Here is a 46,426-nt window from a genome sequence, read left to right as displayed (position 1 = left end):
ACTATGATAGTTTAATCATGTCAGGCATTGCTGCCTGACTCAAGTAAATCACTCTCCGATATACTCGGGGCGGTTCAGCCAAGATATTTTTGCATCTAACCATAGGGTAATTGATGAATTATATAAAGGGTCGTTATCTATGCGGTTTTTTATTTTCTCATCTAAGTAAATCTTAGGGTATTCTCGAATAAATAAATCATTAATAATATATGATAGTCCGAGTTCCTGAGATGGGCATTCCAACCTTTTATCATCCATACCAATAATTGATGATAGAAGGGTGTTAGTTAAAAAGTAAGTTTCCGTAGTTGTTCCATATTGACTAGAAAAGTTATCCTCTATTTTTTCAATGAAGCAATAACCATCATCCCTACCTAAAGGAGAGTTCAGTTTAACTTCCAATGCATCGTGAGTAATAATACTTTTAGTGACGAATTTTAGTGTTTGATATTCATGAGGTAGCTTTTTATGCAGTAAAAATGCACTATGAAGCCCAATACCAAACGTACCAGACGGTTGCATCCATAAAGGCATTTCTCTAATATTCTTAAGCTTGCGTATATTTTTGCTCGAACCTCCCATATATTGCATATGGTTTAAATCTTCTAAGCTTATTCCAGTACCTTTATCAATAATACTTAACTTCCATATATTTTCGAATTCGTGTGTAGTTTTTATTAAATCAATGTTTAAATGAATGGGATAGTCTTTAAGTATTGCAATAACATCAGCATGATATGGATTCCCATTCTCAAGTGCCGTTCGTTTGCTAGGATTCTGTTTGGTATCGTTCCATACTCTAATAAACGTAGCGTCTAACGCATTTTGTAGAAGCTCTCTAATTACGTCACCCATACCATGATACAAGTTGTTGCCTTGTAATAACTCGATAACCTTCTTTTCATCCAGTGAGAATTTCATCGGTTTATCGTTAAGTAAAATCTTTTTATCAGTCATCTCGACATCAAGTTTATTAATAGTTGGAAGTAATCCAAAATCACGATGAGGAACGATATTTTTCCATTGTGACATTTGATTTTGAATCTCTTCTTTGATCCAATCAAACCAATTGCGACATTCAATATATGCCATCTCAGTACTACAAATAGCCGTTATGCTGACAGTCTCATTATCTAGCTGAAACTCACGAATCGCTTGATGCTTATGTTTATGCGTTTCACTAAATGAGGGCATATTACCAACTTGCCTTGCCATAACAGGACAAAAACGATTGTCATCAATATCAAATAAATCACCTAAACGTAGTAGACAAGCGACAAAACGAGGATGGCAATTTTCTGTACCCATGCCTGTTTGACGGAAGGGTAATGTTTTCATCACATAATCATCAAAACCAAGTCCATGCGCCCAGCATATTTGACCAAGATAACGATATATACGTTTCGGGAGAAGTTCGGTGCGAGGAGAGCTGATACCAAGTTTCTCAAATGGATCTAAAACTACGGAATTTGAATTTTTAGCATGACCACGGCGATACCATTCTGCAATCATTTGACGATATTTTTCAACGCCTGTATGTGGGTCTGAATGATTAACCAGTGCTTTATTCCAACCATCTTCATGCCACACTTTTGCAAATTCATGTAAGTCTTGCGTATTGTCATTAGCTAGGCTTTCGACGTATTCTTTGAAGTCATCTTCCTCAAAGACTTTTTGGACTTCATCTGCATTGAACAACATACCGATATCATGCCAGTACGCTGCTTCCAAGATTAACCATGTGTCTGTTGCTGTCAGCTTGTCAATATTGCTACCTAGTAGACGCTCGATATTGACAAGTATTTGTTGAGAGTGCGATTCATTATGACTACTAAAGTGTGGGTAATAACTACCCACATTTTCAAGCGACTTACCGACGAGCTTTTCATCAAATTCCCATTGCGACATTAATATTTTAGTATTGCTGTCTTCTGCGGTTTTCTTTTTTAAATGTTTGATTAAGCCTGCGCTCATGGTAAGTCCTTTTTATTATTTCATATTTGGGATTTTTTATTGTACAGACTTACTTTTTACCTTCTTTCTTAGCCTCAGCAATCAACTCATGAATCTTCGCGCTTTCTTTTAGCACACAAGCGTCATATTCAGAAAGCGGCTCGGCTTCCTGCTCTTTTTCTTGCTCCTGCCTCGCTTTTTCTTCTAGATATTTCTGAAGCTCGTCTTGCTCATTTTTCTCATTTTGCTCGTTGTATTGTGAGTTGCTCATGGCTTATGTCTCCTAATATTTTTTATCCATTAATAAAAGTCATCACGACCAGCATACTTCTTATTGAGTGCCTTTAAAATAGCATAAGTTTCTAAATCCAGCTCGCCCGTTGGCTGCTGCGGTCTGAAATGCAATTGAAAGGCATACACGACATTGCGACTGGCTTTATCCCATTCATCGCTGTTATTGATTTGATAACCGTAATCGCGAAACGCTTGCTTAATCTCGGGTATCGTTGCCGCTGCAAACGCGTCGTGATTCATAAAGAATTGCTTATCAAATTCATCATACCAAGCGCCAATCCCGTAATCGAAATGCAGTCGCTCCCAAGGGAATTTCGCCCCGGGATCGATTTTACGCGACGGTGCCATATCCGCATGACCGATGATATTCTTTGCTGGGATATTATATCTTTTTGCCAAATCTTGCACCAGCTGCGCCACTTTTTCAATCTGCAATTCATCAAATTCGACATAGTGCTCATAAGGATGATAGTCGAGCGCGCCGTTTTTTAAGGCATCTCGATATTCAGGCTTAATGCCTGCATTTACGATCTCGATGCCGATAGAGGTATCGTTGAGTATCGTTCTACCGGCAAAACCGCCCGCGCCAGCATGCCAAGCGCGTTCGCCCTCGGGCACTAAGTTATAAATCTTGTCATCGTTATAGTCTAAAATCAGATAGTGAGCGCTCACTTGACCTGTAGTCAATGTGTTGATAGATCTGGCATTATTGCTCACCGTATAATGCAAAATAATGGTTTTAATACGCTCGCTTTTACCAGTGGCTTGGTAAGTCTGGCTATCAATAACGAAGGGTTCAGTATTCGCTATTTGGGTGTTATTAGTGGTCGCGCAGCCAATTAAGGGCAGCGTTAAGACACATGCTAATGCTAAAAAGATATTTTTTGCCATGAAATGCTCTGTATGAATAAGGGTAGGCGATGATGCTTACCTTTATTTTATATTGATAGTAGAGAGATAAGATTGAGATATTTTTAAAGCTTTTTAATCCTTGCGCATTTTCTTCGCCAAAACCGTTTTCCAGCTGTCTTCTAAACACTCAATCGCGAGCCAAGGTTCAATCACCTCGGCATCAAATTTCTCCTTTGAGTTCGATAGCTGCCACAATTTTTCAAGTGTCGCAAAAGGATAGGGACGTTCAATTAAATAAACCGGTAAATCAGCGTTAATCATGCCATCACGTACGACCTGAAAATACCAGCCAGCGATACCTTGTTTAGTCACCCAAGAGGCGATATTGGGCACTTTACTAAATTGCCCGATTTGGTCATTGATTTTGTAGCATGGACGGCGCGGTTGTACGATGCGAAGTTGTACGCTCTCGTTATTATCATTATTGCCATACTTCCCACCATATTGAAAAACATCACCAATACACACCGTCGACTCATCCATTGCGGGCAGACCATTTACCGCTTCAGTCGTTAAGTTTTCACCTAGTATGCCAACGCGTACCTTTAAACCAAACTCAGCGTTAATCTTATCGTAAGTTGCCGTGGCTAGTTGATGTACGGCTTTTAGTGGGCCGCCATGATGACGTCGGTCGGCTTGCTCGTCGGTGGTGAGACCCATAAAATTGACCGCGACAGGCGCTTTGATAGGCGCTTTATCAATCGCGCTCATCTCTTCACGGGCGAATGGCATGGCTTTACCAGCACGGACGCAGACTAGATTGGCGATATGTAGCGGTAAGGGTTGATTGAGATCAGCGCTATTTTTTTGGCTAGAAGACGTTATCGTTTCTATGTTCATCGATTCTAAGCTCATGGATTTTCCTAATCGATAGCGATTTTTTAGGCGAGTGGCTATGTCGTTGCTGGTATTGATGATGAGTATTATCTTAGCCTAATCATCTGTCCAAATGTACGAATTCAGCCGTTTAAAATTTAGCAGTATTTTGAATTTTATTAGCACAGTAAATTTTAAACAAAAAAAGACCAGAATAGCTATCTGGTCTTTTTACTTGTGCGTTTTTCAGTATTAAAAAAGTATCGCAATGGATAATCTTATTTGTTTTTGTTGCGGCGACCAGCGGTTTTCTTTTCACGTGGCACAGCGACCAGCTCAGCCAATTGCTCAGGTGATGACCATAGACCTTCTAAGTCATAAAACTCGCGGGCTTGTGGGGTCATCATATGCACGACAACTGCACCCAAATCAATCAAGGTCCAGTCAGAGTCGATACCGCCTTCGCGACCAAGTGGCATAAAACCCGCTTGCTTAACTTCAGCGCCGACACTGTCTGCCATCGCGCGCACATGGCGCTTAGAAGTACCGTCAGCGATGACGATACGCTCCATCACGTCAGTTAAGCTTTCTACATTCATTACGGTGATATTTTTCGCTTTCATATCGTCTAGCGCGCTTTCGACTACCGCTAAGCATTCTTTTAAGCGTTCGTCAGTCATGGTGTTGGTCATAAAATGTAATCTCTTGAATCGTAAATATTAAAAATAAAATGGTAAATCGTCAATTTGCATAAAGTTGTATGGCCGAGCTGACCCAATATGAGCAGTGACGTATCTAGGCAAGGCATACAAAATGACAATAATATGATGATTTTAACGGAATTGAGCAGCAGAATATAGCTGATGGGCAATAATATATTGATAAACAGCAGGATTTAGCCATTTAGCGAATGAATTGGGTGCAGTATCGCCTATGATATCATTTATTGATTGTAAAGATGCGATTTGCGTTTCAGCAGCTTGGTTTATATTTAGAGATTGAGGCGTTTGCGGTCGTTGTTGATAAAGTTGTCGTTGCAGTTGCTGACGTATTTGCGTGCTCGATATCGCTGCCACAGGGCGCGGGTCTATATAGATGCGACCTTGGTTAAGGTTTTTCAAGATAGGACTGTCTGTTAAATGTTCGCTAGGCGCTATAATAAGTTCTGTAGCTGAAGCCGTGATTAAAGATTGTAGCGGTGCAGGAAGTTGAGATTTTAACTGGGTAGGAGAGTTGGTTGCAGGGAGATTTTGATTAAATTCAGAAGTTTCTTCACGATTAAACACCCATAAATTGACATAATCTGTGAGGCGTAAACCGTCGTTCCATTTGTCCAAACTGCGCGCGCTATCCATCCCCATGATAAATATCAAACTGTCATTTGGATAGCAGTCGCGTAATGTCTGTACGCTATCGATGGTATAGACGGGCGGCGCTTGCCATAGCTCAAGCTCGTTAATTTGTAGTGGTGTCTCTTGCGTTGCCAGCTTTAACATCGCCAATCGATGTTCAGGATTGGTGCTGTCTTCTTTGAAGGGTGAGCGCGCATTGGGCAATAATGACACCTGTAACTCGCGCTTTTGCTGCGCCGCTATCGGTAATAAATGCTGATAAACATACATCGCCAGTTGTAAATGACCGTTATGCACAGGATCAAAGGAGCCGCCCAAATAGGCACGAATGGCTGGGGTAGTCGTTGTAGGGTGCTTATTAATAGTATTTGGCATAAATTAGTGAATAAAAAGCTGATAAAAAGGCGGTTATGGTTAATTTATTTTAAATGGACTATAACATGCGATTATTCATTTATCGCGCTTATCGATTTTATTATGCCTAACTATAGCGGTTAAGCGCCAATAAAAAACCGACCATCATTTTGATAGTCGGTTAAATATAGAATGATTACTTATAAATTTTAACGTAGTTAAATTGCATCGCTATCGGCTTGGATGGCAGTTAGAGCGATGGTATAAATAATGTCATCGACCAAAGCTCCGCGCGATAAGTCATTAACGGGTTTATTTAAGCCTTGCAGCATCGGTCCAACACTGACCACATTGGCGCTACGTTGTACCGCTTTATATGTGGTATTACCCGTATTGAGGTCAGGGAAGATAAAGACATTGGCTTGTCCTGCAACCAGTGAGTCAGGCGCTTTTTGTTTACCGACGCTCATGACCGAAGCGGCATCATATTGCAGTGGTCCATCAACAGCAAGATGCGGCGCACGCTGGCGGACGATTTCAGTGGCACGGATGACTTTTTCGACATCAGCGCCCGTACCTGATGAGCCAGTTGAGTAGCTAATCATCGCCACTTTTGGATTGATACCAAAGGCAGCGGCAGACTGTGCCGATTGAATAGCGATTTCAGCGAGCTCTTCAGCATTTGGATTTGGGTTGATGGCGCAGTCACCATAGACCACCACTTGCTCAGGCAACAGCATAAAGAATACTGACGATACAAGCGAGTACTGCGGTGCAGTTTTAATCAACTGAAAGGCTGGGCGTACGGTATTCGCCGTGGTATGTATCGCCCCAGAAACGAGACCGTCAACTTCATTCATCTCTAGCATGGTCGTACCCAAATAAACCGTGTCTTTTAGGTATTCAGCAGCCACTTCGGCATTGGTTTTACCTTTACGGCGCTCCACCACAGCAGCGATATACTTAGCCATATCAAGGGTGTCAGGATCGATAATCTCAAGCCCTTCTGGCAAAACCAAATCACGGTTTTTAGCGACTTGTTCGACGTCGCTGCGTTTCGCTAGCAATACACAGTTAGCGATACCGCGACTTTGACAAATACAAGCAGCTTCGACCGTACGTGGTTCAGAGCCTTCTGGTAAGACGATACGTTTTTTGGCACTTTGTGCTTTTTTGACCACCTGATGACGGAATGCAGAAGGTGATAAACGCGTCTCATATTCTTGACTGAAATATTCTTTAATCCAGTTAAGGTCTAAATACGCGGCAACATAACTCGCCACTTCTTCGGCGCGCTCGGTATCATCGCTTGGAATCTCAGCGCTCATATGGACAAGACTTTGTACGGTCTCATAACTGTCACTCTCGACACTCATGACCGGAATGCCAGTTTTCAGGGCCGACTGCCAAAGCTCAGCCACCGTTGGGCTTGGTACTACGCCGCCGGTTAACACCAGTCCTGCTAATGGGATGCCGTTAATGCAGGCAAGTCCCGCTGCCAATAATAAATCATCGCGGTCGCCCGGTACGACGATAAGTGTGCCACGTTTAAAGACTTCATCGACCCGCGCAATCGAGCGCGCCGTCAGACTGATACGGTTGATACGGCGTGATTTTGCTTCGCCAACATTTAACCATGTAGCATCAAGCTCAGCGGCGATATCCCACGTACGCGGTACCGAAAGTGAATCGCTAAATGGTACCACGCCGATTAAGCGGAACTGCTCAGTATTAAAATGCGGTGATAGGCGCTGCACTTCTTGTATAAAACCTTGGTCTAAATGAACGACGGCTTCACCCGGGGCGACCATTTGATTTTCAATAGTAGTTTGAACATTTGGCAAATCATGCATACGCATCAAAATACAGCCGAGCGTACGATCACTGGCCATACCACCAAATTCACGGGCATGGACGTCAAGCTTGTCGGCTAAATATGCAGGTTTGCTGCTATCTGCGGTGCTGACAAAGATAATTTTGGCGTCTAGCGCATTGGCAATCGCGCGGTTGATTTGCGACGCATAAGAAGTCTCGGTCGTCGATACTAAGCCTTCGCAAATGACCACATCATAGTCATCACCAAGGGTATGATAATTGACGACCACTTCTTCCATCAAGTCATCAAGATTGTCATCACCAAGCATACGCTCAACGCGTTGACGGCTGATAGACTTGGGCGGATTAAGACCAAAAGCATGCATAGCTAGGGCGCTTGAGCTGTCTAGACTGTTTTGTTTATCTAGCGTGTCGTCTTGCAAAAACGGCTTCATAAAGCCCGCTTTGATACCGTTATAATCAAAAGCACGAATCAAACCTAACGCCGCTGACGTCACACCGATACCGCGGCTGATAGGCACAAGTAAAAAAGTTTGCATAATGTATCCTACTGTTTATTATATTTTTAACGAGGTTCTCATTCTTTTATCTATAAAAATGTTCTGAGAGCCTCTGATACGCATTGCATTGCTATTAATTTTTACGCGTTGCTACTAGCCTTTAAGCATTGCCACTAGTCTTGACGCGTTGCTAATAATCCTTAGATATTAATAATAGACTTATTCTATACCCAGTGCTTCACGCGTTTCTTGGGCGATACGGTATTCTTCATCGGTCGGTATTACCCATAGCTCAATACTGCTATCGTCGGCTTGGAAACTGCCTTCGTTACCACCGACCAAGCTGGCGTTTTTATCGGCATCTACTTTGATGCCAAAATGCGGCATCATCTCTAAAATACGTGTACGCGTGGTCACTGAGTTTTCGCCGATACCACCGGTAAAGACGATACCGGTAAAATTAGGGAGGGCACAGCTTAAGCTAGCAAGGTATTTGGCCACGCGATAACAGAACATCTCAATCGCAAGTTTAGCGTCTTGATGACCTTCATCAGCTGCTTGCTCAATAGTACGTAAGTCATTCGATAAACCCGAGATACCAAGCAGACCGCTTTCGTTATTGAGCATTTTGTCAATTTCTTCTAAGCTCATACCGAGTTGGCGTTTAAGGTGAATGTGCAAGCTTGGGTCAACATCACCGCTGCGTGTACCCATCATTAGCCCCTCGAGCGGGGTCAAACCCATGCTAGTATCAAGGCTTTTACCTTCGTAAACAGCGGTCGCTGAGCAGCCATTGCCTAAATGCGCCGTTAACCAACCATGTGGTCCTTTTGCGCTGGTAATTTCGCTGGCGCGTTCTGAGACATAAGCATGCGAGGTGCCATGGAAGCCATAACGACGAATTTTGTGTTCTGCATAAAGGGCTTTTGGCAGCGGATAACGGAAGGCAACGGGCGGCATAGTTTGGTGGAACGCGGTATCAAATACCACCACTTGTGGAATCTCAGGATAAATAGCTTGTACCGCTTCGATACCTAGCGCATTGGCAGGGTTATGTAGTGGCGCAAGCACTTTTAAACGCTTCACTTCTTGCAGCACATGATCATCAACACGCACCGCCTCTGAATATTCACGGCCGCCATGAACGACGCGATGACCGACAGCGATAAAGTGATACTGTTCAAGTAACTCAAGGATTTTCTTTAAGGCAAGCTCGTGACGACCACCAGCAATGGTGATTTCTAGCTTTTCGCCGTTTAATGTGGTGTGCTTGATACGAGCGGTATCGAGTCCTAAGTTTTCGGCCAGACCCGTGATACGCGTAGCATTGTCTTCACTAATCAAGGCGTATTTGATAGAAGAGGAACCGCAGTTGAGGACTAAAGTGGGGTTGGTTAGGTTTGATGTTCCGGTGCTTTTGTCATCAAAAGTTGTGGTTAGGCTGGCGCTCATACTCTATCCTTAGATTTTATTTTGTAAGTGGTGATTCACCATCGATTATCACCGGTTGTATAAAAAAACCAGCCATGTCCTTGCTGGCGTATGCCAAACAGCTGACATACACAAACCATGACATCGCTGATTTTTATTGTTCTTGGGCTGAGACTGACTTAAAGTACGTAAAGGTTTATAGCTATCTGTTTTCAGAAATCTGTTATTGCAAATTATGGGAAACGCTAACTTTTAGGGTTTTTAAAGGTTAATAAGGCGCAGACTAGCACCTCGTCACAGCCACAAGTGTTAAGTATAATGTACCATATTTTTATGCTTATACCACGATAACTCTAAGGTTTTAATCTCCCATCTTATGCGCGCTTAATACAAGTGTACACCGAAGACCGTCAGTGTTTATCAGTCATAATGAGACAGATATAACCTTTATAAAAATTGTAAGTAAATTTGTCTGATTTTATTTGATAGAGCTTTATCACTTCTCTATGAGTTATCTATAAAGCTCTTTTATTGATAGTTTTAGGCATTTATTTTAATAAATTTATAGGTCAAACAAAGGTCGTAGGCGCACAGCTTTAGCGAATAATGCTATGATTAAAAAATTGTCCTATTTTCCCTATTGCAGCCTTGCTTTTTGCGCTGGTAGTTATTTTTATTTCGATTCTATCTAAGCCGTTGCAAGTCAAATTATTGCAAGATTAAAGGTTAGTCATTCTATGTTTACTATACGCCGTACTCCTACTATTAAAAGCGCTGACTTAAGCGCTTTTTCAAGAAATGTTTCAAGTATTAGCGCCAGTCGTCCTGCTATTTGTAAGCTCATTTTAACTACTCTTGTGCTAGGCTCAGCAGTATTAACCGGCTGCGGGCAAAAAGGCGATTTATATCTAACAGACTCCAGTAGCCAAACGGTAAAAGGTAATGCGCCTGCACTTGATAGCAGCAGTCATCCGCAAGATGCTGCTTTTGCTAAAATTGATGAAAATCAAAATGATGAGCAAAATGCAGATAGTTTTCAGCTACCTGAGCCGAGCACCGATCCTAACGACTATTAATGGTTGCTTATTAACTATTAAGAGACTAACTATTGTTAGCGTATCCGAGCTGCTATTTACCTTTATGCATTAATACCTCTATGCATTAATACATTGATTAAATTAGAGATACTTATATGAGTCAGTCAGTCACTACCAAAACTGAGCAAGGATTGTATGTGCATCCTGAAGCCTTAACCACCCATTTGCCCGCGCTAGATTATCGAAACGGCGCGTTATATATGGAGCAAGTCAATATTGCTGAGGTGGTCAAACACTATGGCACGCCGTGCTATGTCTACTCAAAGCAAGCGATTTTAGACGTTTATCAAGCTTATACGACAAGCTTTGCCAGTCTAAAGCACCAGATTTGTTATGCGGTAAAAGCCAACTCCAATTTAGCGGTGCTTGGTATTTTGGCGCAAGCAGGGGCAGGATTTGATATCGTCTCACGCGGTGAGTTGATGCGCGTATTGGCGGCAGGCGGTGAAGCCTCGCGGGTCGTATTTTCGGGCGTTGGCAAAACCTATAGCGATATCGAATATGCACTGACGCAAGGTATTGGCTGCTTTAACGTCGAATCAATTAGCGAGCTGACCTTAATCAATGAGGTGGCAACGAAGTTAGATAAACCTGCGCCAATCTCATTACGGGTCAATCCCAATGTCGATGCCAAGACCCATCCGTATATCTCAACCGGTCTAAAAGACAATAAGTTTGGTATTGACCATGAAAATGCCGTCGCTGTCTATGAGCAAGCGGCGCAATTATCGCATATCGATATTGTCGGTATTGATTGTCATATCGGCTCGCAATTGACGGAAGTTGCGCCATTTGTCGCAGCTTTAGATAAAGTCATTGAGCTTATACATAGTCTGCGTAATAAAGGCATTGAGCTGCGTCATATCGATTTGGGCGGCGGTCTAGGCGTGCGTTATATCGATGAGACGCCGGTATCTATCGATGAATTTGCGCAAGCGTTATTACCAAAACTTAGTGAGCTTGGTTTAACGGTATTCTTTGAGCCCGGTCGTAGTATCGTGGCCAATGCTGGTGTGCTATTAACTAAGGTTGATGTGCTTAAGCCAACCGCGCATAAGAACTTTGCTATCGTCGATGCGGCAATGAACGACTTGATTCGTCCGGCTTTATATCAAGCTGAAATGGCGGTGATTCCAAGTGTCCTGCCTAACAACGGCATTGATACCGATGGTATGCAGCCGTGGGATATCGTTGGCGCGATTTGTGAAACCGGTGACTTTTTAGCAAAAGACCGCTTATTAGCGCTTGCCACTGGCGATATCTTGGCTATAACGGGTGCAGGCGCGTACGGCTTTACCATGAGTAGCAACTACAATTCGCGCGGTCGTGCCAGCGAGGTGATGGTAGCCGATGATCATCATCAACTGATTCGTAAACGCGAAACGCTTGAAGCGTTATATGCTGATGAAATGTTGTGGCAGGATAAATAGCCTATTAATAACGCTGCGATGTTTAATAACTAAAGTTTTACTATTAAAATTCGATGTTTAAAAATGACCCATTGTTATAACGACAATGGGTTTTTTATTGCCTGCTTTAATTAAAAGCCTAGTGAGAGACATAATTTGACGGTATAAGGCTTATTTAGCATAACGTTAACTTAGCGTTTGATAGCGGTGATAATTATGATTGTATCTGACAGCGTGCTAATATAAGGCATACATAAAAATAGGATAGGATAACAAGGATATGCTAATAGAATTTACAAAAATGCATGGGCTGGGTAATGATTTTATGGTCATCGATTTGGTGACTCAGCGCCTAGAGTTGACCAAAGATTTGGTGCAATTGTTGGGCGATCGTCATTTAGGTATTGGCTTTGATCAATTGCTCGTTGTTGAGCCACCGATGCGTCCTGATGTTGATTTTAGTTATCGCATTTTTAACACCGATGGTATGGAAGTTGAGCAATGCGGTAATGGCGCGCGCTGTTTCGCCCGTTTTGTGCAAGCGCGTAAGCTATCGTTTAAGCAGCGTTTGCGTGTTGAGACGGCAAGCGGGATTATTTCGCTGACGACAGATCGCTATGGCTGGGTCGAAGTCGATATGGGTAAGCCAAAATTCGAGCCAAGCGAGATTCCCTTTACCCCAAAAGCGACGACCAAGATTCAAAACGCCTATCATTTAGACGTTAATGGTACGCCAGTGCAGCTGTATGTTGCCAATATGGGTAATCCGCATGCGGTTATCAAAGTGGATAGCGTACTCGATGCCGACGTCGAAAAACTGGGCAAAGCCATCGAATCACATCCTGCCTTTCCGGAGCGCGTCAATGTTGGCTTTATGCAGGTAATGAATCAGCGTCATATTCGCCTGCGTGTCTATGAGCGCGGTGTCGGTGAGACCCAAGCTTGTGGTACAGGTGCTTGTGCGGCCGTGGCAGTTGGTATTCGTGAAGGTTGGCTCGACGAAGGCGAAGACGTACGCGCGCAGCTTTATGGCGGTAGTATGGTGATTAAATGGCAGCCAGGTTATTCTGTGATGATGACCGGTCCAACCGCATTTGTCTATGAAGGCGTCTTTAGCCCAGATGGTCTAATGGCACAAGCGGGGATCAAACCTAATCCAGAAGGCTAATAGATAATAGCTTAATGGAAAACGATAAACGGTGAATATCAGCCGTTAGGTAAATGCTATGTTCAGTAAAAACCCTCAGATGACAGAGCCTAACTCGGATTATAAGTCAAAATCATGGCTATCAGTTGAGCACGCTGCTGCTATAGAGTCGGATGCCGCACTACGAGAATTGTTAGCGCCGGTACATCGTTGGCTAAATACGCTGTCGGTGCGTAACCATTCCGAACATACGCTAGTGGCTTATTTTGCGGGCTTAAACCAGTTGGCGCTATTTCTACGTGGCAAACGTCTGACATGGACGCGCTGTGATAAGCGCCAATTGGCCCAACATATTAGCCAACGCCTCGATGAAGATAAGTTAGCGCTTGCCAGCGTTCAGCAAGAGCTATCAGCTATCCGTCATTTTTACGGCTGGCTGATAGAAGAGGATTTAGCACGTATAAACCCAACCACGGGCTATCAGCTTAAACGCAACCCTAGACCGCTGCCGTCTATTGCCGATGTAGATTTGCTTACTCAGCTGCTCGACCAAGAGATACCTGATACGCCCGAGCAGGCGCGCTTATGGTTACGTGATAAAGCGATGTTTGAATTGCTTTATAGCAGTGGTCTGCGTGTCGGGGAGCTAGTTGCGCTTGATATGGTAGATATTGACTTGACTGATTTGCGTGTGCGCGTGACAGGTAAAGGCAATAAAACGCGCTTGGTACCCTTAGGTATCAAAGCCGCCGAGGCGATTAAGCGTTATCTACCGCACCGAAATCTGTGGGTAGAGCAGATGGATAGCGCCTTATTTATCAGTGAAAAATTAGGCACACGCTTATCAACACGGGCGGTGCAGCAGCGTCTTAAAATTGCGGCCACGCGTGCAGGTATCGCACAAAATATGTATCCACATCTATTGCGTCATTGCTTTGCCTCACATATGCTGTCAGGCAGTGGCGACTTACGAGCCGTCCAAGAAATGCTTGGACACAGTGATATCAGCACCACGCAAATTTATACCCATGTTGATTTTGCTAAATTGACCCAAGTTTATGACCGAGCCCATCCGCGCGCCACTCATGCGCAAAATAACAGCGACAGCGACGTTAATTAAATTGCAGTTACTTAAGTTGCCGTTACTTAAGCTACAGCTCTAGTGCCAGTTTTATTTTTAATCATTTAACCGTACATTTATGCCAAACGATGACAATCAAATATAGGCATTTTTTGTCGTCCTTGCGTTTGGGTGGCTTTATCTAAAGTTGCTAAGACCAAAGCGTATTTTTTATGCTCTTTATTAGTAGTGTCTTTTAATTCACTATCCTCATAGCTGTTGATAATCGTGCCATCATAAGCGGTAATCGTGCTATGCCCCCATGTCTGACGGCTACTGCCATCCTTATAAGCATGTTCGCCCCCTTGCGCTGCGCCAATCACCATACATTGACTGTCTAACGCGCGCGCTCGTAGCAACAGCGACCAATGCGCTTGGCCGGTTAAATAAGTAAAGGCTGAAGGTGCGCTTAGTAATTCTGCGCCCGCTTGCCGTAAACGCTGTGCCAATGCTGGAAAGCGTAAATCAAAGCAAACCATCATACCGAGTTGATAAACGGCATCATTTGCTTCTAATGTTGCAACGACTGTTTGCGTGCCGGGCTCAAAGGTTGCTGCTTCATTATAGCTGCCTTGTTTATCGGCAACAGTCGCGGTAAACAGGTGTATCTTATCGTAGCGCGCAACACGCATACCGTCGGGTGCAAACAGTTGACTGACTTGACGCAGCCTGCCATCGGGTACGATGACGCCATTAGGGCGGTAAGGGCAGGGCAATGAGCCTGCTAATAGATAAATACCAGAGGCACGCGCATATTCTGCCATCGTGTTGGACAGCTCATCAAAACGTTCTGCAGTGGCAAACTGTCGACCCATACTACAGCAGTTTTCTGGTAAAACGACTAGCTGAGCACCTTGCTTGCTTGCATCGATAATGGCTGCTTTTATATCTGCTAAATTGTCTTCTATATTCTGTTGGCTATTCATTTGCACAGCAGCAACGGTCAGGTGCGCGTTGTTTCTTATCTCATTCATAGTGGCATTCTCAATGTTTAAGCTTTATAGGGCTTTGCTCTTATTTATTTTTTATCCTGTTATATTTAAGGGCTCGACATCCCTACAAAGCTATTTATGTTTTATGATTTGAGCAAGAGGTTAAAAATAGCTTATCTGAACAGAGTATAAATTATCATAGCAACATTGTAGCAAAAAATGCTATCGTCATGACCTGACAGCTTAAAGCGCTCTTTAATGATTATAAGCGTTAATAAGTACAGCCTTTAACCAGCATAATATATAGAATCTCACCACGATCGGAGTGTAATAAGTCACCCATGAGTATGTCGTTTGGATTGGCGACCACGCTAAGCACCTCGCAAAAACTGACCCCGCAAATGCAGCAAGCTATTAAATTGTTGCAGCTCTCTAGTCTTGAGCTCGCGCAGGAGGTTCAGGCGAAGCTCGATAGCAATCCATTGCTTGAACGTATCGAAGATGATGACGATGAGTACGACAGTCATAAAGATGAGACATTTGATGAGTTTGGCGAATCATTAACGCTGGATAGTTGGAATCAACATACTGGCATTGATGCATTTTCTACATCGTCTACCACCTCATCTGGTGATGATGATAATGCCTCTGAATATGATAATGACTTTAGTGACAGTTTGGATAAATTACAACAATCCAGTTTTGACGATGATGCAATAGAAAGTGATGCGCTGGGTGGAGAGGGGTATAGTAGCTTTGATACTGACAACTATACGTCCGTCGCTAAAAGTTCAGGCAGTAGCACGAACGATGAGTTTGATAGTTATCAAGGCAGTACTAGCGCGAGAATTCAAGACCATGTACGCTGGCAGCTGAATTTCAAACATCTTTCCGAAATAGATACGCTCATCGCTGAATACTTGATGGACTCTATGGATGACATGGGCTTTATACGCCTTGATATCGACGAGTTATTACAAAGCCTTGATACCATGGCAAGCTTTTACCAATGGGATGAGCGTGTTGAGCATGATGAGGTCATGGCGGTACTGCGCATTATCCAATCGTGTGATCCGCTTGGTGTTGGCGCGCGCACTCTCAATGAATGCTTAGCGCTTCAATTATGCAAGCTTGATACAAATACAAAGTATCTTAAAGAAGCGCAAGCGCTTCTCTCAGCTAGTGAGCATCTCGTCAGTAATAATATCAAAGCCTTAACTGAGCTGACGGGACTCGCGCCTGAGTACATTACACCCGCTCTTACTCTATTACGTACTTTGAACCCGTCACCTGGCTTGTTATTCCAAAGCAGTCAGCCTGATTATATGCAGCCATCAGAAAGCTACGATATTCCTGATGTGTTGGTTACTCCTATTCGCCGTCACAATAGCAATAACACCACCAATAACAAAAACGGCAGCGATACTACTGCGCAGGTAGATGGCTGGCAGGTGCGCCTCAATCCTGAAACCTTGCCCAAGCTACGGGTCAATCAAGAGTATGCCAATTTAGTCAAACGCGGTGATGATAGCCCTGATAATCAATATCTGCGTGAAAATCTCACTGACGCGCGCTTGTTTATTCGTAGTATCGAAGAGCGCAATCAAAACCTATTAAAAGTTGCAACCAGTATCGTGCGCTACCAGCAAGAGTTTTTGCAATATGGCGCAACCGCTATGCAACCCCTGATTTTAAAAGCCATTGCCGAAGAAGTGGATTTGCACGAATCGACCGTCTCGCGACTGACCACTAGCAAAACCATTTTGACGCCACAAGGGTTATTTTCCCTCAAGCATTTCTTCTCATCTCATGTTAGCAGTAGCGACGGTGATATCTCCTCAACTGCTATCAGCGCTATGATTAGACAGCTCATCGCTGATGAAGACCCAAAAAAACCGCTTTCTGACAGTCGCATAAAAGATATTCTATTGGCAGAAGGTATCGATATTGCTAGACGAACGGTGGCTAAATACCGTGAAGCCATGAATATTGGCTCCTCCACTCAGCGCAAACAAAAGTATTAATTGTTGCGATTCAATGGCTTATAAATAGCGGGCTGCTGTGATTAAAGTATTTTCAAATGAAATAAAAAATAAAATTTTTTGATTATATAGAAACATAAAAGAAACATCAGTTATTATTACATTTGGTTACATTTTAACGTCTTGCTACTATTCGCTTTTCATGACAAATTAGAGTCATACCAACAACGAAGACCAAGTATCGGTTTGGCTTATTTATATAAATTATTAATCATCAAATATGATAAAAATACATTTTTATTTTAATAAAGGAGTAGAGGAATAAAGGCGTTAGTCACTAAAAAATTAAAAATTAAAAGCTAAGCCATCTGAGATAAAAAAGATACAAGGTAAATGTTTGGTAAGGCAGGGTGATAAAAGCAGCAATGCTGGCTCATCTGTTGATTTTAAGTAAAAATATAAGCAATAATAAAAGGACAATAATATGAATGTTTCTATCAGTGGTCACCATATCAGTATTACCGATGCCATGGACAAAGCCGTTCGCGAAAAACTTGAAAAGGTAGAGCGTCACTTCGATCAGATTCAAAGTATTAAAGTGATATTATCGCTAGACAACAGCGGCGCAAGTGATGGCGGTAAAAAGACCCATAAAGCCGAAGCGATTATGCGAGTGGCAGGTCAAGAGATGTTTGTTCAAGCGCTTGAAGATGATATGTATAAAGCTATCAATGAGATGGCAGACAAACTTGATAGACAAGTGCGTAAATATAAAACCCGTCAAGACCGCAAGAAAACTCAGGGTCCAGGACGTGATGAACGCTATGAAGATTTAGAAGATGCTGAAGCAGCACCAGCGATTTAATTGCCATTATAGGATTTGCTGTCGCAATATTAATCAATCTTAGCCAATCAATAAATAGTATAAATAGCAGGATGATTAATGATAAATGATTGACAGCTTTGGTAATTAAAACGACATGCTAAGCTGACTAAGCTAAGCAAAAAAAAGACCTCTAACGTATCATTGTTGAGGTCTTTTTTATTATCTTGTTTTAGGCTGTATGATTTATAAATACTAGCCGCCACCAACCGCTTGTACGACTTCGATATTCATACCTTCAACGATATGCAGCTTATCAAGCTCACTTTTTGGTATCAGCTCGCCATCGACTTCAACGGCATAGCGTCCACTACTAAGCCCAAGCTCATTGACGACCAATTGTACCGTTTGGTGCGTAGTCTGCAATCTTTTACCGTTTACACTAATATTACTCATAGTATGTGCTCCCTAATGACTTGAGATTCCTTTTTATCAGCTCTTCTTTTATATAATCTGATATTTAACTGATGTTTTATATATGATTGCCAATAATTTATTTGGCATGATTGATGAAGCGTTTTGACTATTTAAACCGAAATAGATATTAAGAAAATAACTATTAAACAGGTAGATGTTAAGTAACATGACCTAAACGGAACGTCGATACAGCAAGCCATAACCAACCTGCAATCATCAATACGCCGCCGATAGGGGTGATGGCCCCAAACCAGCGCGGCGCACCAAGCGTCATCGCATATAAACTGCCGGCAAAGATAATCACCCCGATTTGTAATAACCAAGCTGTGGTTTGAGTCGTATAGTTAAGGCGAATGAGTATGCCAACGAGTAACAATCCAAGCCCATGTATGAACCAGTATAAGGTAGCCGTTTGCCACCATTCAAGCTGCTGAGAGCTGACGATAGCTTTAAGACCATGAGCACCAAAGGCGCCTAAAGCCACGGCGATAGCCAAATTAAGCGCCGCAATACTTATCCAATTTAGCATGGTAAAACTCGTGTTATAGAAGGGGCTTTAATAATGGCGCTTTTCATCTGATAAGCAGCTTTATCTGATAAGCAACTTACTGAATATCATCCGGTAAAATCACGCTATCGATGGTCATGGCTTCACGGATTTTATCCATGGCATTCTTCTCGATTTGGCGTACACGTTCTGCCGATATAGAGTAAACCGCCGCTAGTTCATGTAAGGTTGATTTTTGCTCAGAAAGCCAGCGCTGCTCGACGATATCGCGCGAACGATCATCTAAGGTATCCATTGCAGCAAGCAAGGCAGATGAGTTATTTTCTTCCCAATCAGACTCTTCAACCATCTCAGCAGGGTCGATACCGTCCTCTAAGAACAGCTGCGGCGCATAGCGTCCATCATCATCATCGCTCGATTGCGCTTCAAATGACGCATCATACGATGTCAGGCGCGATTCCATCTCAAGCACTTGCTTGCGTGTCACATTTAAGTCATTGGCAATCGCATCGGCCTCTTCAAGAGTTAGCTGATTATTGGTCTTTTTAAGACTACGTAAGTTAAAGAATAATTTACGGTGTGCCTTGGTAGTAGCAACTTTGACAATGCGCCAGTTACGAATGACAAATTCGTGAATTTCAGCCTTAATCCAATGCACGGCAAATGATACTAAACGTACGCCTTTATTAGGATCAAAGCGTTTAACGGCTTTCATTAAGCCTAAATTGCCTTCTTGGATTAAATCCGCTTGTGGCAGACCATAACCTGAATAGCTACGGGCAATATGAATAACAAAGCGCAGATGTGACATAACTAGCAGGCGCGCGGCTTCAACATCACCTTCATCGTAATAGCGATGGGCGAGCTCTTGCTCTTGGGTTGGTGTCAAAATTGGTATTTGATGCACGGTATTAATATAGGCACCCAAATTTACCCCAGGCGCAGATAGATGCGTTGGCATCGCAGGAACCAAATCGCGGGTACTAGTATCGCCAAGCGCACTGGCGTCATAAGGCGGACGCGCAGCCGCCGCTTTTAACGCCGCATCACGTGCTTCGTTTTTTATAGGCGCTGCGCTGTCCTTTTTACGGGAGTTTGCAGCGTTAGTAGAAGTATTAGCCATATTCTTGACCTTGGTTAAATAGATAAGCAATGAGTCAGATAAAAATCTTTATAGTTGTAATTGTAAAGGATAGCGCCGCTTAGTTGCTATCAGTTTTGGTAATGATGAAGTGATATATTGTATCAACAGAATCTCTAGGTTTTGTCGCTATAGCTTCTTCGCTATTTGACACTGTTTTCTTATTAATAAGCAATAATAACGGATTTGTTGTGTCCGTTTTCTGACTCTGCGCACAAAAAGCAGTGATATCGGCTTGCGAATTTGGGTCAGTTGCAACCACATATAGTGATTCACCCACGGCTACCTGACGTAATGCTACCTTAGTTTTTAGCAGCGGCATCGGGCAGGCAAGTCCGCGCCCATCTACTATATCTTTAATCTGAATGGTTGTTTGCGTCAGACCTGAGTTGTCATTTAGCTTAACGTTATCAATTAATCTAATAGTATTGTCGGTCAATAAATCCATCAGTTGTCTTATCACTTGCTGTTTTGGTTCAGGCAAAGTCTCTGATAAGTGAAAAGTATAATCACCTAGTACAATGATGGGTTGGTTATCAAAGGACATAAAATAAACCTATAAAATATCAGTGTTTAACAGCGCTTGGCTTAGTACAGTATTGCTCAGAAGCCTTTATCATGACTTGCCATTATAGCAAATTGCCACTATATAATTGCAGTTGAATATAATCATCATAATGTTTGGTCAATCAGCACGTCTTATTAGCATTAGGCGATGTATTTAAATTTAAATTCGGACTATAAATTTATACAGCCTAGATTTACACAATCATGTTGCACAATCGTGACGCACGGCAGCGTGATTGGTAGCCAGAAGCAGACGACAATTGACCTTGAATAAACAAGCTCGTATAGTCAAAAAGACGTTATGATTACTCGTATAGGATACGCACTTGTATTATTCTCATAGACCATCGCTGCTAAACACGTTAAAAGGTGCTGTTGTGCTAAGGGTTGGCATATCTGCTACTTTACTGGCGCTAGCAACCACTGCCAACAGTATTAGCACGCAAGCGGCACCATTTGCTTATGATTCATGGCAGCCTACCAATGCTGAAGAGTTAGATTTGCCCAATTTGCGCGGGCAGGGGTTAAGCTTTGCGGAGCAGTATGAAAATAAACTGCTTGGCGAATGGTCATTAAGAAACATTAATGGTCGTACTAAGATGGAGCATGACCCTTGGATTCAAGAAACGGTCAAGGAGATGACATGGCGACTAAATGCGCAAGCCCGACAGCAAGCGCCACTTGGCTTGGTTATTATTGATAATCCCAGTATCAATGCTTTTGCGGCGCCAGGTGGGGTTATTGGTCTCAATACGGGGACGATACTAGCGGCGAGCAGTATGGATGAACTTGCCAGCGTCGTTGCCCATGAGGTGGCACATATTAGTCAGCATCATTATGAGAGCGGCGCGGATGAGCGTAAAAAAGCCTTGCTGATGCAAGTAGGCGGCATGCTGGCAGCGATTGCCGCGTCAGCGGTCGATGGTGATGCAGCCGCTGCCGTTATGATGGGCAGTCAAACCGCGACGATGAATAGCAGCATGGCTTTTAGCCGTAATAATGAACGTGATGCTGACCGCGTCGGTATGCAAATCATGAACCAAGCTGGTTACGATCCACGCGCCATGCCGCGATTTTTTGCGACGATGAATCAAAAAAGCCAATTGAACCAAACCGCCAATCAATTCTTACCCAGTTTTGTGCGCTCGCATCCTTTAAGCAATGAGCGTTTAAGTGAGTCGCAAAGCCGTGCTCAGCGTTATGATGCATTGCCTTTGTCAAAGCAGCAGCGCCATCAAGCGTTGTTTGATTTACTGTACTGGCGTACGCAAAGTACCGGCAAGCATGTCTCTGAAACCGCACTGACGACTGCCGCTAAAAATAGCGTCGGGGCAAAATTGGCGCTGATGTATTGGTATGGCGAGCAGCAGCGCTTTGGCGAGGCCAATGAGATATATAATGAGCTGTCGGCATTACCCGCAACGCAGCGCCAAGTATTAGAGCCGTTATTGTCCATTACCCAAAGCCAAATCCTTACTGAGCAAAATAAATGGCAACAAGCGGCTGAACTGCTCGAGAGTCAGCAGCGCCTTTATCCTGAGCGCCGTGACCTGCGTCTTTATTTAGCGGAAGCACTGACCAATAGCAATCAGCCAACCAAAGCGCAAGCATTGCTTAAACCCTTGACTGAGCAGCAGCCAAATGACCGTTATGCGTGGCAAAGTTTGCAATTGGCCAATGAGAAAATTGCTAAAACTACCGACTCGGTGCCGCTTGCAAAAATTGCCACCATCAATGCGCTGCGTTATCGAAGTCATGACCAGCTGTGGAGTGGACGCTATGAGCGTGCGCTGACCTCGTTGACGCAAGCCAAGCAATTGACTGAGCAAATGCAAAAAACTGCGCAAGCGAGCAGCGCCCGACCGTTACTGGCCAATATTAATGCGGAAATCAAAGCGGTAAAAACCGCCAAAGACTTTAAGCCCTAGGCGGTTGTTTGAGAGCTTAAGTTTATACAATAATTAAGAATATATAGCAGACGGGCTTTAAAATCGATACAGTGCGACTGGGATGAATTTTTCTTAGCATCTGTGATAGCAGCAAGCAAGGAAAATTTATAACAGTCGCATGTGGTTATTAACGTATCAAGTTTATTTCAAACTAACTATCGCTTTTCTTAACTTCAATTAACCTTGCAAAGCGTCTTTCACCAGTTTAGAGATTAAGGCAGGGTCAGCACGGCCCGCAGTTTTATTCTTTAACACACCCATCACGCTGCCCATATCACGCATCGATGTGGCGCCTTGTGCAGCGATTTCGGCATTGACCAAAGCGGCAAGCTCGGCATCATCCATCTGTTTTGGCATATATTCATTGATAATATCAATCTCAAACTGCTCTTTGTTTGCCAAATCATCGCGACCGTTTTCGGTAAAAATAGTCAAGGATTCATGGCGTTGCTTGAGCTGTTTTTGTAAAATCTCAAGTACTTCGGCATCGTTAAGTTCTGTTTGACGGTCAATCTCGATTTGTTTGATAACCGCTTGTACGTTACGTAGGACTTTGACTCGTTCAATCTCACGTGCTTTCATAGAGACGATGATGGTGTCAGTTAACGTCTGTTTAAGCTGGCTCATTGTTATTATTCCTTATGAGTATGGATAAAATAATTTTTAGTAAAATAACTGTTGATAAAGTAATAGGGGATAAAGTGTTAAATAAAAATCTGCTGAGTATTTACCAGCATGAATAACAAAAATTGTAGCATAAAAAACGCCACTGTTATTTATCGATAACAGTGGCGTTAGTGTAGTGCTGGTATTTAGCTAGTCGAATAATCGATTAGTACATACGAGTGGTACGAATAGTTTCGCGTTGTAATTTCTTTTTATAACGCTTTACTGCAGCAGCTGCTTTGCGCTTGCGTACTTGCGTTGGTTTTTCATAAAATTCACGCTTACGTACATCTGCCAATACGCCAGCTTTTTCACAAGCACGTTTGAAACGACGGATAGCGATATCAACTGGTTCGTTTTCTTTAACCTTAACTGCAGGCATGAAGACTCCTCGATTAGGATGAGATATAAGGGCATTAGTTTGGCTGTATATTAGTGTTTAGCCGTAATATCTCAAGATTACTGGCATCAGCTCAAACTAGGATAATCTTGCGCAATAGCACAAGGGCGCCTATTTTAATAAAAAATGGCAGCAAAGTCAAAGGCTTTCGCGTATCTATTTTAAGTATCAGTCACTAACCATACACTGAGCGGTACAAATTTAATAGGACGTTAACTCAAGTAGAAGTGTTAATATTTTTAATAATCTTTTAACAAATCATCAATAAAAGATGGACAAAACACCTGTTTGGCAATAACGGCTTATATTAACTCTATGCTATGCTATGTTCAGTCTGACCTTGAAACCTAAACTAAAAGTAGAGGCAGGCGCTACAAGGCTTTTATAGCTATCATATTGAGGATTTTTCGATGAAAATTGGCATGAAAAAAACAGCGGTTAGTACGGCATTATGGGCGACCTTGCTTCTTACAATGGGCGTCAGTATCAGTGCTTGTAGCAATGATAAAGAAGCAGCGGGCGCAGAGTCTGGTGAAGTCTTAGCAAAAGATAAAGTAGACGAAGCGGCAGAGCTTGCCCGTAAAAATGCGCCTGAAGCAGAAAAGCTAGATTTCCCAGAAACTGCGCCAATGCCAGCGGCTGAGACAGACGCGACTGCTGATACTGCAGCAGGTACTGAAACTGCTACTGCACAAGATGGTACAGTTGCCACTGATGCATCAGAAGCGCCAGCCACTGCAAGTGCGGATACCGAAGTGGCTAGTACGGGTACAGAGATGGCAGGTACTGATGCGACTGCTAATGCGCCCGCAAGCAATCAATAGCAATAAACAAACGAGTTAGTAAGCAGCACACTCGATTAATAATAGCGATTCATCATTGCCAGCTTTTGACTACTATGCCAGCTATTACATTGGGGTTTATCACCAATAATCTATAGATGAAGGAATAACTATGACTATTCAGCAAAAAATGAAGAAAAAATCGGTTACTAAATTAGCGTTATCTAGCCTAAGTCTTAGTGCGTTATTGGCACTTAGTGCTTGTAGTGGCGGTGACAATAAGGCAGAAGAACCTGCCGCGGTTAATGAGACAGAAACGGTAGTAGTAGAGCCAGAAGCGCCTGCTGCAGAAACTGAAGTGGTAACCCCTGAGCCTGCGGTTGAAGCAGAGCCTACAGAAGTGCCAGTCGTAGAAGCTGAACCTGAAGCTGCTGCTGAGCCTGAAGTGTTGGCCGCAGATGCTGGTGCGCAGCTGTACGAAAAACAGTGTAAAGTTTGTCATGAAAATGGTTTGCTTGAAGCGCCGAAATTTGGTGATAAAGCAGCTTGGGCGCCACACCTTGCCAAAGACATAGAAACATTACGTATGCATTCTGCCAAAGGCTTTAATAAAATGCCTGCGCAAGCGGTTGGAGACGTCACTGAAGCACAAGTTCATGCCGCAGTTGATTATATGGTTGCTGCAGCTAGCTAATATTGCTTGTTGAAATTTGCTAGAATGACCGCCATTGTAAGCCAACAGTGGCGGTTTTTTATTGGCCATGCAATACCGCTATAACGTATATTCTAAAAAGCTGTTTTTAAGCAATAAACTTTGCATAGTCATAATAAACGATGCACAGTTATAAACGCGGTAAAACAAAATATAAAGGCACATAGATGAAAGTATTGGGTTTAGAGACCTCTTGCGATGAGACTGGTCTAGCGATTTTCGATAGCGAGCAGATAGATAGCGACAATAAAGGTCTGCTTGGGCAAGTGCTGTACTCGCAGATAGAGCTACATGCCCTTTATGGCGGTGTGGTGCCTGAGCTTGCCAGTCGCGATCATATTCGTAAGCTGGTGCCTTTGTTTAACGAATTACTAGAGCAGTGCAATATCACTAAAGATGAGATTGATGCTATTGCATACACCAAAGGCCCTGGGCTTATTGGTGCGCTAATGACTGGCGCATTATTTGGGCGCAGCTTAGCTTATGGCTTGAATATACCAGCGATTGGCGTTCATCATATGGAAGGGCATTTATTAGCACCTTTGATGGGAGCGAATCCCCCAGCATTTCCGTTTGTTTCCTTACTTGTTTCTGGTGGTCATACTTTGCTTATTGCCGCTCATGGTATCGGTCAATATGAAATCCTTGGTGAGTCCATTGATGATGCGGCGGGTGAGTGCTTTGATAAAGCGGCAAAAATGCTCGGTCTGCCGTACCCTGGTGGGCCAAATATTGCCAAATTAGCGGAAAGCGGCGACAAAAATGCTTATGATTTACCGCGCCCGATGCTGCATCGCGGTTTGGATTTTTCTTTTAGTGGTATGAAAACGGCGGTGCATAACCTGATTAAAGATACCCCATGTTCAGGCGGCTCAGGCAATGGTTCTGCTAGCGATCCACAAGTGCGCGCGGATATTGCCGCAAGCTTTCAACATGCGGTGATCGATACCTTGGTAAAAAAATGCGTCAAAGCGCTTAAACAGGTCGAGATGAGCCGATTGGTCATTGCGGGAGGCGTCAGTGCTAATAGTCATTTGCGTGAGACATTAGAGAGCGAGCTTGCTAAAATTAATGCCACTGTTCATTACGCACCGCCAGCGTTATGTACCGATAATGGCGCGATGATTGCTTATGCCGGTTACGAGCGCTTGCAAGCAGGTCAAGCAGATGATTTAGCTGTTAGCTGCGTACCGCGTTGGCCGATGACCGAGCTGCCTGCGCTATAAGCTCTACAAGGTATTTCATATCTAACTCATCAATATTTATATCACTCAAGGATAGCTTATGCAGTGGCTTGCGATTGGATTAGGTGCTGCTATTGGTGCTTGCCTGCGAGGCTGGCTGGCGCGTTTTAATCCGCTGCATAGTTGGATACCACTCGGCACTTTAGGTGCCAATGTCTTAGGTGGACTTTTGATAGGGCTAGCCTTAGTGTGGTTTGAACGCGTGGGCAGTAGCTTGTCTCCCAATATAAGGTTGTTTGTGATAACTGGTTTTTTGGGCGGACTGACGACTTTTAGCACCTTTAGTGTTGAAGTATTTACCTTTATTAATAATGGTAAACTGCTTGCGGGCTTAGGACTCATTGGATTACACGTAGGGCTGACATTATTAGCAACCGCGCTTGGATTCTATTTCTTTAAGTTGGTTTTATAATAATAAAAATGTAGCAATAAAAAAGAGCCGTATTAATTTTTAATACGGCTCTTTTTTATTGTTTTAGCAAAGATCACCTCTATACCGGTTTTACGATACCTTCTAATAAACTGGCAAACCCTTGCATATAAGCGGTATCTTGGCTCGAGGTGCGTGTCGCCGCATAGAGCTGACAGTAGACGCCTTTACCTAACGGCCGCGAAACCACCCAGCCTTTTTTCTCATATTCAGCGACCACCCAATCAGGTAATGCTGCTACACCGCGTTCGCTGGCAACCAATTGAATAAGCATGGCCGTCAGCTCTGTGGTACGCATGCTTTTAAAGCTGACTTGCTCTGGTGTCATAAAATTGGCAATAATATCGAGGCGCTTAGCTTCCACCGGATAAGCAATCAAGGTCTGATCAACCAAGTCATGAGCATGAATGAATTGTTGCTCAGCCAAGTCATGCGTAGGCGACAGCACCAAACGGCTTTCATACTCAAATAATGGCTGATAGCTGATGCCTTCTATCGGTAAATTACTGGTGGTAATCAATAAATCGATATCACCTTCCATCAATAAGTGATGCGGCTCAGGCTCAAAACCAGTGGCGAAATCCAGCTCGACATCCGACCATTCACGGCGATAATGATTAAGTATCGGCATCAGCCAATCAAAGCAGCTATGACATTCAGAGGCCAAGCGCAATCGACCCGCTTGACCATGAGCTAAACGTTTTAAGTTTGCTTTGGTACGCGTGACCTGTGGCATGATGCTGTCAGCAAGTGCCAGTACCGTTTTACCTGCTGGCGTAAAAGTCAGCGGACGCGTGCGCCGATTGACCAAGCTAATATCGTAGTAATTCTCTAACTCTTTTAACTGATGCGAGACCGCAGAGGCGGTGACATGTAGCTCATCGGCAGCAGCGGCCAATGAGCCATGGGCTCGCAGCGCAGTTAGTGTATTAAGATGACGGAGCTCTAGCATAAAATAACCTAACCACTGACGTTAAAGAAATAAGTAATTGCGACTTATAAAGGCTGAAAGAACGATTAAAACTTTTTATCTAATATGATGTTAAAGCTGTTATGACAGTAAAATTAAAATCAGCGCCGACGTAGGAGCAATTGCGAGATAACCACTAAAACTAATGAAGCAACCAATAAAATCGTCCCAATGGCATTGACCTCAGGCTTAAGTCCCACGCGCACCATAGAATAAATACGTAACGGCAAAATCTCATAGCTAGGACCGGTCACAAAGGTCGATACCACCACATCATCGAGCGATAAGGTAAAGGCAAGTAACCAGCCAGCCATAACCGCAGGGAAAATCACTGGAATCAACACCGTACGTACCATCGTTGATTCGCTCGCACCTAAATCTCGCGCCGCTTCCATCAAACGCTCGTCCAAACTGCTTAAGCGCGCAAAAACGGTAATGACCACAAACGGCAAGCAAAACGTAATGTGCGCTAATAGCAGCGAGACAAAACCGAGTTGCAGGCCGATTAATAAAAACAGCGCCAATAGCGATATCGCTAAGACAATCTCAGGTGACATCATCAGCACAAATAACAAGCCATTTAGCAGCCCTTTACCGCGAAAGTCATAGCGATGTAGCGCCAGTGCGGTCAAGGTGCCTATAACGGTCGAAACCGTGGCGGCAACTAAGCCCAAGACTATAGAATGCCAAAAGGCGTCAAGCATTGCTTGGTTATTAAATAACGACTCGTACCACTTTAAACTAAAGCCGCCCCAGTTATAACCGATTTTTGATTTATTAAAAGACATCACCACCAAAACGATAATAGGCAGATATAATAAAATATAAATCAGACCGAGATAGCCTTTGGCAGCGATACTACCGATACTAGGTCGCTTGATAGAGCGTTTGGTTTTTATGGGTGCGCTATTCATTAAGCCACCTCGCTAAAATCAGTCTTGCCAATACGGCGGCTACTGGCGCGATAAGCGAGTAATAATACTGCCATGGCAAGCGTTAATAGCACACTGGCTGCGGCGCCAAATGGCCAATCACGCGCATCTAAAAACTGGTTTTTAATAATATTACCGACCAATAAGTTACGCGAGCCGCCCAAAATATCGGCGACATAAAACATCCCCATCGCTGGTAATAATACCAACAGCACCCCTGAGATAATCCCCGGTGTCGTTAATGGTAGTACCACATGCCAAAAGGTTTGTCGTTTTGAAGCACCCAAATCTTGCGAAGCAAGCAGCATATCATTGCGCAAATCGCTAAATACTGCATACAGCGGCAGCACCATGAAGGGAAATAATAAATAAGTTAAACCGGCAATGACCGCGCCTTGAGTATATAAAATATCAATGGGGGCATCGATGATGCCGATGGCTAATAAGGATTTGTTAATCAAGCCATTACTGGCAAATAATAGTTTTAGCGCATAAGTCCGTACCAAAGAGTTGGTCCAAAATGGCAATATCAGCATGAGCATCAACAGTGGCTGCAAGCGTTTACTGACTCGAGATACAAACCAAGCAAACGGGTAGCCAAGTAATAAGCAGATAACCGTGGTGATGCCCGCCATCCATAATGAATGCACAAAGACATCAAAATAAAGCGGGTCAATCATGCGTACGTAGCTGTCGATAGTGACTGGCAAACTAATAAAAGCGGTGCTATCACGGGTCAAAAAGCTAACGGCAATCACCAGTATATTTGGCAATAGCGCAAAGATAAGCAGCCAGCCCCAAATTAGCCATAGCGTGGCAGTACGAAAAGGGCTTCTGTTGCTCAAGTTTTTATTACTTGATTTTTTATTACTTAAGTTAGTGCGCGCCATTAGCTGATATCCTTTTGGGAAGCTAATTTGCTAGTACTATTATCCACCCCATTATCAAGCGTATCTTCTTCTGGCAGTACCCATTCCCAGCCATCTACCCATGACACTTTAACGCCTTCGTTAAGCTTGTAATCAAAACTTGGGTCATCTTCATCAAAGAATTCCGAGGCTTTAATAATATGCCCGTTAGCCAGCTCAATAATTGAGTCTAAAGTGCTGCCTTTATAATTACTCTCAATCACGCGCCCTAATAAACCACTATGCTCTTTATCATTGGGGTCATAAATGCGCAAATCTTCTGGACGCAATAGTAAATTAACGATATCGCCGACTTGTACGTCATTGGCAAAGTCAGGACGGCGCAGATTACGTAAGGTCGTCGGACCCTCTTGCGCTTGCGCTTCGCAGACTTCGACTTCAATACGGCCATTGGTCACACGACCATCGCGATCGGGCTGCTCAGGATAAACACCTTTGACTTCCGCCTTAAATAAATTGGTCTCACCAATAAATTTGGCGGTAAATAGATTGGCAGGGGTTTCATAAATTTCAATCGGTGTGCCAATTTGCTGAAATCTGCCGTCTTTCATCACCGCAATGCGGTCTGACATGGACAGCGCTTCTTCTTGATCATGGGTGACAAAGACAAAGGTAATGCCAAGCTCACGTTGCAGACGTTTAAGCTCAGATTGCATTTGTAGGCGCAGCTTATGGTCGAGCGCTGATAGTGGTTCATCGAGCAATAATAGTTTAGGACGATTGATTACCGCGCGTGCAATCGCCACCCGTTGCTGCTGACCACCGGATAAATCTTGCGGTCGACGATTGGCAAGATGTTCAAGCTGTACCATCGCCAGCATCTCACGCACCCGTGTTTGAATCTCATCTTTCGGTACTTTTTTGAGTTTAAGCCCATAAGCGACGTTTTGCGCCACCGTCATATGCGGAAATAACGCATATTGCTGAAACACGGTATTGACCGGACGCTTATCGGCGGGCAGGCCTGCCATTTGCATACCATCAAGATAAATTGCCCCAGCATTTGGCTGCTCAAAACCAGCAATTAAGCGTAGCAATGTCGTTTTACCACAGCCTGATGGACCAAGCAGGGTTATAAACTCACCATGCTGAATATCAAGGTTGATGTCCTTTAAGACTTCGGTTTGATCATAAATTTTTTGTAGACCAGTCAGTTGTAGCAGTACCTTGTCAGGATTAGGCAACGCAGGCGTGGTTTGCAGGTTTATATTCGATTCGGTCATAAGGTTGGTTCCTAAAACACCAAATGCTCAGTAGCGCTAAAATAATAGATACTGGCAGCAATTTACATGGTGTTAAGTATGGCGATAAGCGATGGATATATATGGAGTCTGGTTGCTGCATATTATAACAAACCCTTGCTATAAGTCAGTGCAAGTTCGTTATCGGTTGTTTGGTTTAGGTTGTTAAAGAAAAAAATAGGCAAAATAAAATCAGCTTGAAATATAGCGCCCTTAGAATAAAGAATTTTTACCGTTTTTTGGCTTGGTTGCTATACAATAATTTTATGTATGCTAAATACAAGGATATTTGCAATAGCAAACGGCCAAGCTTAAAAGCTAAGCTTAGCTGCAAAAGTAATTTAAAGTAGAAAACAGAATGCTAGAGCAATTTATAATTTAAACCATTTTGATAAACAAGGACTCTTTATGCCTAACAGTAACCGCCCAAAAACTGGTCAAGAAGCACTGGCACTACTCAAAGAAGGTAATGTGCGCTACGTGGAAAGTTTGACCAGCACCGACCCCTGTATGCAAAAACGTCCCGAGCTGATCAATGATCAAGACCCTTTAGCGATTATTTTGGGCTGCTCGGACGCACGTGTACCGGTTGAGATTGTGTTTGATCAAGGCTTGGGCGATTTGTTTGTCATACGCGTAGCGGGCAACGTGGTTGCGCCATCGCAAATTGGTTCGGTTGAGTTTGCCGCCGAAAAATTTGGCACCAAATTGGTCGTAGTCCTTGGGCATTCACATTGTGGCGCTGTGACTGCGTGCGTTGAGGCGCTGATTAATCCTGAGCAAAACTACTCACCAAACTTACAGTCAATCGTCGATCGTATCCGTCCTAGCGTCTACAACTTGCATGAGCTTGCAACTGCCAATGGGCAAGATGTCGATGCTGATGAGCTGGTCGATCGCTCTATTCGCGCCAATGTACGTATGTCAGTCAGCCAATTGAAGCATGGTTCGCGCGCATTAGAAGACCTAACCAATAGCGGTCAGCTGCTCGTCGTTGGTGCCGAGTATGATTTAGAGACTGGAAAAGTACGGTTTTTAGACGCTTAATAGTCATTTATCATTAACTATTTAGGATAGTGGGTACACTTTATCATCGAGAACGTATCCGCTATTGATGATTTATGACTATTAAATGATGATTAAAATATTTAAATACGGGAATAATTATGACTGATTCAGAAAATTTGGATAATAAACAAAATGCTATTAACCAAAAAACGATAGCTCAACCTAAAAGTAGCGTAAATGCAGAAGGCGTTCAGCCCATTTCAACTCAGACATCAGGTTATACCTTTAATCACACCATGCTGCGCGTAAAAGACCCTGTCAAATCACTGGCTTTTTATACCGGTGTCTTAGGGATGACGTTATTGGCGGTGAAAAAATTCCCAGCGATTGGTTTTGATTTATATTTCTTGGCTAAGCTTACTGATAGTGAGCGTGATAATTTACCCGCTGGTGATGACTTAGAGATTTTCGCCTTCCGTCAGCGTGGTATTTTAGAGTTAACACATAACTATGGCACTGAAACCCAAGCGGATTTTAGTTATCACGATGGCAATGATGAACCACAAGGTTTTGGTCATATTTGCTTTAGTGTGCCAAGCCTTGATGAGGCGGTTGCTTGGTTTGATAAAAACAACGTTGAGTTTAAAAAACGTCCTGAAGACGGTAGTATGAAAAATATTGCATTTATCAAAGACGTTGACGGTTACTGGATTGAAATTGTACAAGCGGATTTAATGGGCTAATTTTTAAAAGCTTGATAAGCTTATTAATAATATGGATTTATCTAAACCAGCTTATATATTTTAAAAATCATCAATAAAAAAGCCGCTATTTTTAATATAGCGGCTTTTTTGTGTCTGAAAACTGATGCTTATTAGTCTTTTTTCACTTTAAAATCGGTATGGCATGATTTACAGCTGTCACCGACTTGTCCAAGCGCTGGCAAGACTTGATCGACACTGGTCGCTGTTTGTGCCACGGTATTTAACTCAGCTGTAGCTTTTTGGAAGTCATCTGCTTCTGCGCGGAAACCGTCAACGTTGCTCCAAACGGCTTCAGTGGCATTACCCATCGCTTCTTTATTTTCAAAATGACTCCAAGGACTGGCAGAGTCTTTTGCTAAAAATGCCGCTTGTTCTTTAAATACTTCGGCATCAAATGTGTCTGGTGCTTCAGCCATATCGCCCATGATACCCATTGCATCGCCCCAGCTTTTCATGTTGTCTTGACGCGCTTTAACGTCCGGGTCGACTGGCGTACTACAGGCTGTTAGTCCTAATGCCGCTGACATCAATGTGATGCCGACGATAGACTTGAATGATTTATTATTAGAAACCTGTGCCATTTGTATTGCTCCTTTATACGTGGCTAATAAAAAGGTGCCGTGGCATCTGCATGCTCGCCACCTATTAAATTGCTACTATGAATATAAATGTTATGTTGTTGTTTTAAGTATTAAAGACGACTATATCTGCTTAATAGGTAGTTTGTAATCCATATAGCTGTTGCTTAAATAACAAGGGTCAGCATCTATCGCTGACCCTTGTTATTTTATAGCTAATATAGATTAAAAATGGCTATGACCAATGCAGAAATTAACACCGTCTGTGGTTTATTATGCCAATGATGACTATAAAGTCAACCAATCACGCGGTTTTAGATAAAAATCGGTCAATTCAAACTCAGGTGACCCTTTAACAGGTTCAAAGCGATAATGCCAGCTGGCAAGCGGTGGCATACTGACTAAGATAGATTCAATGCGTCCATTACTTTGTAACCCAAACAGGGTGCCACGGTCATAAACAAGGTTATATTCGACGTAGCGTCCGCGGCGATAGAGCTGAAATTCACGCTGCGCTTCGGTGTAAGGTGCATTTTTACGCTGCTCAAAGATGGGCAATATACCCTCAAGATAGCCATTACCGACCGCTTGCATAAATTTAAAGCAAGTTTCAAAATCCCAACCACGACTCTCAAAATTGACGTCATCATAAAATAAGCCACCGATACCGCGCTGCTCATCACGATGACGCAGATGGAAGTATTCATCACACCACTGTTTAAAATCAGGATAGATATTGTCACCAAAAGGAGCGCAGAGGTCATGGCAGACCTGATGCCAATGCACGCAATCAGCAAGCACTGGATAAAATGGCGTCAAATCGAAACCGCCACCAAACCACCAAATGGGGTCTTCACCCTCAGCTTCGGCAATGAATAAACGCACGTTGGCATGGCTGGTCGGCACATTAGGGTTTTTAGGATGCACAACCAGTGAAACGCCCATTGCTTGTGCTTTACGACCGGCAATATCAGGATGGCGAGCCGTTGCCGAAGCGGGCAAGTTCTGCACATGAATATGACTAAACATCACACCTGCTTTTTCAATGACGTCACCATCTGCTAACACGCACGAGCGACCACCGCCGCCTTCAGGGCGTTCCCAATCGTCAGGAACGAAAGTTGCTGGCTTATCCTTGCTGCTGCCGTCGCGCTCTTGCGCTTCTAAGGCTTGGCAGATACGCGCTTGCAAATCGACCAAAAACTCACGCACGCGCATGATGTCGTTATTGGTGGGCGTCACTGCCGTATTGGTTTTTGAAGAATTGTCATGGTTATCTATATCAAGGTTATCTATATTTGGTATGGTCATAAAATATCTAATTATTTACTATTTATTAAGGTGTAAGGCAGTATTGAAGTCTTTATCAAACAGATGCCCCATCCGGTCACGTTTGGTCGCTAGATACTCAGCATTCATATCGTTAACCCCAACCAATAAAGGCACGCGCTCAACGACATTGATACCGTGCTCGGTTAAGTAAGCGACTTTATCGGGATTATTGGTAATCAGGCGCACGCTATCGACGCCGACATGAGCAAGCATCGGTCCGCACATATCATAAACGCGCGCATCAGCCGGTAAACCTAACATAAGATTGGCATCTAAGGTATCATGACCTTGATCTTGCAAGGCGTAAGCACGGATTTTATTGGTCAGGCCAATCCCGCGACCTTCTTGGCGCAAGTATAATATCGCCCCGCAGCCCGTTTCTTGTATCGCTTGCATGGCAGTATTAAGTTGGGGACCACAATCGCATTTTAATGAACTAAATGCGTCGCCAGTGAGACATTCTGAATGGATACGTATTAGTGGCACAGGGCGCTCTGCTAACGATTGATCTTTTTGGTTTGATGCCATGTCAGCGCGATTTAAATTATCAATGGCGGTGTCTGTAATAGAAGTGTCTTGATTGACCACCGAAAGACCGACAGTAAGCATCACATGCTCTTGACCGTCTGCATTTTCAAAGATATGAATATCAAACTCGCCGTGACGAGTAGGTAGTTTGGCACTAGTGATAAATTGATATGACATTAATGTCCTGCATAAGCCGATCATCGTAACGCTAGAGGTCTGTTAAAGCTTTATAATAATAGCTAAAGTATTACATAGTGCTTGATTAAAACAGCATCAGAATGCTGTTTAGTGGAAATACACACAAAGTTCACAGACGGCGCACGATGATTAAAGCGACAATTAAAAATAAATGCTATTATGCCATACTATTTTGACGGATACAGTGACAAGTCTTTGTCCTTACATTACTATGTCGTCACCAATGTTCGCTATCCATGCAAAATCATTGAACATCATTATCAAACATTGTCATAAAGCAGCATCAGGATTTATAACAGCATTGGTCACCATCTTTATCACTGCCTTTAGCGTTATAAGATTAAAAGCAACATAAGATTAAAAGCAACGCCTTATATTAAATAGCGTATTTTTCGTTATTCACAGTTGTATTAAAGGCTGTACTAATAAACATATAGTCGATGGCATTTATCCGTTTATGATGTCCGCACTATTATTAACGCCACTTAGATTATTACTAGTGATAGCCACTGTCTAAGGTCGCATCTTGTCAGCAGATTGGTAGGTATCGTACGTTTTATGCAGCAGTCAACTCATTCCCCACAGTCTAAGTCATTATCTGCGTCAGCCATTGATTCTGCTGCACCGCTATCAAACCTGCAAAAAACATATGCAGCAATTCCGCGTGAGCGTCCGCATACGCCGCTACTTGATACGGTAGACGCACCGATTGACTTGAAGGCGTTTAGCGCAAGTCAGCTAATCACTTTAGCGGATGAGCTACGGCTTTTCCTGCTCTATTCAGCGGGTCAAAGTGGCGGTCATTTCGGGGCCAATTTAGGCGTGATTGAATTGACCATTGCGCTGCATTATCTGTTAGATGCGCCGCAAGATCAGATTGTTTGGGACGTGGGTCATCAAGCCTATGCTCATAAAGTGCTGACTGGTCGCCGTGATAAGCTTGGCACCATTCGCTCAAAAGATGGTTTAACCGCTTTTCCTGAACGCGCTGAGTCGGTCTACGATACTTTTGGGGTTGGTCATTCATCGACATCTATCTCAGCAGCTTTGGGCATGAGCTTGGCGCTTCGTTATCAAGGCATTGCACAAACGGTTGCTTGTATTATTGGCGATGGCGCGATGACCGGTGGCATGGCATTTGAAGCGATGAACGATGCTGTACAACAAGATGCTGATTTGCTCGTGATATTAAATGACAATGATATGTCAATCTCTTGCTCTATCGGTGGTTTTTCGCGGCATTTAGCGACGTTATGGGAATCAGGTTATCAGGTTGATATCTCTGATGCAGGCGAGCCAATATTATGCCAGCGCCCTGATATGCAAGCCTATGACCGTCGTAAACGCCATAATGAGCTGCGCGATGTCCCGCAGCTAGAAGACAATATATTTAAGGCGATTGGCTTTACCTATTTTGGCCCGTTTGATGGGCACAATATCCCTGAGCTATTACGCGTGCTGTCGCTTGCCAAGCAATTAAAAGGCCCAGTGTTAGTCCATATTTATACTACTAAAGGTAAAGGTTTTGCACCCGCCGAATTAGATCCAGTTGGCTATCACGCTATTAGTAGATTGCCTGCTGAAGATAGCGAGAAGAAAGCGGTAACAGCTAGCCTAACAACCAGCAAACCACTATTAAAATACTCGCAAGTCTTTGGGCAGTTCTTATGTGATAAAGCCGCTACTGACGATAAGCTGCTTGCCATTACCCCAGCCATGGAAGAAGGCTCGGGGATGATTGAGTTTGCGCGTCAATTTCCCAAGCGTTTTTTTGATGTAGCAATTGCTGAACAACACGCGGTAACTTTAGCAGGCGGGATGGCAACCCAAGGCGTCAAACCTGTCGTAGCGATTTATTCAACCTTTTTGCAGCGTGGTTACGATCAGCTCATTCATGATGTCGCTCTACAAAACCTTGATGTGATGTTTGCTATTGATCGCGCCGGTTTGGTAGGAGAAGATGGCGCAACCCATGCCGGCGTATTCGATTTTGCCTTTTTACGCTGCGTGCCGAATATGTTGATTGCCGCGCCAAAAGATGAAAACGAATGCTATCACTTGCTGAATACTTGCTATGAATATCAAGGCTGTACAGCAGTACGCTATCCGCGCGGTGTTGGTACAGGTGCTATTATAAAGCAACCTGTACAATTTTATCCTATTGGCAAAGCGGTAGTAGAATCGGTATTAGGTCAAGATGATGCCCCTAATAAATTGGCGTTATTAGCCTTTGGTACTATGGTTGATACAGCTCAGCAAGCCGCAGAAAGTCTGATTAACGATAATATAAAGTCAGACTGTCAGATACATGTGGTTAATATGCGCTGGGTAAAACCTTTAGATACCCATTTGCTCGAAACCTTAATCGAGCAAGGCATTACCCATATCGCTACTTTAGAAGAGCACACGATTATGGGCGGCGCGGGCAGCGCGGTAAATGAGTACTTACTTAACGAATCGCCAGCATTCAAGAATAGCCGCCCAGCAATCTGTAATATTGGTATCCCTGATCGTTTTGTCGCTCATGGTTCGCAAGCAGAGCAAATGGCTGACTGTGGTTTGGATGTTGCAGGAGTCGTCAGTCAGCTCCAGCAATTGCTAAAATAAAACACTATAATCTATAAAAAATTGCTAAAATAGCGGATTGAAAAATAAAGCACGTCTGTTTCCTTGCTTAAACCTCGCCTACTTGCCGTAGGTGTGAATTATTTGACAACTTGGGCGGTAACACTGCTGGCAACCATATATTTGGTTCGCTAGGCGGCTATGGTTTTTTACTATAAGTAATCACGACACTTGTTAATTAAGTAAGTTAAGCGTGAGTTTTGATGCAGGTTTTATTTTTCGTACATTTTATAAGTCACATCTCTTAAGTAGTATTCATTCATCAAGCAAATAGGTTATTTATGGAACCCATGGTCGTCATCGCAGCGCGTGCTGCTGAAAAAGTCGGTAAAGAGATTTTATATGCGCATCAAAACCGCCACAAAATCGAGCTAGATATTGAGTCAAAAGGGCTTGATGGTTTGGTGACCCGCATTGATCGTTTCAGTGAAGAGCTGACGATTGAGACGTTAAAAGCCAGCTACCCAAATCACTCATTCTTGGGTGAAGAGTTTGGTATGCAAGAAGGTCGCGGTGAAGATGCTGACTGGTGCTGGATTATTGATCCACTAGATGGCACCAAAAACTTCGTCCATGGTGTGCCGCAGTTTTGCGTATCTATCGCTGTACAGCATAAAGGCGTCACCCAACACGGTGTTATTTATGACCCTGTGCGTGATGAGATGTTCTCAGCCAGCCGTGGTAAAGGCGCGCGTTTAAACCAACGCCGTATCAATGTGAGCGAGCGCAAAACAATTGACGGCGGTCTATTTACTACCGGTCATCCGCTTGAGCGTAAACGCAATGGCGAAGTTATCTCTTATGCCAAACAGCATTTTGAAAGCCTACAAAAAATCTCTGAAGAGGGCGGTCAAATTCGCCGTTTAGGTTCAGCTGCACTCGACTTGTGCTATGTGGCCGCTGGTCGTTTTGACGGTTATTTTGAGATGTCTATTAAGCCGTGGGATATCGCTGCCGGTGAGCTTATCGTGACCGAAGCACGCGGTGTGGTCGTTGACCATACAGGGGCGCACAACTCGATGACCTCTGGCTCTATCTTTGCTTGTAATATCAAGCTCTTGAAACCATTGATGCAAGTGGTCGTCCCAGCGTGGGGTGATGCGGTATAGTTTTTACTGTTTAATACTTAAGCTGATTAATAGTAAAACGCTAATACTGAAAATAAAAAGCTGGTTCTGTTATGGAGCCAGCTTTTTTGTTTTATTATTACCTTTATCGCCACTTCTATCTTCAACCGTAATGCCTTGGAATTCAAGCTCTTTACTGGTGCGCTCCAACAGCTGCAGCTCTTCTTCTATGAGTACGAGCATATCTTGCACATGCGGCAAAGCTTTACTACAAGCAGTAATCCCAAATTCAATCTTGTCCAAATAACTGGCAAGGGTGATATTCATCGCTTGGCCATTAAATGCGATAGACGCTGGATATAAAGACTGTAGCCGCGCGCCATTCCAATATAGCGGCTTTTCCGAACCCGGAACATTCGAGATAATCAGGTTAAATGCCTGCTTTTTAGGAAACAGACCGGTTGCCAAATTGATGCCTTCCCACGCATAGGAGATGACACTATAGTTGATAACCTGCGCTTGATTCATACGGCGGAAGCGGCGTTTGCCATTATTCATACTGCGATGAATGAGCTCAATTCGGCTGAGAGGATCGTCTAAATGCGTGCCTAAATTGGCCAGTACAAATGACAACTGGTTGCCCGCCACGCTATTATCGGTACGTAATGACATCGGCACAAAGGCAATCAATGGCTTACTTGGTAGCGCATCTATCGATAGTAGATAACGACGAAGAGCACCAGCACAAACGGCAAGTACCACATCGTTTTTACTGATATTTAAGCGCTCAGCGATATCGTTAAATCGCTGTATCTCATAGGATTGCGCAGCGATGCGCCGTGAGGCTGAAATACGTTTATTGAGTACGCTCATCGGTGCGGCAAAGGTACTGACATAACTGTCATCGCCATAATTTTTTAAGTTATCAAGCAGTTCTGTAAACACCGGTTTAATGGTAGATATTTGCTCTTTGATAATTCGCCGTGCTGAGCGCTCTTTAGGCAAAATTGCATCGACCTGATTACGATGGCGTGCCATTAACGACCAAATTGGTAGTGTGACCGGTTCGGTCGGCGATTGAGATAAGGATTTTTTGACGATGCGCATAGCCGCGATGCCATCAACTAATGAATGGTGAATTTTAAAATATAAGGCAAACCGCTCAGGAGCACCTTCGCTTTCTGGTTCGATCCCTTCAATGACATGACATTCCCATAGGGGCATCGCCCGATCTAATAGACGCCCATGCTCTCTTGAAACGTACATCAAGAGCTCGCGTACACGGGCGGGCTTTGGTAGCGCCACATGATGCAAGTGATGCTCAACATCAAAGTACTTGTCTTTTTTCCAAAATATCAAATGCTCAAGCACTTGGTTAAAAGGAAAGGTTGGCGGCACATCAGAGTGTTGCATCTGTTTGACTAACTGACAAACAAAACTGTTATCCGCATTTTCTGGCAATTCGAATAAGAAGAGACCCCCAACATGCATGGGTTGTTTACGCGACTCAAGAAGTAAGAACAACTGGTCGACTGCTGTGAGAAGTCGCATAATAAATCCTTTTATGACGATGAATGAAAAATGGCGATAAATTAAATAAGTATTCAGTTAAACAAGGATAAAGCGTTTAGTGAAAAGCGATTAAAAACCTAAAGATAGCCATAAAAACATCTTAATATAAAAAGCATGGGCTACGGGGCTTTTATTATTTTATTAAGCTATAACCCATATTTTTAGAGACTTAAACTGATTATAAACTCAATTGAGTTATAAGTTTAAAAGCTACTGAAAAAAGTATCCGGTTTGCGGCGAGCTGGCAGTTGCCATCTTGCGCATCGGCATACGACCTGCTAAGAACGCTTGGCGCCCTGCCCAGATAGCATGTTTCATGGCCTGCGCCATCAGCACAGGATTTTGTGCATTGGCAATGGCTGAATTCATCAGCACGCCATCACAGCCAAGCTCCATGGCAATCGCTGCATCAGAAGCGGTACCGACGCCAGCATCAACCAATACTGGTACATTGGCATTCTCGATAATGAGGCTGAGCGTATGGCGATTGAGCAAACCAAGACCAGAGCCAATCAAGCTGCCAAGAGGCATAATCGCCACGCAGCCCATGCTTTCTAACTCTTGAGCGACAATAGGGTCATCAGATGTATAAACCATGACTTCAAAGCCATCATCGATTAACACTTTCGCCGCTTTTAAGGTTTCCATCACATTTGGATAAAGCGTTTTTTCATCACCTAACACTTCTAGCTTAACCAGATTATGCCCACCTAATAGCTCGCGAGCAAGCTTACAAGTACGAACCGCTGTTTCGGCATCAAAACAGCCTGCGGTGTTGGGCAAGATGGTATATTTATCCGGTGAAATCACATCTAATAAATTCGGCTTATTACTATTTTGACCAATGTTAGTACGGCGAATAGCAACGGTGACAATCTCAGCTTCTGACGCGCCAATAGCAGCACCAGTTTCAGCCATATCTTTATATTTACCAGTACCGACCAACAATCGAGAAGAAAATGTACGGCTGCCGACAGTAAAAGTATCTTGTGCTAAAGTGTCTTGTGAAAATGACTGAGCGTTGATAGGAGAGTTTGCAGCTTGTGACATAAGGATAATCCTAATAGCGGGCGAACAAAGGTGACTAACAAGGTTATTACTGTGGTCAATAAGAATTTTTATCAAATAGTAGCAGAGGCAAAACATAAATAGGCGTTATGGGGCTAAATGCCTGCGATGCTAAATGCTAATATTATAACTGCCTAAACAGCAAAGTCATAAATCACATCAAAGCCTTGCTACTTGCGTAAAACAAAATGTTATTATAACAAACTCATGCGCGCTTACTGACAATCTTTACCCAGTTTAACGATTTGAGCAGGTAGCTTGAAAGAGTAAAGTCAGCAGTACTTTTTAGCATGTATTAGATTGTGTTTTCAAGGCTGTTTTCAAAGCCATTTTCAAAGTTATTTTATAAGCTGTTTTATAAGTCCTTTTTTAAATTAGCCACTCACTAGGTCGTCTTTATGCTGCAGCTGCCGTACAGTTTTGCAAAACGCCATCAAATTTTGGCCATTCTTGCTATTGATCCCGAGTTGCCGCCGACACTGGTGTTGACCAAAACCACGCCACTGTCCGCCATTAATGAAGCGGTGCGGTTTTTACAGCAGCAAGGCGTGCGCGGTGTACCAAATTACGAAAGTATCAGCGCCGATGATTTTGAAAAACGCATGAATGCCGCTTATGCCGGTAATACGGGTGAGTCGCAGCATATCGCCGCTGGGCTTGAAGACCATCCTGACCTTGATAGCTTGGCAGATAGCGTCCCCGAAACGGAAGACTTGATGGACCAACAAGACGATGCGCCAATTATTCGTCTGATTAATGCGCTATTGTCTGAAGCGATACGTTTAAATGCCTCAGATATTCATATTGAAACTTTTGAGAAACGGCTAGTGGTACGCTTTCGTGTCGATGGAGAGCTTAAAGAAATCATCACGCCAAAACGCCAATTGGCGCCGTTACTGGTCTCGCGTATCAAGGTCATGGCTAAGCTAGATATCGCTGAAAAGCGTGTGCCACAAGACGGTCGTATCAGTTTAAGACTGGCAGGGCGTGAGGTCGATGTGCGGGTATCGACGCTGCCATCAAGTTTTGGTGAGCGGGTAGTAATGCGACTGCTCGATAAACAAGCAGGTCGTCTCAATATGACGTATCTTGGACTCTCTGATAATGACTATAGCGAGCTTAAGCGCTTAATCCATCGTCCGCATGGCATTATCTTGGTGACTGGACCAACGGGTTCGGGGAAAACCACGACGCTATATTCGGCATTAACTGATTTGAACGACCAAACCCGTAATATTTTGACCGCTGAAGATCCGATTGAGTTTCAGCTCGATGGCATTGGGCAAACGCAGGTTAATAATAAAGTCGATATGACCTTTGCTAAGAGTTTACGCGCCATGTTGCGGCAAGATCCAGATGTGGTTATGGTTGGTGAGATTCGCGATTTAGAGACCGCGGAAATTGCCGTACAAGCGTCTTTGACAGGGCATTTGGTATTATCAACGCTGCATACCAATACCGCCATCGGTGCAGTCACACGTTTGCAGGATATGGGCGTTGAGCCTTTCTTATTATCGTCATCGCTGATTGGGGTCGTCGCTCAGCGCTTGGTACGGACGCTATGCACGCATTGTCATGGCTGGCAAGCTGCTGATAACGAGCAGGCCAAATTATTTACTGAAATTGGTATAGCGGCAAATGCTAAAAGTACAGGTACTGAAAAATTAGTAGAGAATATTATTAATTTGCCGAAACCCGTTGGCTGTGATAAATGTAACAATTCAGGCTTCAAAGGGCGGACGGCGATCTATGAAGTGGTGCCGATTGACGATACCTTGCGCCGGATGATTCATAGTAATACTGCCGAGTACGAGCTAGAAGAATACGCCCGTCAGCAGACGCCATCGATACGAGCTGATGGGCTACGCAAAGTCATAGAGGGTCGGACGACATTAGAAGAAGTGCTGCGGGTAACCAAAGAAAGCGCCCTGACTGATGATGCTATGATTGTATAAAGAAAAACGATTGTATAAAGCAAAACGGTTATTGAGTCAAAAGTCAGTGCAATTGGCTCAATAACCGCGTAATCAAAAAGTTAGTTTGGCTTATTTTAAATAGCGCTGCTATTTTGCGGCGATACATTCAACTTCAACGCTTGCGCCAGCTGCTAGCTCTGAAACGCCAAAGGCTGAGCGTACAGGGTAAGGTTTAGCCAACTCTGCTTTATAGACTTTATTAAAGTCATCAAAATCATCCATATCGGTCAGCATCGCCATACATTTGACGATGTCTGATTTTTGATAGCCGTACTTTAACAAGGTTTCATGGATATTATCGAGCGCTTGTTTGGCTTCCGCTTTTACGCCGCCTTTGACCAATTTGCCGTCTTTAAAACCAATCTGTCCTGACATATAGAGCGTATCGCCGACACGTACCGCTTCTGAAAATGGATAATTGCCACCATCACCGAGAAAGACTGGGCTAGATTTGGTGACGGTTGCATTATTAGTCGTTGGCGCGGCATTGGCAGTAACCGCAAAACCCAAGCATAATGAACAGGCGCTAATCAGCACCGCTTTAGATAATTGAGTAGTCAGTTTATTAATATATATAGACATGCTTGTCTCCTTATTATAGTGGTATTTCTTAAATCCATTTTTTGGTAGCTATTTGCTTCTTTAACAAATTAAAATTAATTACTTTCTAGCTCTTGCGTAGATGCTAGGCCGCTTTCTTCATTTTCAGGTTGCTCATCTTCAGTTTTTTCATTGTCATTTTGCTTATTTTCTAGTTCTTTAGCGGCTTTACCTTGACGGCGTGCTTCTAACTCTGATTTTGGCACCCAAGCCCATAGCATTTCAACGACGATAGGGTCACGCTCACTATTAGACTCGCGGTCATGAATCACGCAAGGAATCACCATCTCACCTTTTGGGGTGTTTAAAATATCTAAGCGTTGCTCGTCCGATAATGAAGCCACGGCGGCAATTTGACCTTTTTTAATCGGACGATAAAAATTTACCGAATAAGACTTAATCAATAATACGCGGTCAGACGGTAGGTTTAAACCCAAAATAAACCCTGTTGCCGTTTCGGCAAGTAAAGTGATGGCCACGGCATGGACGGAGCCAATATGATTTTGCACCGCTTTGGTGTTATTTAAGCTGACCACCACTTGATTGGCGTCGACTGTCTCATAGTAGATGCCCGTTGTGCCCACGTACGGCACCACTTTACCAAAGGCTTTCGATAAAATGCTTGCGCGCGCTCCCGCAGGTAAATACTTAGTGACTGATAGCAGCTTGGTAAATTGGTTACTGATGGGTTTTAAAGTAGTATTTGGTTTTTCGACTGGCAATCTTGTGTTGTCAGCTACTTTGACTGCTCGTTTATTGGTCAGCTTGGTAGGGAGTTTTTTTAATAATTCTGACATACAACATTCCTCAATTTGGAGTGGTTTAATCATATTAATTAACGAAGTTGGTTCATTACGCTAGCAAACCGGATTAATTAACCGATGGTTAGAAATGAGCGTTGAATGAGTAAGATAATAAGCTTTATCCTAGCAGCTATTTTAACGCTGGCGCATTTCTAACTTAGTAAATTTCTAACTATGGTACATTAAGCGCCGTATCGCTACTATTATTAACATGAACTGCTGCGCTTATAAAATATGACTAACGTAACGATATCTTAAATGCTCGCAATAAATATGAGCAATAACGTCGCACTATCTATGGCGCTTAATTTAAAAAAAGCCACGTTATAATAGTTAGACTTTTAAGTGGCTGAATTATGGTTACCGTGATTTTTTAATACTGGATAAGGCTGTGCCGGATATGTCTCCTCAAAAACCTATCAATATCATTTATACCGGCGTCGCTGGTACGGGTAAAACCTATCGCTTGCTACAAATCGCGCAGCAATATACCGACTATTTACCAAGGATAAATGACAAGGAATTATTGGGGCAGTTGCTGCATGAATTAAGCTGGCGTGATGTCGTTTGTTTGATATTTTTAGATTTTAAATCTAAAAAACAGGATTTGGTTAAGGTGCCAGAAATTGTCAATCATGAGTTTTTTGTTAGCAAAGCGGCGCAAAATTCGCGTGATAAAAACTTAAGCAATACCGCATGGTCTGTACTACAAATGCATACGCCTGCTAGCTCACAAACAGTGAGTTATAAAAATCGAGCCAGCCAAGCTTATTTTGATAAAGATAATAGCGGCGCGTGGTATTTTCTTCCAGAAAGCATGGATTTGTTAAGTAACTTAGCGCAGCAATTAGCCGATTTTCAACAAGCACAGTGCGAGAATAATAGCCAAAATCAAGAGTTTCGCCAGCAGCGCTTTAGTATGGTCAGCTTCCATCAAGCCTATGGTTATGAGGAGTTTGTCGAAGGTATCCGCCCTGTGATGGCGGCATCCAGCCATACAACAAATAGTTCATCTCAAATGAGTTATGCCATTCAAGATGGTGCATTCTTAAAATTATGCCAGCGCGCTGCCCACGATCCTGAGCAGCGTTATGCGATGCTAATTGATGAAATCAATCGGGCTAACGTTTCACGCGTCTTTGGCGAGCTATTAAGTTTGATTGAAGCAGATAAGCGTGCCGGTATGGCAAACGCGATGACGGTTAATTTGGCGTATTCAGGGCGGACATTTAGCGTTCCTGCCAACGTTGATATTTATGCCACGATGAACACCCAAGACCACTCATTAGCGCCGCTTGATATGGCATTGCGTCGACGTTTTCGCTTTGTTGACTGTCCGCCGCAGCCTGAATTATTGCCTGTTATTAGTCTCAATCAAGAGTCCGAGACGGCTGATTCAGG

The 46,426-nt window shown here is 43.4% G+C and carries 43 protein-coding genes (1 of these 43 running past the window's edge); 17 read left to right on the top strand and 26 right to left on the bottom strand.

From position 1 onward, the window contains the following. Window positions 1-48: 48 nt before the first annotated feature. The 8 genes from JMX13_RS07975 to JMX13_RS07940 all read right to left on the bottom strand — a co-directional run bounded on the left by JMX13_RS07975 (window position 49) and on the right by JMX13_RS07940 (window position 9,469). Window positions 49-1,974: a histidine kinase gene (locus JMX13_RS07975; protein ID WP_201611964.1), complete on the bottom strand. Its 1,926-nt coding sequence runs from the start codon at window positions 1,972-1,974 to the stop codon at window positions 49-51. Between the two features lie 49 nt (window positions 1,975-2,023). After that, a complete protein-coding gene (locus JMX13_RS07970; protein WP_201611962.1) occupies window positions 2,024-2,224 on the bottom strand; it encodes a hypothetical protein in 201 nt (66 codons plus the stop codon). A 29-nt stretch (window positions 2,225-2,253) separates the two neighbouring features. After that, window positions 2,254-3,138: an N-acetylmuramoyl-L-alanine amidase gene (locus tag JMX13_RS07965; RefSeq protein WP_201611959.1), complete on the bottom strand. Its 885-nt coding sequence runs from the start codon at window positions 3,136-3,138 to the stop codon at window positions 2,254-2,256. A 93-nt stretch (window positions 3,139-3,231) separates the two neighbouring features. Then, the gene (locus tag JMX13_RS07960; RefSeq protein ID WP_413786310.1) at window positions 3,232-3,999 is read right to left on the bottom strand and encodes an MOSC domain-containing protein; all 768 of its coding nucleotides are present in this window, start codon (window positions 3,997-3,999) and stop codon (window positions 3,232-3,234) included. A 254-nt stretch (window positions 4,000-4,253) separates the two neighbouring features. Next, window positions 4,254-4,667, bottom strand: coding sequence for a ribosome silencing factor (gene rsfS / locus JMX13_RS07955; RefSeq protein WP_201611955.1), 414 nt, complete (start codon window positions 4,665-4,667; stop codon window positions 4,254-4,256). A 141-nt stretch (window positions 4,668-4,808) separates the two neighbouring features. Continuing rightward, complete coding sequence (gene nadD / locus JMX13_RS07950; protein WP_201611946.1) at window positions 4,809-5,702, bottom strand: nicotinate (nicotinamide) nucleotide adenylyltransferase; 894 nt, start codon at window positions 5,700-5,702, stop codon at window positions 4,809-4,811. Window positions 5,703-5,899: 197 nt separating this feature from the next. Further along, complete coding sequence (gene pta, locus JMX13_RS07945) at window positions 5,900-8,056, bottom strand: phosphate acetyltransferase (protein ID WP_201611944.1); 2,157 nt, start codon at window positions 8,054-8,056, stop codon at window positions 5,900-5,902. A gap of 180 nt (window positions 8,057-8,236) precedes the next feature. After that, window positions 8,237-9,469 (bottom strand): acetate/propionate family kinase, encoded by a 1,233-nt coding sequence (locus tag JMX13_RS07940; protein ID WP_201611942.1) that lies wholly within the window; start codon window positions 9,467-9,469, stop codon window positions 8,237-8,239. 716 nt (window positions 9,470-10,185) lie between these two features. Between JMX13_RS07940 and lptM the strand changes: the two genes are divergently transcribed. From lptM to JMX13_RS07920, 4 genes are all read left to right on the top strand, one after another. After that, window positions 10,186-10,524 carry an LPS translocon maturation chaperone LptM gene (gene lptM / locus JMX13_RS07935; protein WP_201611940.1) on the top strand — a complete coding sequence of 113 codons (339 nt, stop codon included), beginning with the start codon at window positions 10,186-10,188 and terminating at the stop codon, window positions 10,522-10,524. Between the two features lie 116 nt (window positions 10,525-10,640). Continuing rightward, on the top strand, window positions 10,641-11,975 hold the full coding sequence (gene lysA / locus JMX13_RS07930; protein ID WP_201611938.1) for a diaminopimelate decarboxylase: 1,335 nt from the start codon (window positions 10,641-10,643) through the stop codon (window positions 11,973-11,975). 259 nt (window positions 11,976-12,234) lie between these two features. After that, window positions 12,235-13,122, top strand: coding sequence for a diaminopimelate epimerase (gene dapF / locus JMX13_RS07925; RefSeq protein WP_201611936.1), 888 nt, complete (start codon window positions 12,235-12,237; stop codon window positions 13,120-13,122). A 58-nt stretch (window positions 13,123-13,180) separates the two neighbouring features. Beyond that, window positions 13,181-14,221: a tyrosine recombinase XerC gene (locus JMX13_RS07920; protein WP_201611934.1), complete on the top strand. Its 1,041-nt coding sequence runs from the start codon at window positions 13,181-13,183 to the stop codon at window positions 14,219-14,221. A 77-nt stretch (window positions 14,222-14,298) separates the two neighbouring features. On the opposite strand, the gene JMX13_RS07915 is transcribed toward JMX13_RS07920, so the two are convergent. Continuing rightward, the gene (locus tag JMX13_RS07915) at window positions 14,299-15,195 is read right to left on the bottom strand and encodes a carbon-nitrogen hydrolase family protein (RefSeq protein ID WP_201611932.1); all 897 of its coding nucleotides are present in this window, start codon (window positions 15,193-15,195) and stop codon (window positions 14,299-14,301) included. Between the two features lie 299 nt (window positions 15,196-15,494). On the opposite strand from JMX13_RS07915, the gene rpoN reads away from it, so the two are divergent. Then, entirely contained in the window at window positions 15,495-17,177 is a 1,683-nt protein-coding gene (rpoN, locus tag JMX13_RS07910; protein ID WP_201611930.1) for an RNA polymerase factor sigma-54, read from the top strand. A gap of 442 nt (window positions 17,178-17,619) precedes the next feature. Continuing rightward, a complete protein-coding gene (gene hpf / locus JMX13_RS07905; RefSeq protein WP_201545504.1) occupies window positions 17,620-18,000 on the top strand; it encodes a ribosome hibernation-promoting factor, HPF/YfiA family in 381 nt (126 codons plus the stop codon). A 213-nt stretch (window positions 18,001-18,213) separates the two neighbouring features. Here the strand turns inward: hpf and thiS are convergent, their stop codons facing one another. From thiS to JMX13_RS07885, 4 genes are all read right to left on the bottom strand, one after another. Next, window positions 18,214-18,414 carry a sulfur carrier protein ThiS gene (thiS, locus tag JMX13_RS07900; protein ID WP_201545506.1) on the bottom strand — a complete coding sequence of 67 codons (201 nt, stop codon included), beginning with the start codon at window positions 18,412-18,414 and terminating at the stop codon, window positions 18,214-18,216. Window positions 18,415-18,592: 178 nt separating this feature from the next. Further along, window positions 18,593-18,964: a DUF423 domain-containing protein gene (locus JMX13_RS07895; RefSeq protein WP_201611927.1), complete on the bottom strand. Its 372-nt coding sequence runs from the start codon at window positions 18,962-18,964 to the stop codon at window positions 18,593-18,595. 76 nt (window positions 18,965-19,040) lie between these two features. Beyond that, window positions 19,041-19,904 (bottom strand): RNA polymerase sigma factor RpoH, encoded by an 864-nt coding sequence (rpoH, locus tag JMX13_RS07890; protein WP_201545792.1) that lies wholly within the window; start codon window positions 19,902-19,904, stop codon window positions 19,041-19,043. Between the two features lie 241 nt (window positions 19,905-20,145). Beyond that, window positions 20,146-20,631 (bottom strand): sulfurtransferase TusA family protein, encoded by a 486-nt coding sequence (locus JMX13_RS07885; protein WP_201611925.1) that lies wholly within the window; start codon window positions 20,629-20,631, stop codon window positions 20,146-20,148. Window positions 20,632-21,028: 397 nt separating this feature from the next. Here JMX13_RS07885 and JMX13_RS07880 point away from each other — a divergent pair, with 397 nt between their 5' ends. Beyond that, complete coding sequence (locus JMX13_RS07880; RefSeq protein WP_227686252.1) at window positions 21,029-22,579, top strand: M48 family metallopeptidase; 1,551 nt, start codon at window positions 21,029-21,031, stop codon at window positions 22,577-22,579. Between the two features lie 198 nt (window positions 22,580-22,777). On the opposite strand, the gene JMX13_RS07875 is transcribed toward JMX13_RS07880, so the two are convergent. Both JMX13_RS07875 and rpsU read right to left on the bottom strand, forming a co-directional pair. Continuing rightward, the gene (locus JMX13_RS07875) at window positions 22,778-23,227 is read right to left on the bottom strand and encodes a GatB/YqeY domain-containing protein (RefSeq protein ID WP_201611913.1); all 450 of its coding nucleotides are present in this window, start codon (window positions 23,225-23,227) and stop codon (window positions 22,778-22,780) included. Between the two features lie 205 nt (window positions 23,228-23,432). Then, window positions 23,433-23,648: a 30S ribosomal protein S21 gene (gene rpsU / locus JMX13_RS07870; protein WP_201545528.1), complete on the bottom strand. Its 216-nt coding sequence runs from the start codon at window positions 23,646-23,648 to the stop codon at window positions 23,433-23,435. 428 nt (window positions 23,649-24,076) lie between these two features. On the opposite strand from rpsU, the gene JMX13_RS07865 reads away from it, so the two are divergent. The 4 genes from JMX13_RS07865 to JMX13_RS07850 all read left to right on the top strand — a co-directional run bounded on the left by JMX13_RS07865 (window position 24,077) and on the right by JMX13_RS07850 (window position 26,816). Further along, window positions 24,077-24,490 carry a hypothetical protein gene (locus tag JMX13_RS07865; RefSeq protein WP_227686251.1) on the top strand — a complete coding sequence of 138 codons (414 nt, stop codon included), beginning with the start codon at window positions 24,077-24,079 and terminating at the stop codon, window positions 24,488-24,490. Window positions 24,491-24,620: 130 nt separating this feature from the next. After that, window positions 24,621-25,142, top strand: a complete 522-nt coding sequence (locus JMX13_RS07860; RefSeq protein WP_201611911.1) for a c-type cytochrome — start codon at window positions 24,621-24,623, stop codon at window positions 25,140-25,142. A 185-nt stretch (window positions 25,143-25,327) separates the two neighbouring features. Beyond that, window positions 25,328-26,386, top strand: a complete 1,059-nt coding sequence (tsaD, locus tag JMX13_RS07855; RefSeq protein ID WP_201611909.1) for a tRNA (adenosine(37)-N6)-threonylcarbamoyltransferase complex transferase subunit TsaD — start codon at window positions 25,328-25,330, stop codon at window positions 26,384-26,386. A 58-nt stretch (window positions 26,387-26,444) separates the two neighbouring features. Beyond that, window positions 26,445-26,816, top strand: coding sequence for a CrcB family protein (locus JMX13_RS07850; RefSeq protein WP_201611900.1), 372 nt, complete (start codon window positions 26,445-26,447; stop codon window positions 26,814-26,816). 79 nt (window positions 26,817-26,895) lie between these two features. Here the strand turns inward: JMX13_RS07850 and JMX13_RS07845 are convergent, their stop codons facing one another. From JMX13_RS07845 to potA, 4 genes are all read right to left on the bottom strand, one after another. Next, a complete protein-coding gene (locus JMX13_RS07845; protein ID WP_201611892.1) occupies window positions 26,896-27,786 on the bottom strand; it encodes a LysR family transcriptional regulator in 891 nt (296 codons plus the stop codon). 119 nt (window positions 27,787-27,905) lie between these two features. Then, complete coding sequence (potC, locus tag JMX13_RS07840) at window positions 27,906-28,718, bottom strand: spermidine/putrescine ABC transporter permease PotC (protein WP_227686250.1); 813 nt, start codon at window positions 28,716-28,718, stop codon at window positions 27,906-27,908. Next, the gene (gene potB, locus JMX13_RS07835; RefSeq protein WP_201611890.1) at window positions 28,718-29,626 is read right to left on the bottom strand and encodes a spermidine/putrescine ABC transporter permease PotB; all 909 of its coding nucleotides are present in this window, start codon (window positions 29,624-29,626) and stop codon (window positions 28,718-28,720) included. Before potB ends, potC begins: the two co-directional genes overlap by 1 nt. Next, window positions 29,626-30,888, bottom strand: a complete 1,263-nt coding sequence (gene potA, locus JMX13_RS07830) for a spermidine/putrescine ABC transporter ATP-binding protein PotA (RefSeq protein WP_201611881.1) — start codon at window positions 30,886-30,888, stop codon at window positions 29,626-29,628. Before potA ends, potB begins: the two co-directional genes overlap by 1 nt. A gap of 426 nt (window positions 30,889-31,314) precedes the next feature. Between potA and JMX13_RS07825 the strand changes: the two genes are divergently transcribed. Both JMX13_RS07825 and gloA read left to right on the top strand, forming a co-directional pair. Continuing rightward, window positions 31,315-31,953: a carbonic anhydrase gene (locus tag JMX13_RS07825; protein WP_201611871.1), complete on the top strand. Its 639-nt coding sequence runs from the start codon at window positions 31,315-31,317 to the stop codon at window positions 31,951-31,953. Window positions 31,954-32,072: 119 nt separating this feature from the next. Next, window positions 32,073-32,657: a lactoylglutathione lyase gene (gene gloA, locus JMX13_RS07820; RefSeq protein ID WP_201611864.1), complete on the top strand. Its 585-nt coding sequence runs from the start codon at window positions 32,073-32,075 to the stop codon at window positions 32,655-32,657. A gap of 131 nt (window positions 32,658-32,788) precedes the next feature. Here the strand turns inward: gloA and JMX13_RS07815 are convergent, their stop codons facing one another. The 3 genes from JMX13_RS07815 to ribA all read right to left on the bottom strand — a co-directional run bounded on the left by JMX13_RS07815 (window position 32,789) and on the right by ribA (window position 35,293). Then, complete coding sequence (locus tag JMX13_RS07815) at window positions 32,789-33,259, bottom strand: c-type cytochrome (protein ID WP_201611862.1); 471 nt, start codon at window positions 33,257-33,259, stop codon at window positions 32,789-32,791. 285 nt (window positions 33,260-33,544) lie between these two features. Then, window positions 33,545-34,474 (bottom strand): oxygen-dependent coproporphyrinogen oxidase, encoded by a 930-nt coding sequence (gene hemF, locus JMX13_RS07810; protein ID WP_201611974.1) that lies wholly within the window; start codon window positions 34,472-34,474, stop codon window positions 33,545-33,547. Between the two features lie 111 nt (window positions 34,475-34,585). Continuing rightward, complete coding sequence (gene ribA / locus JMX13_RS07805) at window positions 34,586-35,293, bottom strand: GTP cyclohydrolase II (RefSeq protein ID WP_201545580.1); 708 nt, start codon at window positions 35,291-35,293, stop codon at window positions 34,586-34,588. Between the two features lie 579 nt (window positions 35,294-35,872). Here ribA and dxs point away from each other — a divergent pair. Together dxs and JMX13_RS07795 are read left to right on the top strand one after the other, a co-directional pair. Beyond that, complete coding sequence (gene dxs, locus JMX13_RS07800) at window positions 35,873-37,921, top strand: 1-deoxy-D-xylulose-5-phosphate synthase (protein WP_201611854.1); 2,049 nt, start codon at window positions 35,873-35,875, stop codon at window positions 37,919-37,921. Between the two features lie 299 nt (window positions 37,922-38,220). After that, window positions 38,221-39,048 carry an inositol monophosphatase family protein gene (locus tag JMX13_RS07795; protein WP_201611852.1) on the top strand — a complete coding sequence of 276 codons (828 nt, stop codon included), beginning with the start codon at window positions 38,221-38,223 and terminating at the stop codon, window positions 39,046-39,048. A gap of 69 nt (window positions 39,049-39,117) precedes the next feature. On the opposite strand, the gene JMX13_RS07790 is transcribed toward JMX13_RS07795, so the two are convergent. Together JMX13_RS07790 and JMX13_RS07785 are read right to left on the bottom strand one after the other, a co-directional pair. Continuing rightward, window positions 39,118-40,557 carry a WS/DGAT/MGAT family O-acyltransferase gene (locus tag JMX13_RS07790; RefSeq protein ID WP_201611850.1) on the bottom strand — a complete coding sequence of 480 codons (1,440 nt, stop codon included), beginning with the start codon at window positions 40,555-40,557 and terminating at the stop codon, window positions 39,118-39,120. Window positions 40,558-40,788: 231 nt separating this feature from the next. Then, window positions 40,789-41,628, bottom strand: coding sequence for a thiazole synthase (locus JMX13_RS07785; RefSeq protein WP_201611848.1), 840 nt, complete (start codon window positions 41,626-41,628; stop codon window positions 40,789-40,791). 416 nt (window positions 41,629-42,044) lie between these two features. Between JMX13_RS07785 and gspE the strand changes: the two genes are divergently transcribed. Then, complete coding sequence (gene gspE / locus JMX13_RS07780) at window positions 42,045-43,601, top strand: type II secretion system ATPase GspE (RefSeq protein ID WP_201611846.1); 1,557 nt, start codon at window positions 42,045-42,047, stop codon at window positions 43,599-43,601. A gap of 108 nt (window positions 43,602-43,709) precedes the next feature. Here the strand turns inward: gspE and JMX13_RS07775 are convergent, their stop codons facing one another. Both JMX13_RS07775 and JMX13_RS07770 read right to left on the bottom strand, forming a co-directional pair. Continuing rightward, the gene (locus JMX13_RS07775; protein WP_201611844.1) at window positions 43,710-44,204 is read right to left on the bottom strand and encodes a RidA family protein; all 495 of its coding nucleotides are present in this window, start codon (window positions 44,202-44,204) and stop codon (window positions 43,710-43,712) included. 74 nt (window positions 44,205-44,278) lie between these two features. Next, the gene (locus JMX13_RS07770) at window positions 44,279-45,019 is read right to left on the bottom strand and encodes a DUF4442 domain-containing protein (RefSeq protein WP_201611842.1); all 741 of its coding nucleotides are present in this window, start codon (window positions 45,017-45,019) and stop codon (window positions 44,279-44,281) included. Window positions 45,020-45,425: 406 nt separating this feature from the next. On the opposite strand from JMX13_RS07770, the gene JMX13_RS07765 reads away from it, so the two are divergent. Further along, window positions 45,426-46,426, top strand: the 5' portion of a protein-coding gene (locus tag JMX13_RS07765; RefSeq protein WP_201611840.1) for an McrB family protein. 460 nt of this gene lie beyond the right edge of the window; the window shows 1,001 of its 1,461 coding nt (coding positions 1-1,001); it begins with the start codon at window positions 45,426-45,428; its stop codon lies off the right edge, out of view.

Origin of the sequence: Psychrobacter immobilis, from assembly GCF_904846285.1 — a bacterium.
GTDB lineage: Bacteria > Pseudomonadota > Gammaproteobacteria > Pseudomonadales > Moraxellaceae > Psychrobacter > Psychrobacter immobilis_D.
The sequence above is the reverse complement of the archived record's forward strand: the minus strand, read 5'-3'. Positions and strand labels throughout refer to the sequence as shown.

What these genes read in the sequence shown, in the direction of transcription:
- thiS (WP_201545506.1), bottom strand. Translation starts at nt 18,414, where the DNA reads ATGAGTAATATTAGTGTAAACGGTAAAAGATTGCAGACTACGCACCAA.
- hemF (WP_201611974.1), bottom strand. Translation starts at nt 34,474, where the DNA reads ATGCGCGTGCGTGAGTTTTTGGTCGATTTGCAAGCGCGTATCTGCCAA.
- potC (WP_227686250.1), bottom strand. Translation starts at nt 28,718, where the DNA reads ATGAATAGCGCACCCATAAAAACCAAACGCTCTATCAAGCGACCTAGT.
- rpoH (WP_201545792.1), bottom strand. Translation starts at nt 19,904, where the DNA reads ATGCCAACGCATCTATCTGCGCCTGGGGTAAATTTGGGTGCCTATATT.
- JMX13_RS07970 (WP_201611962.1), bottom strand. Translation starts at nt 2,224, where the DNA reads ATGAGCAACTCACAATACAACGAGCAAAATGAGAAAAATGAGCAAGAC.
- JMX13_RS07915 (WP_201611932.1), bottom strand. Translation starts at nt 15,195, where the DNA reads ATGAATGAGATAAGAAACAACGCGCACCTGACCGTTGCTGCTGTGCAA.
- rpoN (WP_201611930.1), top strand. Translation starts at nt 15,495, where the DNA reads ATGAGTATGTCGTTTGGATTGGCGACCACGCTAAGCACCTCGCAAAAA.
- JMX13_RS07770 (WP_201611842.1), bottom strand. Translation starts at nt 45,019, where the DNA reads ATGTCAGAATTATTAAAAAAACTCCCTACCAAGCTGACCAATAAACGA.
- JMX13_RS07975 (WP_201611964.1), bottom strand. Translation starts at nt 1,974, where the DNA reads ATGAGCGCAGGCTTAATCAAACATTTAAAAAAGAAAACCGCAGAAGAC.
- JMX13_RS07875 (WP_201611913.1), bottom strand. Translation starts at nt 23,227, where the DNA reads ATGAGCCAGCTTAAACAGACGTTAACTGACACCATCATCGTCTCTATG.
- gloA (WP_201611864.1), top strand. Translation starts at nt 32,073, where the DNA reads ATGACTGATTCAGAAAATTTGGATAATAAACAAAATGCTATTAACCAA.
- JMX13_RS07775 (WP_201611844.1), bottom strand. Translation starts at nt 44,204, where the DNA reads ATGTCTATATATATTAATAAACTGACTACTCAATTATCTAAAGCGGTG.
- hpf (WP_201545504.1), top strand. Translation starts at nt 17,620, where the DNA reads ATGAATGTTTCTATCAGTGGTCACCATATCAGTATTACCGATGCCATG.
- JMX13_RS07940 (WP_201611942.1), bottom strand. Translation starts at nt 9,469, where the DNA reads ATGAGCGCCAGCCTAACCACAACTTTTGATGACAAAAGCACCGGAACA.
- gspE (WP_201611846.1), top strand. Translation starts at nt 42,045, where the DNA reads ATGCTGCAGCTGCCGTACAGTTTTGCAAAACGCCATCAAATTTTGGCC.
- JMX13_RS07790 (WP_201611850.1), bottom strand. Translation starts at nt 40,557, where the DNA reads ATGCGACTTCTCACAGCAGTCGACCAGTTGTTCTTACTTCTTGAGTCG.
- JMX13_RS07845 (WP_201611892.1), bottom strand. Translation starts at nt 27,786, where the DNA reads ATGCTAGAGCTCCGTCATCTTAATACACTAACTGCGCTGCGAGCCCAT.
- ribA (WP_201545580.1), bottom strand. Translation starts at nt 35,293, where the DNA reads ATGTCATATCAATTTATCACTAGTGCCAAACTACCTACTCGTCACGGC.
- pta (WP_201611944.1), bottom strand. Translation starts at nt 8,056, where the DNA reads ATGCAAACTTTTTTACTTGTGCCTATCAGCCGCGGTATCGGTGTGACG.
- JMX13_RS07860 (WP_201611911.1), top strand. Translation starts at nt 24,621, where the DNA reads ATGACTATTCAGCAAAAAATGAAGAAAAAATCGGTTACTAAATTAGCG.
- rpsU (WP_201545528.1), bottom strand. Translation starts at nt 23,648, where the DNA reads ATGCCTGCAGTTAAGGTTAAAGAAAACGAACCAGTTGATATCGCTATC.
- lysA (WP_201611938.1), top strand. Translation starts at nt 10,641, where the DNA reads ATGAGTCAGTCAGTCACTACCAAAACTGAGCAAGGATTGTATGTGCAT.
- tsaD (WP_201611909.1), top strand. Translation starts at nt 25,328, where the DNA reads ATGAAAGTATTGGGTTTAGAGACCTCTTGCGATGAGACTGGTCTAGCG.
- nadD (WP_201611946.1), bottom strand. Translation starts at nt 5,702, where the DNA reads ATGCCAAATACTATTAATAAGCACCCTACAACGACTACCCCAGCCATT.
- dxs (WP_201611854.1), top strand. Translation starts at nt 35,873, where the DNA reads ATGCAGCAGTCAACTCATTCCCCACAGTCTAAGTCATTATCTGCGTCA.
- potA (WP_201611881.1), bottom strand. Translation starts at nt 30,888, where the DNA reads ATGACCGAATCGAATATAAACCTGCAAACCACGCCTGCGTTGCCTAAT.
- JMX13_RS07815 (WP_201611862.1), bottom strand. Translation starts at nt 33,259, where the DNA reads ATGGCACAGGTTTCTAATAATAAATCATTCAAGTCTATCGTCGGCATC.
- lptM (WP_201611940.1), top strand. Translation starts at nt 10,186, where the DNA reads ATGTTTACTATACGCCGTACTCCTACTATTAAAAGCGCTGACTTAAGC.
- JMX13_RS07920 (WP_201611934.1), top strand. Translation starts at nt 13,181, where the DNA reads ATGTTCAGTAAAAACCCTCAGATGACAGAGCCTAACTCGGATTATAAG.
- JMX13_RS07795 (WP_201611852.1), top strand. Translation starts at nt 38,221, where the DNA reads ATGGAACCCATGGTCGTCATCGCAGCGCGTGCTGCTGAAAAAGTCGGT.
- potB (WP_201611890.1), bottom strand. Translation starts at nt 29,626, where the DNA reads ATGGCGCGCACTAACTTAAGTAATAAAAAATCAAGTAATAAAAACTTG.
- JMX13_RS07885 (WP_201611925.1), bottom strand. Translation starts at nt 20,631, where the DNA reads ATGTCCTTTGATAACCAACCCATCATTGTACTAGGTGATTATACTTTT.
- rsfS (WP_201611955.1), bottom strand. Translation starts at nt 4,667, where the DNA reads ATGACCAACACCATGACTGACGAACGCTTAAAAGAATGCTTAGCGGTA.
- JMX13_RS07825 (WP_201611871.1), top strand. Translation starts at nt 31,315, where the DNA reads ATGCCTAACAGTAACCGCCCAAAAACTGGTCAAGAAGCACTGGCACTA.
- JMX13_RS07865 (WP_227686251.1), top strand. Translation starts at nt 24,077, where the DNA reads ATGAAAATTGGCATGAAAAAAACAGCGGTTAGTACGGCATTATGGGCG.
- JMX13_RS07850 (WP_201611900.1), top strand. Translation starts at nt 26,445, where the DNA reads ATGCAGTGGCTTGCGATTGGATTAGGTGCTGCTATTGGTGCTTGCCTG.
- JMX13_RS07960 (WP_413786310.1), bottom strand. Translation starts at nt 3,999, where the DNA reads ATGAACATAGAAACGATAACGTCTTCTAGCCAAAAAAATAGCGCTGAT.
- JMX13_RS07965 (WP_201611959.1), bottom strand. Translation starts at nt 3,138, where the DNA reads ATGGCAAAAAATATCTTTTTAGCATTAGCATGTGTCTTAACGCTGCCC.
- JMX13_RS07785 (WP_201611848.1), bottom strand. Translation starts at nt 41,628, where the DNA reads ATGTCACAAGCTGCAAACTCTCCTATCAACGCTCAGTCATTTTCACAA.
- JMX13_RS07895 (WP_201611927.1), bottom strand. Translation starts at nt 18,964, where the DNA reads ATGCTAAATTGGATAAGTATTGCGGCGCTTAATTTGGCTATCGCCGTG.
- dapF (WP_201611936.1), top strand. Translation starts at nt 12,235, where the DNA reads ATGCTAATAGAATTTACAAAAATGCATGGGCTGGGTAATGATTTTATG.